This window comes from Carnobacterium sp. 1290_CSPC (genome assembly GCF_001053265.1).
Taxonomy (GTDB): domain Bacteria; phylum Bacillota; class Bacilli; order Lactobacillales; family Aerococcaceae; genus Aerococcus; species Aerococcus urinaeequi.
Genome location: NZ_JVVG01000054.1, coordinates 1 through 54035 on the forward strand (window position 1 = coordinate 1; position 54035 = coordinate 54035).

Below are 54035 nucleotides of genomic sequence, written 5' to 3' on the forward strand. Positions count from 1 at the left end.
TATTTACACTGTAGCGCGTGCCTTAGGTATTTCATTAGCGGAAGCCCGTGCCTTAAACGGTGGTTCTGACTTAATTCACCCAGGTAAAGTATTTACAGCTGGTGGATCTAGCCAAGCTTCATCTAGTCAAGCGTCTTCAAGTGCGTCAACAAGTTCATCTACATCAACTGCATCTTCTTCGGCTTCTTCAAGCGCGAAGACACATACAGTTAAATCTGGTGAAACTTTATACCGTATCGCTAAAAACAACGGTCTAAGCTTAGATGAGTTAATGACATTGAACGGCTTATCAAACTACAACTTGTACATTGGCCAAGTCTTAAAACTAAACTAATTTGATCAAATTATGACACCTCAGCTTGTTTAGCTCCCCCTTTACAAGCTGGGGTGTTTTTTTGATAAAATTAGAATCGAATTAGAATTTTATTGACAAGATTAAAAAAAATTGCTAAAGTTGCATTATCAGATAGCGAGAGGAGGACTACAGCCATGAAATCATTACTAAGTACAACATTCTATAACTTTTTCAACTTTTACTTTTACTTTTACGGTTTTGGTAAAGGTGATTTTGTTGTACTTAAAAAAGGATATGGCTTTAGTTCTTAAACAACTAGCATAGGCGCTAGTTACACAAGAAAGTCCTTTACAACAAAAATCACTCAAGGGTGGTTTTGTTGTAAAGGGCTTTTTTCTTGCTTAAATACCAACCTTGGAAAATGACTATTGATACTGCGTTTTAAAAAAGGAGAAAATAAAATGAATACACAAGTAATGACTGCAGAAACCGAAGAAACGATTTTAGCCAATATTAAAGAGCCATACAAACGAGCGAGCTTATCATACAAGTCGACGCCGTCTGTTGTACAGGTAGGCAATATCCAAATTGGTGATGGTCATTTTGCCATGATCGGTGGCCCATGTTCAATCGAGGGCTTGGATAAATTAGACGAAGTGGCTGCAGCGGTGAAAGATTCAGGTGCCAATATGTTACGCGGTGGGGCGTTCAAACCACGTACATCTCCATACGCATTCCAAGGTTTAGGGCAAGAAGGTTTAGACATGTTAGAGGCTGTTGGTAAGAAATACGACTTACCAGTGGTGACAGAGGTGATGGCTGTTGAACAAGTGCATTTATTCGATGGGATCGATATGTACCAAGTGGGTGCACGAAACATGCAGAACTTCGACTTATTAAAAGCAATTGGTCAAACGACAAAACCAGTCTTGTTAAAACGCGGTATGGCTGCTTCAATCGAAGACTTATTAATGGCGGCTGAATACATATTAGCCCAAGGTAATCCGAATGTGATCTTATGTGAACGTGGTATTCGTACTTACGAAACAAGTACGCGAAACACTTTAGATTTATCAGCAATTCCTGTTTTACGTTCAAAAACGCACTTACCAATTGTGGTTGACCCGAGTCATGCTGTAGGGAAACGTGAGTGGGTTGAATCAATGGCTATGGCTGCGGTGGCTGCTGGCGCTGACGGCTTGATCATTGAAATTCATCAAAATCCAGATGAGGCTTGGTCAGACGGCCGACAATCGTTATACTTAGATGAGTACAAGGCGTTAACTGAGAAAGTGCAAGCATTACACACATTCTTAGCGGATTTAAATTAATCTACAAACACCGGTTAAACAACTTATCGACAAACGTATTTTAAAGAATTGAGGAATGAAATTGGAAAATGTAAATGTAGCAGTTGCCAATCCCTATGATGTGATCATTGACAACGATTTGATTAAAAATGCCGGACACCATCTGGAAGATTTAGTTCAGCAACGTAAGGTGATGATCGTGACTGACGAGAACGTCGCTTCATATGGCTACCTAGGGACCTTACAAGAGGCGATTAGCCCAATTACGACTGATGTCAACACCATTACCCTACCGGCCGGAGAAGCCCAGAAATCATCTGCAAACTACATCCGCCTGCAAGAAGAGTTGGCAACTTTGAATTATTCACGTTCAGACGTCCTGATTGCCTTGGGAGGTGGGGTAATTGGTGATCTAGTTGGATTTACAGCAGCGACTTACTTGCGTGGCATTCCTTACATTCAAATTCCGACGACCTTACTTTCAGCTATTGATTCTTCAGTAGGCGGCAAAACGGCCATCGACTTACCCCAGGGAAAAAACCTAGTTGGCGCCTTTTATCAGCCAGCACGCGTCCTTTGTGACTTAACTACCTTCCATACTTTATCGCAAAGTATTTTCGAAGATGGGTGTGCCGAATTAATTAAATACGGCATGATTTTAGACAGTGATTTACTGAACAACTTAATGACCCGCGACCAACCTTTAAATGCCTTGAGCGAAGACTTGGCAGCTGTTGTTAAACGTTGTGTTGAGATTAAACGAAGCGTTGTGCTAGAAGACGAACTAGATTTAGGCTTGCGTCAATTATTGAACTTTGGTCATACTATTGGACACGCGATTGAACAAGTATCACATTACAAAGTTTCCCACGGTCGAGGCGTTGCAACGGGTATGATTTTGACCCAATTAATGGCTGAAAAAGAAGGGCTGACAGCCTTAAGTTTGGCTGACCGTTTTAACAATTTACTCAACCAGTACCATCTATTAGACCAAGTGCATGTGGCAAAAGAGTATACCTTTGAGGATATTCTTGCTGCCATGACCAACGACAAGAAGCGTCGGGGTGGGGAAATTACAGAAATCTTCCCTGAATCATTCGGTAAATGTGAACTTAAAACCATTACTTTTGACCAATATGCCGGCTGGTTAGAGACCATTTTCACTGATCTAAAAACCGATAAATTACCTATCACAATCGTAGAAGCGGAGGCTTAAAGCGTGGACTCAATTACAGATATTAACGGGACAACGAAGTTTGCAGCAGTGATTGGCCAACCTTTGAGCCACTCGCTTTCACCCATCATTTACAATACATCTTTTAAAGCTCAAGACCTGAATATGGTCTACATCGCTTTTGAAACGAGCGAAGATGACACAATTGAACGGATTGAGCATTTGAAAGCCCTAGACGTTCAAGGGATTAACATTACCATGCCAGGGAAATTCAATGCCATGCAGACGGTTGACCGCTTAGATGCTGCTAGTCAATATGTCAACGCTATTAACATGATTACCCGAGACGACAATGGGCAATGGGTAGGCTACAATACTGATGGTGCCGGCTTATGGCTTGCCGTGAAAAATAGGGGCGTGGACCTTGTCGGCAAGCGGTTAGTCGTTTACGGATCTGGCGCAACGACTAGGATCATTATTGTCCAGGCCATCATTGAGGGCATGACAGATATTTCTGTGGTGGCACGAAATATCCAAGAAAAAGACCTATTGATTAAGTTGTGCGATGCTTTAAGAGCGGATTACCCACAAATCAATTTAAAACTGATTGACCTTTCAGACCAAGATCATGTAGGTCAAGCAGTCAAGAATGCTGAAATCGTGATTCAATCAACGAGCCTAGGGATGGGATCAAGCCAGGGCCAATCCATTTTGGCGGACGAAAACTGGTTACAAGAGGGGACAGTGGTCATGGACGTGATTTACGAACCTATGGAAACCCGGTTTATGCAACAAGCAAAAGCAAGAAATTGTGTGGTCATTGGTGGTTTAGATATGTTAGTTTACCAAGCTAAATTAAACTACCAATTATTTGCCCATAAAGAAATGCCAGTGCAAGTAGTCTTTGATAACATTAAGGGTCAGTTAGTCGCTAGAAAAGCCAAATAAGCCCGGAAAATCTGGATTGAGTGGGTTTGCTTTTACTGGGTGAAAGTGCTAGAATAAAGGCAATATTTGAACTTTTTCAGAGGTAGTAACAAGGTGTGTTCAATAAAGCGAGTATACGGTTGGTGTGAGTATATTTGAACCCCGTGTGAATTAGGCTGGATTATAAGTTGGTGACGACAGTAAGATCCGTTACCACGTCACGCCAACGTTATCGGTATGAAGAGTACAAATCATAGGTGGTACCACGAAATTATTTCGTCCTATATACGTTTTTTTGACGTGTATAGGGCTTTTTTTATTTTCACAATTAAAGGAGAGACAGAAAATAATGGCTTTTAATCATAAAGTAATTGAGAAGAAATGGCAGAAATATTGGGACGAGAATAAAGAGTTTAAAACTTTAGAGGATTATTCAAAACCTAAATATTACGCACTAGACATGTTCCCTTACCCATCAGGGGCTGGACTACACGTAGGACATCCAGAAGGGTATACAGCAACAGATATCATGTCTCGTTATAAACGTGCACAAGGCTATAACGTATTGCACCCAATGGGCTGGGATGCGTTTGGATTACCAGCTGAACAATATGCATTAGACACAGGGAATGACCCAGTTGATTTCACTGCGAAAAATATCGCCACATTTAAACGTCAAATCAAATCACTAGGTTTTTCTTATGATTGGGACCGTGAAATCAATACAACTGATCCAAAATTCTACAAATGGACACAATGGATTTTTACTAAATTATTTGAAAAAGGTTTAGCCTACGAAGACGAAATCTTGGTTAACTGGTGTGAAGCCCTAGGAACAGTACTAGCCAATGAAGAAGTCATCGACGGTAAGTCAGAACGTGGTGGCCACCCTGTCGTTCGTAAACCAATGAAACAATGGGTATTACGGATTACTGCTTACGCTGACCGTTTATTAGATGGATTGGAAAATGTTGACTGGCCAAATTCAGTTGTTGAAATGCAACGTCACTGGATTGGTAAATCAGAAGGTGCGCAATTAACTTTCGATATTAAAGATCACGACTTAACTTTTGATGCCTTTACGACGCGTCCAGACACTATTTACGGCTTAACTTTCGCTGTTTTAGCACCTGAACATGACTTGGTGCGTCAAATCGTGACTGAAGAGCAACGTGAAGAAGTGGAAGCTTATTTACTTGCAGCTTCAATGAAATCTGACTTAGACCGGACAGATTTAGCCAAAGAAAAAACTGGGGTATTCACCGGTGCTTACGGTATCCACCCATTAACTGGTGAACCATTTGAAATCTGGGTTGCAGACTATGTTTTAGCTTCATACGGTACTGGTGCTGTTATGGCGGTTCCTGCCCATGATAGTCGTGACTACGAATTCGCTAAACAATTCAACCTACCAATTCAACCGGTAATTGAAGGTGGCGATGTTGCTGTTGAAGCATACACCGGAGACGGTCCTCACATTAATTCAGGTGAATTAAACGGTTTAGAAACTGCAGAAGCAACTGAAAAAGCGATTGAAATGTTAACAGCTTCAGGTCGCGGTGAACGTCAAACAACATACCGTTTACGTGACTGGGTCTTCTCTCGTCAACGTTACTGGGGTGAACCAATTCCAATTATCCATTGGGAAGATGGCACAACAACTGCAGTTCCAGAAGATGAGCTACCAGTTCGTTTACCAAAAACTGACAACATTAAACCATCTGGTACAGGTGAATCTCCATTAGCCAATATTGAAGAGTGGTTATATGTCACTGATCCTGAAACAGGCATGAAAGGCCGCCGTGAAACAAACACAATGCCACAATGGGCAGGTTCATCATGGTACTTCCTACGTTATATCGACCCTAAAAATTCAAATGAATTTGCTTCTCAAGAAGCTTTAGACTACTGGTACAATGTGGACTTGTATATAGGTGGGGCAGAGCATGCGGTATTGCATTTACTATATGCACGTTTCTGGAATATGTTCTTATATGATTTAGGCGTTGTACCAAATGAAGAACCATTCCAAAAACTATATAACCAAGGGATGATTCTTGGTGAAGGTAATGAGAAAATGTCTAAATCTAAAGGGAACGTTGTAAACCCTGATGATGTAGTCAACCAATACGGGGCAGATACCTTGCGTCTATATGAAATGTTCATGGGCCCTCTAGATGCGTCAATCGCTTGGTCTGAGAATGGCCTTGAAGGTTCTCGTCGTTTCCTAGAACGTGTATGGCGTTTACTAGTTGATGAAAATGGCAAAATGCGTGACCGTATTACGACAATGAACACAGGTGAATTAGACAAAGTTTACCACCAAACAGTTCAAAAAGTAACGGAAGACTTTGACAACCTACACTTTAATACAGCCATTTCTCAAATGATGGTATTTGTAAATGAAGCTAATAAAGCTGAAAGCCTATACTATGAATACGTGAAAGGCTTTATTCAATTGATTGCCCCAATCGCTCCGCATTTAGCAGAAGAAATGTGGGTAATTGTTGGAAACGAACCTGGTATTTCATACGTAGACTGGCCAACATATGATCCAGCGATGATCGTTGACGATGAAATCGAAATCGTTGTTCAAGTGAATGGTAAAATCAAAGCGAAATTACAAGTGCCTAATGATAGTGCCAAAGAAGCATTGTTAGAAATTGCCCATGCAAACGAGAAAGTGCAAGAAGCAATTGCTGGTAAAACAATTCGCAAAGAAATCGTTGTACCAAACAAACTAGTCAATATTGTGGCAAATTAGTAGACAACATATCTGTCTTGTGTATAATATGGTTAGTTTTAATTAAGGGGAGATGAATTTTACATGAAAAATATTTTAATTATTCACGATGCTTCTAGCTTCGGTAAATGTTCTACAACAGTGGCATTACCAATTCTATCAAGTATGCACCTACAAGGAACTATTTTACCAACAGCCTTGTTATCAACACATACAGGGCCTGGATTTGAAGGATTCACATTTCTAGATTTAACTGATGAAATGGAAAAAATCGTGGATCATTGGCACTCATTTGGCTTAAAATTTGATGCAGCATATGTAGGTTACTTAGGTAGCGTTCGACAAATCAAGTTTTTAGAGAAAGAATTGCCAAAATTATTAAAAGATGATGCAAAATTCTATCTTGATCCTGTTATGGCTGACAATGGTAGTTTCTACTACGGTTTTGACGAAGAATATGCTAAAGAAATGTTGAATTTATGCGCGATGGCAGATGTGATTATGCCTAACCAAACAGAAGCGAGCTTCTTGTATGGTGTGGAGTATACTGAAGGTATCTGGCCACAAGAAAAAATCGACGAATTCTTAACATTAGTTCGTAAACAAACCAATGCTTCAGTTGTGTTAACTGGTGCAGGCTATGACGGCGAAAGTCAAACTGGTGCTTACTACTTGGACGTAGAGACTGGTGAAAAAGGTTTAGCGACTGGACCATTTATCGGTGGTAAATTCCACGGTACTGGTGATATCTTCGGTTCAATCTTTGTTGGTGCATTAGCAAATGGTGCATCTGTTAAAGTGGCTAGCCAATTAGCGGTGGACTACATTCCAAAAATTATCGAAAAATCATTAGATGATCCAGATGTTATGATGAATGGTTTACAATTTGAACTATTCTTAGGGGACTTATCTAACTTCGTATCAAAACTAAAAGCGAACCAACAATAACACTCAGACAAATCATAAACTGACAGTTATGTAGACTACATAACTGTCAGTTTTTATTTGAGAAGTTTAATTTGTTGCGACTAAAGCTTTACTTATCATTGCCTTGGAAATTGAAGGTAGTCGAAGCTGTTAGTCATATCGCATGCCACTATTGTTGACGAGTTGGTGAATTCAACTTCAGATTTTCTGATATAATATGCTTGTTATATACCTGCCTAAAGGCCAAATTTTTACAGTCTTTCCTTTAAAACTTAAGGTCTTTTTAATCTGATGATGATTGAAATGACGGGGCGTATTATATAAAATGAAAGCTAAGTGTTTTTCAAAGATAAATAAATATGAAATATTGAAATAAATCAAAATTATTGTATAAGGAGCTAAATAAATATGGGTATAGACGATCCGAATTTAAATCGGACTGATGAAGTGGAGGAAGTGATTCAACCTGAAGAAGTGGATCCACTAGATCTTCCACCTAGAAAACCAAGTGCCAGCGCACAAGAAAAAATGAATGCTGGGGCGTCTTGGATGACCATTGCCTCAATGGTGTCACGGATCTTAGGGGTCCTTTACATCATGCCTTGGTACAATTGGATGGGCGAACCGCACATCGCCAATGAAGCCAATTCCTTGTTCAATATTGGGTATAGTTACTACGCGATTTTCTTGTCCATTACAATCGCTGGGGTACCAGATTCAATCGCCAAGCAAATGGCTTATTATAACGCACGCGGCTACTATAAAACGGCCAAACGCTTGTTCAAGGCAGGGCTAGCCTTAATGACCATCACCGGTCTAGTTGGGGGTGTGCTACTTTGGACATTCGCACCTATTTTGGCCCAATCAACGCCAGCTCGCGATTTCGATTCAGTAGTCTTGGTTATCCGGTCTCTGGTGCCAGCTTTAGTTGTTCTACCAACAATTTCAGTTATCCGTGGTTACTTCCAAGGTCACCAAGATATGAAACCATCTGCGATTTCACAAATTACTGAACAAATTTTACGTGTCTTATACATGTTAGGTGCAGTTTATATCATCCGTGTGATCAATAACGGCGACATGGTTAAAGCTGTAACCCACTCAACATTTGCGGCCTTCCTTGGGGCACTAGCAGCCTTAGCCACGTTAGTATTCTTCTTTATGCGCTACCGTAAAGGTTATAATAAGGAAGAAGAATTGTACGCAGTCAAGGAAGAAACCTACGTCTCTTCTAAAAATCTACTACTCGAAATCGTGATGATTGCAATTCCATTCATCGTTTCCGGTTCAGCAATCGAATTATCTCGTTTAGTCGATACGAACACCTACATGCCGATAATGACGCACGTTTCTCATCTTTCACATGATCAATTAATCAATGAATACGCCATTTTCGGTGCCAATGCCAATAAACTCGTGACCATTATCGTTTCCCTAGCTGTTGCCATCGGTTCGACCTCCATCGCTGTTATTTCAGCTACCCATTCAGAGGAGAAAAGGGATATCGAGGCCAAGCTGGCAAATAAAGCACAGCCAAAATGTATTGACCGACATGCCAAGCATGATTTCCCAGAAACAAAAGGGTTAATCGGCCACAACTTGAAATTATTCTCGCTAGTCATGTTCCCCTCTGCAATCGGGATGGCGGTATTAGCTGAGCCCTTGTACGCGATCATCTTTACCCACGATCCACTAGGTACCTCACTATTACAATTAGCAGCGGCAGTAGCTGTGACCATGGGGCTGTTTTCAGTTCTTGTTGCTATGCTACAAGCCATGTCCTTCTTTAAAGACGCCATTATGGGGATGGTCATTGGGATTACCCTTAAATTGGTTCTACAAGTACCTTTTCTAGCGATTTTTAGCACATCAGGTGCCTTATTAGCTACTGGAACAGCTTTTATCGGAATTGCCATATTCTATTTGTGGCGCTTAAGAGTCCGTATCAACTTATCGGTAGTAGAAGTCCTAAACCAAATCAAGGGCATTACTTTGTTATCTGGTGCTATGGGTATTGCCACTTGGTTAGTCAACCATTTCTTACGACGCACTATCTTATCACCTGAAATCTCAATTGTGCACCAAGTGGCCCAAATCGTGATTGTAGCTGGTGTTGGGGTAGCAGTTTATGTCATTGGTGGCTTACGCTTCAAACTATTAGATACGCTACTTGGCGACAAGGCCAAAATGCTTCGTGCGAAATTAGGAATGGGCCGCTATGACAAATAAAAAAACAGCGAAAAACACCCAACGTTTAGATAAATTTGTCTCTAGCATGACCCCTTATAGCCGAAGTGACGTGAAGACTTTAATCAAAAAATCCGCTATTTATGTCAATGGTTCTGTAGCCAAGAAGCCCAATCAACCAGTCAATGTAACAGAGGACAAGGTGGAAGTGGATGATCAAGAACTCGTCTATGAACCTTATGTTTATATCATGATGCACAAGCCAGACGGCGTTATATCTGCAACCGAAGACAACCGTTGGGACACCGTGATTGACCTGTTACCAGAAGACCTGGTCTTAACCTACGAACCATTTCCAGTTGGACGCCTAGATAAAGACACAACAGGTCTGCTGCTGATCACCAACGATGGCCAATTCAACCATGCCATAATGGCCCCTAAGAAACACGTGGAAAAGGAATACGCTGTTCTTGTTGATGGGTTATTATCAGACAAGCATATTGACCAATTTGAAAAAGGCTTGGACATTGGCCAAGGTGAAAAAACAAAGCCAGCACAACTCTTCATCGACCAAATAGACGAAGAAACTGGCCAATCCTTAGCCCGCGTGGTCATAGCAGAAGGTAAGTACCACCAAGTTAAGCGCATGTTCCATGCTGTTGATTGTGAAGTCGTGCAGCTACATAGACAACGTATTGGTCAATTGACACTGCCGGATGCCTTAGCAGAAGGAGAATTCGTCCAAGTAGACTATCAAGACCTATACGACGCCATCTTTGACGGCAAAGCATTAGACATCACAGAATAGCCACTTACGAAGCTAGGTCACGCACCTAGCTTTTTTGATGGAGAAAAGTTGTCGATTGCAGTTGCCTGACTTCAAAAGTGCCTAGACTTAACTATCGAAACTTGCCGAATTATTTTTTAGCAGAAGGCTAACTACAAGCAGTCTATAAACTCAATACCTTTTTAACTTTGTACTATCGTCGGGTTCACTAGCTCAGCTCAAGTCCACTTCAAAATAGTTTGCATCACACTTTGTGTGATACGACACTATTCTTCCAGTGTTGTTGAGCTGAGCGATCTAGCTCGCACCCTTACAATTTGTTAGTCCTATTGTGTGAGTTATCGTCAAATCTGTGCTAAAATATAAACAAGAATAAATTTCTAGGAGGATTCTAAATGACAATTAATTGGCAAGAAGAAATCAACAATCGTAAAGATGACTTAATCAATGACTTATTTACATTATTAAGCGTAAACAGTGTGCGTGACGACAGTAAAGCAAGTGCAGATGCACCTGTTGGACCTGGCCCTAAAGAGGCATTAGAAACTTTCTTGAAGATTGCTGAACGCGATGGCTTCACAACTAAAAACGTTGATAACCTTGCAGGTCATGCTGAATTCGGTACAGGCGATGAAACGCTTGGCGTTTTAGCCCACGTAGACGTTGTTCCAGTAGACGATAAATGGGATACTGATCCATTCAAACCTGAAATTATCAACGACCGCATCTACGCCCGTGGTGCTTCAGACGATAAAGGTCCTTTAATGGCTGCCTACTACGGCTTGAAAGTCATCAAAGAATTAGGCCTACCAGTTGAGAAACGTGTTCGTTTTATCGTTGGTACTGACGAAGAAAGTGAATGGCAAGGTGTAACACGTTACTTCGAAGTAGAAGAAGAACCAGATTTTGGTTTCTCTCCAGACGCGGACTTCCCAATTATTAATGGGGAAAAAGGGATGTACTCAGCTAAGCTAATATTCGACCGTCGTTCTGAAAAATTACTTTCATTTGAAAGTGGTCTTCGTGAAAACATGGTACCGGGTGAAGCACATGCAGTTGTGACTGGATTGACCTCTGATGTCAACCAAATCGTTGCCGATTTCCAAGCAGCTAATCCAGAAATCACAATCATTGTAAGTCCAGACGCTGATGCAACGGCAATTACTGTTGAAGGTAAAGGCGTTCACGCAATGAATCCAAGTGTTGGATATAATGCTGCAACATATTTATCTAAATTATTATTACAATTAGACGATGATTTAGCCCAAGATGACCTATTGAAATTCTTAGGTGACCTATTACATTTAGACTTTAATGGTGAAAAATTAGGTATTGCCCATGAAGATGAAATTATGGGTAAAGTAACTGTAAACCCAGGTTTGGTTGGCGAAGAAGACGGTAAATTATACACAGTCTTAAATATTCGTGTACCACGGGGTAAAGAATACAGTGAAATTGATGCAACATTTGCGGCGCACGGAGAAACTTACCACTACAACTTTGTAGATGGTACGAAAACTAATAAAGTACCGCATTACGTACCAGCAGATGATCCTTTGGTGCAAACTTTACTAGCTGTTTATGAAAATCAAACAGGCGAAAAAGGGCAAGAACGTTCAATCGGTGGGGGAACCTACGGCCGTTTACTAAAACGCGGTGTAGCCTTTGGTGCATTATTCCCAGATTCAGTAGACACTATGCACCAAGCCAATGAATTCTTTGCGGTTCGTGACTTAATGAAATCAGCAGCTATTTACGCTGAAGCCATTTACGAATTGATTAAGCCAGAAAACGCATAAGCCTATGGTAGAACGCTTAATTTCATCTGTTCAAAATCAACAGATTAAAGAATTAAAGAAACTTTTTACCCGTAAAGGCCGCAAAAAAGCAGGCCAGTATTTGCTGGAAGGGCCACACCTTGTAGAGATGGCCGTCAAGGCGGATGCAGAGATTCAAATGATTTACTATGTGCCTGAAAGTAGCCATCAAAATGTGATGCAAGTTCAAGCTTTAAAAGCTGATTTGCCGCTGACACAGGTAACGCCTGAGGTGGCGAAGGCACTAAGCCAAACAGATCACCACCAAGATATCTTCGCAGTAGCCAACATACCGCAAGCTAAGTCATTGGACATTGACCACTTGTCAAAAGGATTACTGATTTTAGATCAAGTGCAAGATCCGGGGAACTTAGGTACTTTAATCCGGACTGCGGACGCTTTCGGTTACCAAGATGTCTTATTAGGATTAGGTACGGTTGACTTATATAATGATAAGGTTCTTAGATCTATGCAAGGTAGTCATTTTGCAGTGAATACTTATGAGGTTGACTTGGTAGAAATCATTCCACAATTACAAGAGGCTGGCTATTTTATTACAACAACAGAACTAAACAACCAAGCAAAAGCAAGTAATGCCTTTGATTTAAAATCGAAAGGTAAATGGGCCTTGGTTATGGGAAATGAAGGTAACGGTGTAAGTCAAAAAACTAGTCAATTAGCAGATGCGGCTTTATATATCCCCATGTCTGGATCTGCAGAATCTTTGAATGTTGCAGTTGCTGGGGCGATAGTCATGTATCAATTTCCCATCCAAGACTAGATTATTTTCTTCTAAAAATAGGTTGTGATGAAACTGTTACGAGATTTGAAAAGGGGTACGTGAGCATAGCAAAATCAGTTGATGTTGGGAATCGTTGGAAAAAAGGGTGATTATCGTGACGGAACAAGAACATTATTTTTGGGAAGACGATTCAGAGTATATGCAAATCATTGCGGATATTAAAAACCATCCCTTTGTAACAGACTTAGCCTATTTCAAGCAACATGTCCATGGCAATCGCTTAACCCACTCCTATCTAGTTTCTTATATGTCATATAAAGTAGCTAGGTCATTAGGATGGGACTTCAAGGCTTGCGCACGTGCCGGTTTACTACATGATTTATTTTATTATGTGCCAGGTGAGGTTACTTTTTCTAAAGGATCTCACTTAAGGAACCATCCTAAAATTGCTTTGATTAACGCGCGTGTGGTGGCGGATTTATCACAAGTTGAGGAAGATATTATTCTAAAACACATGTGGCTTGCCACCCCGAATTTTCCGCGCTATAAAGAATCTTATGTCGTGACATTTGTGGATAAATATATTGCAACCGAAGACTTTGTTAAGCCAAGCTTAGCTAATTTATCCCAAAAGAAAATGATGAAATCATTTAGATATTTCGTTGGTAAATTAGTTATTCCAGCGCTTGCTAGAATTAGCAATCAAGAAGTTTCATTAGAAGAAAAAGAAGAATTAGTAGAAATACAAGAGGAGATTGATCAAGATGGAAATTACCATTAAACAACCAGACTTACCGGTAATGTGCAGCAAGATGGAACATGCTTGCAAAGTGATTGGTAAAAAGTGGAATAGCTTAATTATTGAAGTATTGTTAGCAACGCCATTACGATTTGGTCAATTACGCGACTCAATTAACGGTATTTCCGACCGTGTATTAATTGAAAGATTGCGGGAATTAACTGAAGAAGGTATTGTGCAGAAAGAAGAGTCAGAAACGAATGGTCATATCATCACGGTTTATACATTGACAGAAAAAGGCCAAGACTTACAAAAAATCTTCAACAATTTACATCGTTGGGCAGATGAATGGGTTGAGCCAGCCGAATAAGGTTGACAAAACGGCCGAAAACGCTAAAATATAAAGAGAAATTACATTAACAGAAGACAATTTTTAACAGACATGTAGTCTAGAGAGTAAGTGATGCTGGGAATCTTACCTACATAGTTAAATATTTTCACTTCTTGAGTAGGCTTGCGGGAGAATAGAATGCTATTTGAAAGTAGGTCCGGTCGACCCGTTAAAACGATCAATGAGTGCTGGTGTAGGAATACTATATCGGAATCAGGGTGGTACCACGGTCTTTCGTCCCTTTTATAGGGGGTGAAGGACCTTTTTTTGTTGGTCTAGTTACTCATTTTTAGGAACACTCATGTAAGGATAAAAGTCAGGAGATGGAAAAATGCAAATTATTGATGATTTAAAAGCCATTGAAAACCAAATCATGGATGAAATTGATGCAGCACAATCACTAGCTGATATTAAAGCTGTTCGTGTGAAATATTTAGGGAAAAAGGGTCCAATTACGGAAGCTTTACGTGGTATGCGTGATTTATCGGCTGAAGAGCGGCCACAAGTTGGTGCTTATGCCAATGAATTGAAGGCAAAAGCTGACGGCAAGTTAAGTGAAAAAGAAACATTACTTTCTGCAGCAGCGCTTGAAGCACAATTACAAGCAGAAGCCATTGATGTGACGCTACCTGGTGAAAAACCAGTAACAGGAACAAAACATGTTTTAACACAAGTAATGGAAGAAATTGAAGATTTATTTGTATCTATGGGTTACGAAGTCGTTGAAGGGCCAGAAATTGAGTCTGACTTCTACAACTTCGAACGCATGAACTTACCGAAAGACCACCCAGCGCGTGACATGCAAGATACTTTCTACATCAACGACGAGGTCTTATTACGTACCCATACGTCACCTGTACAAGCGCGTGCAATGGACGCCCACGACTTCGAAGCGGGCCCATTAAAAATGATCTCACCGGGTAAAGTTTACCGCCGTGATGATGATGACGCGACGCATTCACACCAATTCCATCAAATTGAAGGTTTGGTTGTTGACCGTAATGTGTCACTTGCTGACTTAAAAGGTACCTTAGAATTATTTGCCCGTCATATGTTTGGGGAAGAAACTGAAGTACGTTTACGTCCGTCTTATTTCCCATTCACTGAGCCATCTGTTGAAATTGATGTTACTTGTTTCAAATGTGGTGGCGCTGGCTGTAACATCTGTAAACAATCTGGTTGGATTGAAATCCTAGGTGGTGGTATGGTGCATCCTTCAGTACTTGAGATGGCTGGGATTAGTTCTACCGAATATACAGGTTTTGCCTTTGGTTTAGGACCAGACCGTGTAGCCATGTTGAAATATGGTATTGATGATATTCGTCATTTCTACCAAAATGATTTACGATTCTTAAAACAATTTACGGAAGAGGGGTAGCAATTAATGAAAGTATCATATAATTGGTTAAATGAATTTATCGATCTTGCTGACTTGAATCCGCAAGATATTGGGGAACGTATGTCACGTACTGGTATTGAGGTTGATGGCGTGAATGCCCTAGGTACTGGCTTGAAGAAAATCGTTGTGGGTCACGTATTAACTTGCGAACCACATCCAGATTCTGACCACCTGTCAATTACGACTGTCGAAGTCGGCGAAGATGAGCCTTTCCAGATTGTCTGTGGAGCGCCAAATGTGGCTGCAGGTCAAAAGGTGATCGTTGCCTTACCAAATTCTCGTATTGCTGGTAATGTGAAAATTAAAAAAGGTAAAATGCGTGGTGTTGTTTCTCAAGGGATGATTTGTTCACTTGAAGAAATTGGTTTCTCAAACAGTGTCGTTCCTAAAGAATACGCTGACGGCATTATGGTCTTACCTGAAGAAGCACCAGCTGGTATGGATATTGTAGAATACCTAAAATTAGATGACCCAATCATTGAATTAGATATTACACCAAACCGTGCAGATGCCTTCTCTATGCGTGGTGTAGCTTGGGAATTAGCGGCTGTATACAACCGTCAACCAAACTTTGACTACACAGATATCACCAAATATGACGGTAAAGATTTAGCAGGTGCGATTGACTTGAAAGTTGTAGACACTGAATTAGTGCCTGAGTACAATGCTTTCTTGGTGAAAAATGTCACTGTTGAGCCTTCACCATTATGGCTACAATTACGATTAATGGCTGCTGGCATCCGTCCAATTAATAACGTAGTGGACATTACGAACTACGTTTTACTAGCAAATGGCCAACCATTACATGCCTTTGACTATGATAAATTAGACCATAAGGTAATCGAGACGCGTCTAGCTAAAGAGGGCGAACGAATCGTCACGCTTGATGAAGTGGACCGTCCCTTACTAGATTCAGATATCGTCATTACTGACGGTGAAAAACCAATTGCACTAGCTGGTGTTATAGGTGGCTTAGATACTGAAATTGATGAAAATACAGCAAATGTATTGATTGAAGCAGCCAACTTTGAACCGATCCACATTCGTAAAACTGCTCGTCGCAACGGCTTGCATTCTGAATCATCTATGCGTAACGAACGTGGTATTAACAAGGCGACAGTTGCTGAATCAGGTGCATTTGCAGCTGAAATGATTGCTGATTTAGCCAAGGGTGAAGTGGTAGAAGGCTCTGAACGTGTATCTGCAATTGATTTAACACCAATTCTAGTAACATCAAGTCTAGCTTATGTTAATAAACGTATAGGTATGGACCTAACTTTCGCGGAAGTTCAACAAATCTTTGATCAGCTACAGTTTGAAGTATCTGGTGATGCCAATGAGTTCACGGTTTCCGTACCTGCGCGTCGTTGGGATATACTTATTCAAGCGGACTTAGTTGAAGAAATTGCACGAATTTATGGTTATGATAAAATTCCTTCTCGCTTGCCTTCAGTAAATGCACAAAATATGGGTTTAACAGACTGGCAAGCTTTCAAACGTCGTACCAATAACCAAATGTTGGCAGAAGGATTTAACCAAGTGATTGCTTACTCATTAATTGGGGACAATCAAACGGTATTGGAAATGGCGAACGCGAAACCAGTTGCTCTTGACTTCCCAATGTCAGATGACCGTCGTTTCATGCGGACAAATCTTTTAAGTGCCTTACTTGAAATTGTTCAATACAATGTAGCCCGTAAAACTTCTAATGTAGCCATCTTTGAATCAGGCCGTGTCTTCAAATGGGCCGATGCTGACCTACCAGTGGATGAAACACATTTAGCGGCTGTTTGGACAGGTAACGCGCAAGCGAAAACGTGGAGCCACCAAGCGAAAGCTGTTGATTTCTACGACATGAAGGGTGTTGTCGAAAGCATCTTAGTTTCATTCAACCTTGACGTGGCCGTAACATTTGAAGCAACGTCTGAATTAGCAGATATGCATCCAGGTCGTACCGCCAAAATTTATGCAGTGGGTCAATCTGACGAACGTGTTGAATTAGGTTACATCGGGCAATTACACCCAAGTGTTGCTGACAAACATGACTTGAAAGATACCTTGGTATTTGAAATTTCATTAGACGAAATTTATGCTTTACCAAAAGTTGATGTGAAACAATCAGCCATTCCTAAATTCCCAGGTTCTGACCGTGATATCGCTATCCTTGTGTCAGACCAAGTATCGAATGCGGATGTAGTGAAAACTATTCAAAAAGCTTCTAAAGGTGGCATCTTAGTCGATATCGAAATCTTCGATGTTTACCAAGGTGAAAATATTGAAGACGGTAAGAAATCACTTGCTTACAGTTTGAAATACTTGAACCCCCAAGCTACTTTAACAGATGAAGAAGTGACCAAAGATGTTGCTCGTATCACTGAAGCACTAACAAATGAATTAGCAGCTGAAATCCGTTAATATTTGGCTGAGGACACTTTAATAAACTAGCACAAGCGCAATGGCGTCCGGTAATCATTTATCGTGGCTTCATTGCGTTTTTTTGTGGTTAAATAGAGGTAACGTACTCCTTTTGAAAAATGGCTTTCGATAATCAAGCTGTTTTTCCCAGGAGAAAATAAATGCATTCAGAAAGCAGGAATCATCATGCAACACTTTCAATATTTCGTCGCCGACCTTGGCACAACCAACTTAAAATTTGCCTTGATGGAAACTCCATACCGGGTATTGGATACAATAGAAGCGCGCAATCACATTCAACAAGATAGCGAGGGTAAGCATGAAAGTGATCCGCTAGTCGTTTTCCAACAATTCGTGGACTTACTCTGTGCAATGCAAGCCAAGTATCCTGAGGTCAACATCTTGATATTTTCAAGCCAGATGCATGCCTTGCTTGCAATGAACGAAGAGGGAGATATTGTGCAAAATACCATGACTTGGGCAGATTTGCGGACTAAGCATGTGGCGCAGGAAATGCAGGCATCAGGTCTAGCGGCCGCCTTTTTCGCCCAATCAGGGACGCCAATCCATGCCATGAACCCCTTTGTGAAATTGGCTTATCTAAACCAGGCCCGTCCGGAATTATTTACAGATGAAACCGTGGTATTTATGGACATCAAAGCCTATATTATCCGCCAGTTAACGGGAGACTTTGTGATTGACCGGGCGACGGCATCTTCTATGGGACTGTTGGATATATTCCAAAATACTTGGTCAAAAGACTTACTAAAGGTGGTCGGCCTGACTGAAAACCAATTGCCAGCATTAGTCGATTCAACCAAAGCATTGCCTGTAAAATCTGACTTTATCCAGTCCTTAGGATTAGCTGACAACTTCCACATACTGGCAGGATCAACTGACGGTGCCTTGGCCAACCTATCTAATTTAGCCTGCGCTAACCAGGGAATGCAGGGACTCAGTCCATTCGTACTATCTTTTGGGACCTCAGCAGCTGTCCGGACCTTAACTGACCAATTGTCCTTGCATGAAAGTGGCCGGATTTTCACCTATATCGCGGACGACCAACCCCATTATATCGTCGGTGGGCCAGTTAATAACGCCGGCAACGCATTAGACTGGTGTCATCAACAATTTGGCTTTATGGCAAAAGGGCAAACTTTTTCAGATATGTTAGCCATACTTTTAGCGCATGATTTTTCAGCTAGTGGCCCTTATTTCTTGCCATTCTTAAACGGAGAAAGAGCCCCGTATTGGAATGCCTACTTACAAGCTGAATTTAAAGGGATTCAAGGGCACACGAGCCAGTTGGATATGGCTAAAGCTGTCTTTGAAGGGGTCTTTTTTGAAATTCGCCAAGTGGTAGATATGGTCTTTGAGACCGTTGATTTAGAACAAAAAATGATTCAGGCAAACGGAAAAATATTCACGGACCCAAAAATTGGCCAATGGATTGCAAATATTATGGGTATAACCTTGCAATATGTGTCAGGTGACGACGCGAGCCTGGTTGGGGCCGGTGTCCTTGTGGAAGGGCCTAGCTTAAGGCAAGACTTGTCATTTTCCACTATAGCGCCAGAGGGAAAAATGGCTGACAAATACAAAGAAAAATTTTTGATGTATCAAAAATACGCAGATTCTGCTGACCAAGAATCGAAAGCAATTTTGTATTAAAATCGACAGATTTGCGCTCAAAATTGGGCGAATAATTGATTGAGCGTCTGCAATTTAATGTCAGCACATCTTTGCAGTAATTGTTATGACAAATGTTTTGAAATCGTGTAAAATAAGGATAGTAAGCGTTTTAAATTTCTGAGGAGGAATGTTAAAAATGGATATGTTTGATAGCTTAAAGGCCAAGATCCAAGATAAAAATGTGCGTGTCGTTTTCCCAGAAGGGTACGATGAGCGTATTCTAGGTGCTGTTGTGCGTTTGAAAGCTGAAGGGATTCTTGAACCGGTTTTATTAGGTAACCCAGAAGAATTAAAATCAATCGCACATGATCGTGGCTTTGATATCAATAAAATTGATGTTATTGATCCAAACAACTACGAAGCATTCGACGAAATGGTTGAAGCTTTTGTTGAACGCCGTAAAGGTAAGGCTACTGAAGAACAAGCACGTAAAATTTTACGCGATGAAAACTACTTTGGTACGATGTTGGTATACCAAGGTCTATGTGATGCCTTAGTATCAGGTGCCCGTCATTCAACTGGTGACACAGTTCGTCCAGCCTTACAAATTATTAAAACAAAACCAGGCGTGAAGTCAACATCAGGTGCTTTCATCATGTTGCGTGGCCGTGACCAAGAAAAATACTTATTCTCTGACTGTGCAATCAACATCAACCCAGATGCAGAAGGCTTAGCTGAAATTGCAGTTGAATCCGCTAAAACAGCAGCGATGTTTGACATTGATCCAAAAGTTGCTTTATTAAGCTTCTCAACTAAAGGGTCAGCAAAATCTCCAGAGCAAGAAAAAGTTGCTGAAGCAACACGTCTTGCGAAAGAAAAAGCACCACAATTTGAAATTGACGGTGAATTACAATTTGATGCGGCTTTTGTAGAAGCAGTAGCAAAACAAAAAGCACCAGATTCAAACGTCGCTGGTCAAGCAACAGTATTCGTATTCCCAGAAATCCAATCAGGTAACATTGGCTACAAGATTGCACAACGTTTCGGTAACTTTGAAGCAATTGGTCCAATCTTACAAGGTATGGCGAAACCTATTTCAGACCTTTCACGTGGTTGTGTAGAAGAAGATGTTTATAAGTTAGCTATCATCACAGCTAACCAAGCCATCTTAGAAGACTAAAGCAAATAAATAAATGATTATTGAAAGGGGAATGGCAATTTTGCTGTTTCTCTTTTTATATGAGAAGATGAAAATGTTTTTTACCTAATAGGTTAAAATATTTCGATTTTCTAGGGCAACCTCCGTGCATGGTGATGGGTGATGAGATGGCTAGCTAAATTGGATAGCCATCTAGATACTTTAAGAGCATTCACTTTAGGTGAATACGAATCCTTTTTAAAAGTATAGAACTTTTCTGAAGGAGCGATTATACGTTTTTCAAATCGGATTAAAGTGTCTAGTAATATCGTCGTGGGCAGGTTACAAAATGAAGAATACATTGATTACACAGAGTTAAATCATTCGAAAAGAAAATTTAAACTGGCAGTGCGTTTATTATTATTCGCTTCATACTAATGAAGAAAGAATGCTTGAATCTTGTAGTCTTTTCGATTTTTTAGTAAAGTAAATAGAGATATTATAAGGGAGAGAAGGTGTCATATGACTTATAGAATTGAATGGGCGAGTGAGGCTGATACAGATGCTTTTGCCCAAAAATTAGCGACCCAAGTGCAAGCAGGGGACATTATTTGCTTGGAAGGAAATTTAGGTGCGGGGAAAACAACTTTCACCAAGTATTTTGCCAAGGCTTTAGGTATTGATCAAGCCATTAAAAGCCCAACTTACACGATTATTCGCGAATATGAAGACAACGACATCCCTTTATACCACATGGATGCGTATCGATTAGAAGAAACAGGCTCAGACAGTGTCGGTTTAGAAGACTATCTTAACGGCGATGGGGTAACCATTATCGAATGGCCTCAATTTGTTGTTCAGGATTTACCTAAAGATTATCTTTGGCTAAGCTTAACTGCATCTTCTGAAACCAGTCGTGAAGTAACCTTAACCTATGAAGGCCCGCGCGGACAAGCTTTGTATGATGGGGTAGTGGCTGACCTCACTTAAGCTAACAGCCAATTTTACGAATAGTCACATAGAAGGATTGAGACAATATGAAAAAAGAACAATTAGAAATTACCCTAGCGGACGCTATGCCTAAAGATGCGAAAGCCTTATTAGACTTCTACAAAGAAGTGGGTAGCGAAACAGACTTCCTTTCATTTGGTGAAGAAGGTTTAGGGATTAACCAAGAACAAGAAACCCGTTATTTGAAATCTTTACAAGAAGCGTTGAATAATCGTGTATTAATTGCACGATTAGGGGATGATATTATTGGAGTTGCAAGCATTGGGGCAGAACAACATGCTAAAGTGGCGCATATGGGTGAACTAGGCATTTCCATTCTACGTCGATTCTGGGGACTGGGTTTATCCCGTGTCATGATGGAAGATATGATTGACTGGGCAACAGAAAATGATATCTTACGTTATTTACGTTTAGAAGTATCTAAAGATAATATGCGGGCCATTAGCTTATATGAAAAATTTGGTTTTGAAGAAATTGGTGTAACCCCTAAAGGGATGTATCATGACGACGCCTTCCATGATTTAGTCATGATGGGCTTAGCAGTCGAAAACCAAGACCAAGCATAAGAATATTGCAAATACAAAAAGGTCGAGACCATTTCAGTCTCGACCTTTTTAAAATCCGTATACTACTTTAGAATGGCCATAGCGATCATTACAATTAATAGAATGACTTCAATTGTTACAAGGGACCAACGCCATTTATTGTCTTTCTCATTAAAGGCGAAAATCATGGCAATAATTGGAATAATGATTGATAGTGAGATGTTTGTCCAAGCTAGATCCGCTGCAGGCCGGGCAACTTGCAAACCTGTGTAGATAAAGGTTAAAGCGAGCATCATTAAGGCATTTTGTCTGATTTTATTCATGGAGAAGTCCTTTCGTATCACAAGTTGTGACAATTTGTCACTAATTAGAATAATACTATAACATGTTTTTAAGAAAATGTTAACGAATCTGCCACACAAACCCTTTAACACAATGTAAAAATGCGTTAAAATGTGTTATTATGAATTAGATACAACTAGCATTTTATCAGCAATTTTTGCTGTTTTTTTATTATTGCTAAATATATTACCAGGAAGGGTAATTTACTATGTTTTTAAATGATCTGCGTAAAGCATTTCCCCAATCAACGATTAAATTCCACGAACCATTAAATAACTATACTTATACAAAAACGGGTGGACCAGCGGATGTTTTAATTTTCCCAGAGACACCAGAAGAAATCCAAGCACTTGTTCGTTTTGCCAATAAAGCCCACGAACCAATTTTAGTTCTTGGTAATTCTTCAAACGTAATCATTTCAGATGAAGGTGTGTCAGGCGTTGTCTTGATGCTGACTGAAATGGATTATATCCAAATTGACGGTACACACATTAAAGCTGGCGCTGGCTCTAAAATCATCGATGTGAGTCGTTCGGCAGGAGCTGAAGGCTTGACTGGTTTTGAATTCGCTTGTGGTATCCCAGGATCCACTGGGGGCGCGGTTTACATGAACGCAGGTGCATATGGCGGCGAAATTTCTGAAGTCCTTGTTGAAGTGGACGTGGTCACAAAAGCTGGCCGTATGTATACTTTGAACAACGAAGACCTAAATCTCTCTTACCGCCATTCTGACCTACAAGAAACTGGCGACATTGTGGTTGAAGCCCGTTTTAAATTGAAAAAGGGCGACCTACAGTCAATCTTAGCTAAAATGGATGAGTTAACTTACCTTCGTGAATCGAAGCAACCGTTAGAGTATCCATCATGCGGATCTGTTTTTAAACGACCAGAAGGCCATTTTACAGGGAAATTGATCCAGGAAGCTGAATTACAAGGCTACACTATTGGTGGTGCACAAATTTCGAAAAAACATGCTGGTTTCATTATCAACGTGGGTGGTGCTACGGCAACTGACTATATTAACATGATCCACCATATTCAAGAAGTGATTTGGGACCTGAATAAGGTAGCCCTTGAACCAGAAGTGCGTATTTTAGGTAAACGGTCTAAATACGATACAGTAGATGCTGCTTTCGGCAATTAGGAATTCACCAGCTATTAGATAGGATTCATATAACCATTCGCACGTAAATATTATTGAAAGGGGCATGGATTTATGTCCAATCCTTGGATACAATTTAAAAATATGTCGTTTACCTATGAGGGTGCAGGTAGACGGGCATTGAAAAATATCAATCTAACATTCTATCGCGGTGAAAAAGTGTTGATCATCGGGGCTAATGCCTCAGGTAAATCCACCCTAGTACGCGCCCTACGCGGAAAATTAGCGACCGACGAATTTCAAGGGACTATTGAAGGAGAGATTATCAATTACGACCTAGAAATGGAAACTATGGACGCAACAGCTATGGCTGACGCGGTGGACCATCACTTGGAGGAAACCCTAGAAGAAAACGGCAAGCGCAAGCGGTCAAGTGATTATATCCCTAATTTTTCGGAAGAATTAAAGCACCGTATTCTTGAACACCCAATCGAAGCGAATACTAGTTTAGAGCGCCTTTCAGAAGGGCAAAGAGACATTCAAAATTTTGTCAATAACGTCAACTATGAGCAATCCGTCTTTATTTTTGATGAGCCTTTAGCCAATTTAGCACCCCGCGCTGGGCAAATTTTCATCGATTTAGTAGATGACATTCACCATAATACTGACGCTACGATTGTCATGGTTGATTACCGGATTGAAGAAGTCTTATACCGTCCAGTTGACCGCGTCATCGTCCTTTCCGAAGGCCGGATTATTTTTGACGGGGATTCAGAGAAATTATTAAAACGGAACATTCTGAACAGTTTAGGTGTTGGCGAGCCAGCCTATGTATCCGCTATTCGTTATACCGGCTATCCTTTAGACAAGGTCCGCAACATATCAAACGTCAATTATTTACATGGTCCTGACCTAAAACGAACCATTGAATCTTGGTTGATGACCGTACCAAATTTCGTTCAAAAACGTAGTGACCAACCCATTTTGACCCTTGATAATGTATCCTACACTTATCCATGGCGGGACCAGCCCACTTTGCGCAATATTTCCACCCAAGTTTTCAAAGGTGACATGATTGCCATTGTCGGGAAAAATGGGTCGGGCAAGTCCACGCTGGGTCAGATGATGGACGGAAACATCCATCCAGATTCAGGGACCATAACTTGGTTAGGTAAAGAAGTCACTGCGGATAACCTATGTCAAATGAAGCAGGAAACAGTCTATATCCAACAAAATATCGACCAATCCATCTTGCATTTCACTGTGAAAGACTATTTGAATGGGATTGCCGCTAATTGTAATTACTCCGCGGAAGAAGCAGAAGAAGTCATCCGTGATTCCTTAAAACGAACGGGTCTGATTTATGCTGCTGAACTACAAATTGGCCAATTATCATTTGGCCAACAAAAACGAATTATGTTGTCGTCTGCCTTAATCAACCAGCCGTCACTATTAATTATTGACGAGCCCTCTGAAGGCCAAGACTACCATCATTACAATGAATTCATGCAGTACCTATATCAAATCAACCAGGAACAAGAAATTGCGATTATCATCAATACCCATAACACGGACCTAGTATTAGAATTTACTCGTCATGCTTGGGTATTATCTGAGGGCGAATTAATCGCGGATACCCAACCTATTAGAATCGCCACGGATTATCGTTTAATCCAAAGAGCTTTCTTAAGAGAATCGAATTTATATATCTTTGCCCGTCAAATCGGCTTAATTGATCCTTACAATTTCATCAAGAAATTCATGGATTACCACAGAGAAGTGAATCGGTAGTTAGCTAAATCGCTAGTCAGGTGCTAGCGGATGACGAAATAAAATTAATAAACATAAGGGAGGGTGTTTAATGGCAGAAATTGTGGACGCCAAGTCCGAACGTTTCAAGTTATCAATCCCCGTTATTGTAGGCTATTTACCAGTTGGTTTAGCTTGTGGGTTACTACTCGCCGATGCCGGCTTAACCTGGTGGCAGGTTGTGTTGATGTCCAGTCTAGTATTTGGGGGCTCCGCGCAATTTGTGGCAGCAGCCCTGATTGCACAAAACGCTGGTGTAATGGAAGTATTTATCTCAGTACTATTATTAAGTTCCCGCCAAGCCTTGTATAGTGTGTCTTTTGGCCCATACTTAAACCAAGCGCCTAATTTTAAGGTCGCTTGGTTAGGCTACATGACAGCAGACGAATCTTACGCCATCAATGTCTTAAAACTGCAAGATAATAGTCCACAGAAACCATGGGCCATTAACGACGCCTTATTCGTCGCTACTGCAACATGGATTTCCTGGATCCTATTTACTGCATCGGGTGCCTTGTTTGGTACCTTCATTCAAATTCCTGATGTCATTTCAAACTTTGTCATGGTCGCTATGTTTATCGGCATTCTTGTCCCGAACCTAAACAACCGCATGATGCTCAACACCATGCTATTCACCGGTGTGATTGCCGTCATCTTGATGACTATTTTCCAATCATCCTACGTGATTATTATGGCCACAGCCATCGCCTTATCGGTCGTATTCTATTTCTTAAAACGTCAAGAAAATAACCGTGTAACATAGGAGGGGTATCATGACATTATTCGTAGTAACACTCGGCTTACTGTGCACCGCCATGCGCGTCGTACCTGCACTCGTTATGCGTAACAGCAAAATTTCTCCAATGGTATACAAAACAATGGCTTACCTACCCGTTATCATTTTTACTGCAATGATTTTTACCGATATATTTTTCTGGGAAAGCCACTTCAACCTCAACCTACTGGAGAACATCAAACTGATACCAGCACTCGTGTCCTTGTTCGTCGCCTACCGGTTTAAAGACATCATCAAAACCATCATCTCTGGCGTCGGCACCATCGCCATTTTATACATTATCTTATAAATTTTTGAAAAAGGGCATAGCTATTCCAAGCAAGCTCCCAGACCGTGACTCGAGGGCCATGGTCTTTTTTACTGTCGTCATTTGGTTAAAACCAACAATCCTTTGTCTAAAATTGTAGGGTTTGAAAGTAGCTCTTTAGTTTTAAAGCGGTTACACTATAAGTAATCAATCACACATGAAATAATTGGAGGCGGATAACAATGGGCTATAAAAACAACAATACAGGTTACCGGGATGGACTGCTTGAAACGCGGGCAATGATTAAGAAAAATAATTACGCCATCTTGACCCATGATGGTTTAGTCAATAACCTGATACCAGGCTTTGAAAATACGCGCATCTCAATCCTAGGGTCACCGCGAATGGGAGCAAGTTTTTCAGACTTTATCGCAGAATTTGAAGAAGGTGGTAAAAATATCCTTGGTTTTGGTGGTCCAGGCATTGAAACCTTCGTCTATGTCATCAAAGGGGCTTTAATTGTCAGCGACGACAATGGTAAATCAGACCAGCTAGCAAGTGGGGGTTACGCCTTTTTCCCAGTAAATGAAAAGATGTACTTTGAAAACGGGCAAAAGGAAACAACAGAGGCCTTCTTGTACCAGCGCGCATACGAGCCAATAGAGGGCCACCAAGCTCATAAAGTGATTGGCAACAAAGATGCGGTCACACCGATTGCCTATGAAGGAATGGAAGATGTCCTATTATGGAATTTACTTCCGACTGATGACTTAGGATTTGACATGAATTTCCATATTTTATCGTTTCAACCAGGTGCTAGCCATGGCTATATCGAAACCCATTATCAAGAGCACGGGGCCTATTTACTATCTGGGAAAGGTATGTATAATTTAGATAACAATTGGTATCCAGTGGAAAAAGGGGATTACATTTTTATGGCTGCCTACACGCCGCAAGCCGCTTACGCGACTGACCGGACGGAACCACTTGCCTATGTTTATTCCAAAGATGCCAACCGCAACCCCGGTGTTTAAGGGGGATTGGAGCGAAAATCATGTCAGCACATCATGAAGAAAAAATCATCAAGGTCAGTCCAGAACGTTTATACAACTTAATGAATCAAAAACTATAAGCTGCGGGACTAGACCAAGACCAAGCTGAAGAAACAGCCAAACATTTAACTTTCGCTGATATGTCAGGTATTCATTCACACGGTGCAGTCCGAGTTGAATATTACGCTGAACGGATCAATAAGGGTGGCATTACCAACCAACCCAATATATCCTTTGAACAAACAGGCCCGTCAACAGGGATTTTCCATGGAGACAATGCGCAAGGTCATTTTGTCGCCAATAAAGCTTTAGTACCAGCGATTGGTATGGCCAAAGAAAGTGGGGTAGCTGTCGTTGGGATTTCTAAGATGGGGCATTCAGGGACTTTATCATATTACATGCGTAAAATTGCGGATGCTAATTTAGTGGGTATTGCAATGTGTCAGTCAGACCCAATGGTCGTACCTTTTGGTGGGGCTGAAAATTATTTTGGGACGAATCCTATTGCCTTTTGTGCGCCGAATAATGGTGACGAACCATTGATTTTTGATATGGCGACTACAGTTCAAGCGTGGGGGAAAATCCTAGATGCTAGATCTAAAGGAATTGAAATTCCAAATAATTGGGCCGTGGATCAGAAGGGGCACCCAACGACTGATCCAAATCAAGTAAATGGTTTGTTGCCTATTTCTGGACCGAAAGGGTATGGTTTAATGATGATGGTAGACATTTTGGCAGGTGTATTATTAGGCCTACCATCAGGGAATGAAGTGAGTTCGATGTATCATAATTTGCATGAGGGGCGTAACCTTGGGCAAATGTTTATCTTGATTGACCCTGAAAAATTTGTGGGTATTGAACCTTTTAAAGCACAGATTACGAACATGATGAGGAACTTAACACAGATTATACCAGCACCGGGATTTGACCGTGTTCAATATCCAGGACAACCAGGTAATGAAGCATATAATCGTGCTAAAGTAGAGGGTGTCTTGATTCCAGAATCCATCATTAACTACCTAGAATCAGATGAAATCCATTTTGACAATTATGAAGGTATGGGCGCATTTGCAAATTAGGATTAGAACGAAATCGCTTAGCTCAACAACATCCAACGGTTTCTCTCTTGGCGTCGGTTCTCGCACCCTAACAGTCTGTTGGTTTGTCTGTCTGTACATTCTGTAAGACGTACACGCCTAACAGTCTGTCATGCGCCGGGCCATCATCCTTATTTCACCGCGAAGGCATGCTACGAGGCTCCAGCCTTTGGCTTAATAGTAAGTTTTTCTTGCAAACGGCAAGCCACTTCATTAATTTGCATTCTTTCTGTTGACTATTAAGGAATAATACATTCTTCAAGTGTGTGATATTCTCTACAAGGCTTAATACTAGAATTTGTAATTGGATAAACATTATAGGTATTACTTTGTGATAACTAAGCATTATGCAAGCTTACAAAATTGGTAATCACGTTTTCTATGTTCTCGAGAAACTAATCGTAGATTACAAACAAATCTTCGGGTGGGCGCAACTTGCCACAAATATTAGTCTAATGCTGTACTTATGTATGAAACTACCAATGACAATATTTTTATAGGGGATGGACTATTAATGACTTCAATGTACGCATAAAAGACATTTCTATATACAAAGAAAAGCAAGCTACGTTAATTTTTATTTTGGTAGCTTGCTTTTGCTTTCATATTTTATTTTATTTAATTTCGTCGATGAGGTTTAGGGCTAGTCTTAGATTAAGTGAGTTTTCTGGTGAGGATACGTCATGGCCTAAGATTTCTTCGCATCGTTGGATCCGGTATTTTACGGTATTTCGGTGAACGAAGAGTTTGCTTGCGGTGCTGGCGATTTCACATTGAGAATCCAGATATACAGTGAGTGTTTTCCGCAGGTCAATTAAGGTTGGATCTTCTGGGAAGGCGAATGCTTTCAAGATATTTTGACAGAAGAAGGTGACGTCATTTTTATCCAAGTTATTGAATAGTTGTAGCATACCTTTGTCTTCGTAATGCATGATCAATTCGCCATGTTCACTTTGACGACGTTCATCAAAGACTAGCTTGGCTTCTGTATAAGACTGGCTGATTTGTTCCCAATTGTAGTAGGGATTACCCAAGCTGAATATTAAATGTAAGGGTAATTTGTCTTGGATATCAGCAGCCATTTTGCCTAATTTAGCGGATAAATGAGGATCTTGTTGTTGGAACAGAACGACGATTTCCTTGGTGTTTTGGAATTGAATGACAAGGGCATTGGCAAAGTAATGGCTGATCCTCTTTTTGATCCATTTGAAGGTCAGCTGTAAGAGTTCTTCTTGTAAATGGGTCAATTTACTTTGGTTGATGGCTGTTTTTTCAAAGACGTGGGCTACCTGATAAAAGTTGGATAGGATATAGCCATGCTTCATATTAGGTTCTTGTGGTGCTAGGGATGAATCAACCTTGTAATTGTTGTCGACCATTTCCTTAAAATAATCTGTTTCGATCGTAAAACGGGATTCAGCCACTTTCTCATTCTTGAATAAGATAAAAGATAAGACGGTGGCGGCTTGGTCAATGGCGAAGGACGAAATCGGGTAGGGAATTTGTTCGGGCTTTAAAATAACCAAATAGTGGGGGAAATAATTGTAGACCTTGATTGGGGTAACAGAAACTTGGAATTGCTGTCCCTTGGCGTTTTCTACAATAAATGACCCTTTGTTCTTAGTCTCGTTATCCATTAATTGAATGATTTGGTCGACATATAATTGGGCTGAGTTGGACGAATTGTTAAAGTGTCTTGAGTGAGAAATAATTTCTCGGTAGGGACTGAGTAAGATTGTCGGTGTTTTGATGGTTTTGGCCAATTCATTGATAATCACTTCGTTAGAAGCGTTTTGAATTAATAGGTTTGAAAACTGACTTTGAATATCCAAGGCAAAAGACACTTCTTCGTACTTGGTGCCCCAAATATTAGACATCAACTGGTGAAGTAATTCACCAAGAGAATAATCATCAGGAATAGCAAAAATTGGAAAGTTGACTTTGTTGGCGTATTGAATGATTTTGGGATCTAAATGTCCATTTAAAAAGCGGCCCAGTTTAATTCCTAAGCCGACAGCGCTAGCCCGTATCAGGGAATCAATTAGGGGGATTAAACCCGATTGGTCCTCCTTATAAATCATGGCTGTAGTTAATAAAAAAACACCTTCAGGAATATAATGTTCAATATCTGGTGTATCTGAAATATCGACGCTTTTGATTTCCTGGTCTAAGGGCGTTTGATTGCGGTCAGTCAGTAATTTAATATCTGAAAAACGGGGTGAATCTAGTAAGTTGGCTAGTGAAATCATGATGTATTCCTCATTCCGTTCCATTTATCGATTGTTGTTTTAGTAATCTTGCTAGCTGTTTGGCAAAATCACCAATGACTTGTTGTTATTGCACATAGATAAATATACTAGAAGTGGACCAATTGTTCAAACTAGACTGAAAGAAAATTTGATTTAGTCATTATTGACGAAAAGCATGGATACCATTCCGCTTTTTTGATGAAAGGTTTATAATAAAATAAAGTGATAAGAACAGACAATTTTAATGAAACGGGAGGAATACACATGTATAAAGAAATCGACGTACCACAAAGAACGATTATGACCCCAGGACCGGTGGAGTCACACCCGAAAGTTTTACGCGCAATGTCAAACACCATCTTAGGTCAATTTGACCCTGCCTTTCTACATATCATGAATGAAGTGAAAGAAATGATTAAGGTGCCTTTTGGTACGGAAAATGAGCAAGCATTTGCGGTTGATGGAACTTCTCGTTCAGGTATTGAAGCGTCAATGATTGCCTTAGTGCAACCAGGTGACAAAGTCTTAATCCCAGCTTACGGTCGTTTCGCATACTTATTAGCGGAAATCGCAGAACGTGCTAAAGCTGAAGTGATCTTATATGAAAAAGATTGGGATAGTCCATTCGATCAAGATGACGTCATTGAAAAAATTAAAGAAGTAAATCCTAAAGTAGTGGCTATGATTCACGGTGAAACTGCCAACGGTCAAATTCAAGCCATTGATAAAATTGGGGCTTATTGCCAGGCAAACGACCATTTATTCTTAGTAGATATGGTTGCGACTTATGGTGGTGTGCCAATTAAAGTGGACGAATGGGGCGTGGATATTGCTATTGCTGGTTCACAAAAATGTGTGAGTGTGCCATCTGGTATGTCATTAGTGACATTTAACGAACGTACACATAAAGTGATTGAAGCTCGTTACCAAAAAGAGTTAGGTTTAAGTACGGAAGACCGTAACCCTGACCATATTCAATCAAATTATTTGGACTTAAGCCAGTTAATCAACTACTGGAATGACAGCCGTATCAACCACCATACTGAAGCAACGACTTTAATTTATGGTATGCATACAGGTTTACGATTAATCCTTGAAGAGGGGGTTGAAAATGTGTATGCCCGTCATGAATTAAATAACCAGGCTATTATTGCAGGGATTAAAGCTATGGGACTTGAAATTTACGGGGATGAGTCAACTAAAATGGCCACAGTTACCCCAATCCTTGTTCCAGAGGGTGTTGACCCAGATGCAGTTAAAAACTTCCTATTAGACCAATTTGGCGTGGAAATTGCGGGATCATTCGGCCGTTTAATCGGTAAAATCTGGCGTTTTGGTAACATGGGTTATTCAAGCCGTCGTGAGAATGTCTTACATGCACTAGGTGCTTTTGAAGCGGCCTTGTTATACCATGGCGCTAAAATTGAACCAGGTAGAGGGGTTCAAGCAGCCTTAGAAGTGTACGCCGAGGCAGATAAATAATTCGGATTTTGGCAGCTTGGTGTAGATATTGGCGCGTCTGCATCAAGCTATTTTTAGATTTTTGCCTACTTTGGCTAAAAAATGAGAAGAATCCTGTCACATCACACAATGCCTATGAAACAGTTTTTAGGTATGTTAATTAAAAGAAGTGAATTTTAGGAGGGAATTGCGTGATTAAGATAGCACCAGAAACAATAGATGAATTAATGGACTGGATTTCAAGCATTTCAGATGCAGAAGGTCCAGGGACAACTCGATTACTCTATTCAGAATCGTGGATTGAAGCGCAAAATGCTTTAAAAGCTAAATTTGAAGAATTGGGTATGGTAACCGAATTTGATCCAGTAGGTAACCTATACGCGACGATCGAAGGAACCGAATTCCCAGATGAAATCATCGCCACAGGTTCTCACGTGGATACGGTAGTTAAAGGTGGCCGTTTAGACGGGCAATTAGGGATTATGTCTTCTTACATGGCCATTAAGGCTTTACTTGAAACAGAAGGTAAACCTAAGAAGTCATTACAAATTATCTCAATGGCTGAAGAAGAAGGCTCTCGTTTCCCATATGCTTTTTGGGGTTCGAAAAATATCTTCGGTTTGGCTAAGCGCTCAGACGTTGAAGAGATTGCGGATGCTGACGGCATTAAATTTGTAGATGCCATGCGTGAAACCGGTTTTGATTTCCAAGATGTACCAAGTCATCACAATTTGGCAGCCTTTATAGAATTACATATTGAACAAGGGAACTTCCTTGAGCAAACAAAAAAACAAGTAGGGATAGTTAACGCCATTGTTGGGCAAAAACGCTACAATATTACACTTAAAGGGGAGTCTAATCATGCGGGAACAACCCTGATGGAATACCGAAAGGATACAGTCGAGGCAGCTTCAAGAATAATTGTGCAATCCATTGATAAGGCAAAAGCTGAAGGGAATCCGTTAGTCTTAACTTTTGGGCGCGTTGAACCTAAACCAAATATAGTCAACGTTGTACCAGGTGAAACCTTAATTTCTATGGATTGTCGGCATACAGATGCAGGCATTTTAGACCGTTTTACCAAAGAGATTGAAGCGGATATGCAAAAAATTGCGGATGATATGGGGATTGAAATCACCATTGATAAATGGATGGATGAAAAACCAGTGCCAATGGACGCCCATATTATTGAAACGATTGAGTCTGTATGTAAAGATAACGACTTGAATTATCAAGTCATGCATTCAGGTGCCGGCCATGATTCACAAATTTTTGCTGCCCACGTACCAACAGGGATGATCTTTGTGCCATCGATAAAAGGGATTTCGCATAACCCGGCGGAGCATACTGAGGCAGTTGATATTGTCCAAGGGGTAGAAGCTCTAGGTGAAACCTTACGTCGCTTAGCTTACTAGTATAGAATAGGGGAAGTTTACGATTCTCTATTAGATTTGAAAAAGTTCTTTGAAATGGTGGAAAAGGGCGTGTGACATAAATATCACACGCCCTTTTACTAGCTATAATTGGTCGTAATTTGGGCTTCAAAAGTCAGAATTATCCAACACTTCCCAAACTATGCCAATTACTCAAGGTAATTGTTCGGCTTTTCGTCCATTGTGTCAATTCTAAGTGACTTTTGTTAGCCCTTCTTTTCGCCTATATTGCTTTTTGAATTCGAATTAGTGGTTTTTGACAAGAGTGAAAAAGGTCTTTGGTCACAGTAAACAAAGGCAAGGATGTAGAAAACGGTTACAATTCATATAAATCATAAAAATCATAAAAATCATAAAAATCTTTTTAGATTATAATTTTATTGGTAGAATAAATACATAATTTAAGTAGATTTTAATCAAAATGAGGAGGGTCTTATTTGGAAGAGAACATTTACCATATCAGTGAAGACCAGTTACAACGTTACCGACAGCGGGGCTACAAGAATGAGGATATCTTGCCTAAACCAGCTGAAGACCGTCACATGACCGCCATGAATTACTTCACTTTATGGATGGGGTCAGTCCATAACATCCCTAATTATGCAGCTGTAGTAGGATTTTTGATGCTAGGTTTATCGCCAATCAATGTCATGGTTGCCATCACCTTAGCGGGACTTGCTGTTGCAGTCTTTATGATTTTTAACGGCCAAGCGGGGGCCAAGTTTGGGATTCCGTTTGCTATGCACCTGCGTTCTACCTACGGATCTAAAGGGGCCAAACTACCTGGATTCCTTCGTGGCGTGGTCGCGGCTATTGCCTGGTTTGGGGTCCAAACCTATACAGGTGCCGCAGCTTTAACGATCTTGATTTCTAAATTGTGGCCAGCTTATCTAGAAATCGGTGGCGGTGGTGAAGTCTTAGGCATCACGATTCCAGAACTGATTTCCTTTGTTATTTTCTGGATTGCCAACATGGCCATTGGTTTTGGTGGTGGCGGTATTTTAAATAAATTTACCGCGGTTTTATCACCAATTATTTACCTAGTATTCGGTGGGATGACCATTTGGGCCATTAATGTAGGTGGAGGAATTGGTAACATTCTGCAATATAATATGGCAGGAGATGTGTCTATTAATCCTATTCTTGCTTACTTGATGATTATTGCTTCAGTCCTGTCAGTGTGGGCAGCACCAGGAGTTTCAGTAAGTGACTTTACCCAAAATGCCCGGTCTCAAAAAGACCAAGCGCTGGGTCAAGTGGCTTCATTACTTGTGGGTTACCTAATTTTCGCCTTTATGGCAGTAGTGATTATCATTGGCGGTACCATTCATTTTGGCGCACCAACGTCAGGCAATGGGGTCTTGGATTTTATTAACCAATGGGATTCGCTTCCAGCTATCATTGTTGCGACATTAGTCTTTTTAATGACAACAATTTCGACAAATGCGACTGGGAATATTATTCCGGCAGCGTATCAATTGGCTGCACTTTTTCCAAAGCAAATCGATTACCGTAAGGGTGTTTTGATTGCGGGGATTATTTCCTTCCTGATTATGCCATGGAATTTCATGTCTGATGGTGGGGGAATTCTGGTATTCCTAAATGCTATTGGTTCACTATTAGGACCGGTAGCCGGTGTAATGATTGCCCATTATTACTTCGTGAACAAACAAGAAATTGACCTTGATCAGTTATACTTTGATACAAGTGGTAAGGAATCTAGACAGAACATCTATACGGGCGTGAATAAACAAGCCTATGTAGCAACCGTTATCGGTCTGGTCTTATCTATGGTCGGTCAATTTATCCCAGCGCTATCAGTATTATCGGATATGGCTTGGATTACTGGATTTATTTCGGCTTTTGTCATTTATTACTTGTTGATCCGCTTCTCTTCAAAAGCGTCAACAATTGGTATTGAAAACGAATAATTAAGGAGGAAGTTTCATGCAATTTGATTTAGTCATTAAAAATGGTTTAGTCATCCTAGATGGGGGCGAAACGAAAACAGATATTGCTGTTCAAGATGGTGTCATTGCAGGTATTGGTACAGGTTTTGAAGGGAAGCAAGAAATCGACGCTGAAGGTTTAATTGTCAGCCCAGGTATGATTGATGCCCACGTTCATATCACTGAACCAGGCGGGGGTTACCGCGATTCATGGGAAGGTTATGTGACAGGAACTTCAGCTGCAGCTAAAGGTGGGGTTACTTCATTCTTAGAGATGCCTTTAAACCAAGTGCCAGCAACAACTTCTGGTGAAACATTAAACATCAAATATGAAGCAGGTGAGGGGGAATTGAAAGCTGACGTCTTCTCATACGGTGGTTTAGTGCCTTACAACTTGGAAAATGGTGAGATTCAAGAACAAGCTGACGGCGGAGTTATTGCATACAAGGCCTTCATGTCAACATGTGGTGACCGTTCAATCGATGGCGACTTCATGAACGTAGATGACTACTCATTATACGAAGGGATGAAACAAGTTGCTAAAACAGGTAAAATCTTATCTATCCATGCGGAAAATGCAGCCGTAACTGATCGTTTAGGCGAAATTGCTTACAAGAACGGGGAAACTACGCTTAAAGCTTACGTTGAAACACGACCAGTCTTTACGGAAGTGGAACCAATCAAAAAAGCTATTTTATTTGCTAAAGAAACAGGTTGTCGTATCCATATTGTGCACGTTGCTTGTGTTGAGGGGGTTGAAGCCATTACTGAAGCCCGCGAAGCTGGTGTTGACGTGACTTGCGAAACATGTACCCACTACCTATACTTTGAAACAGATGAATTAGATGCGATTGGACCAGTGGTTAAATGTTCACCACCAATCCGTGATAAAGCGCAACAAGATGCCCTATGGGAGAAAGTCTTTGACGGCGAAATCAAATTCGTAACGTCAGACCACTCACCATGTACGCCAGATTTGAAAGATACGGACAATGCGTTTGACGCTTGGGGTGGTATCTCGGGTGTGCAAAATAACGTGGATGTTTTATTCGATGAAGCTGTGCAAAAACGTGGCATGTCATTAACACAATTTGCGGGCATTATTGCTGGAAACGTTGCAGACTTATTCGATATTCAAAACAAGGGTCGTATCCAAGTTGGTAAGCACGCAGATATCGTCTTGATAAACCCGGATGCAGCTTATACTTTACAAGCGGAAGATTTAGAGTATCGAAACAAAATCAGTCCTTATATTGGACGTGAAATTGGGGCGAAAGTTGAAACAACCATCTTACGAGGTCAAGTGACTTACGCTGAAGATGCTGGTGTGGCTGCTGACTTTATTGGTGAATTCGTTAAAATGTAAAAAATTAGAAAGCCGCGGCCACTTTAACTCGTGGTCGCGGCTTTCTTGCACCAAGGGCTGAATATTTGAACATATTAAAAGGGCTAGCAAACGCGGTGAAGCGTAAGCTAGCCCTTATTTGTTGTATGAATGTTACTCGGCTTCAGCTGAGACTGTCTTTTTGCCATTATAAACGTCGTGGTCTAAGGCATCAACTGAATTGGCAACTAACATGGATACGATGACGTCATTGTTCACGTTTAAGAAGGTACGGAACATGCCGGCGAACCAGTCTACCCCAATGATTAAGGCGATGGATTCAACGGGTAAACCAAGAGAGGTAGCGAGGAAGGTTGCGACAACTGCAGACCCACCAGGTACGGTGATTGTACCAAGGGTTAACATGACAGCTAGGAAGATCCCAACGATTAGTTCAATTGCTGATAATTCAACGCCAGATGCTTGTTGCATGAAAAGGATCATGACGACGTAAGACATGGCTGCACCGGCAGAACCCATTGTCATCCCCACACTCATAGTGAAGTTGGCGATATCACGACGGACACCAAATTTTTCAATGGTATCTTTCAAGGCAGTTGGGAAGGTGATCGCTGAACTAGTTGTGGTTAAGGCAATGATGGACATATCTAAGAATTTCTTAGGCATTTTAGCCGGGTTGACCTTACAAATCGCTGCTGTAAGTAGGACCATGAAGATCATGACAATGGTAACGCCGATTAGGAGAATACCTAGGTATTTAACCATGGGGCCAATTACTGCTAAACCGATTGTACCGGCAACATTGGCTAATAGGGCGAAAATACCGATTGGGGCGATTTTCATGATTGTTTGGATCACGTTCAAGGTGATGTTGTTGGTGTGTTTGATGATTTCAAGGACGGTAGTATCACCAGATTTTTTGATCCATTGGTTTAGACCGATACCAAATAGGACAGAGAAGACGATAATAGGAATCATTTCACCAGCAGCCATGGAACTGAAGATGTTGGTTGAAACGAAATTGGTAATGGTTTCTTGAAAGCCTAGGGAAGTTGTTTCTTCAACGACAAAGGCCTCAGTAATCTGCATGCCTTCGCCTGGGCGTACGATGGTTGCTAGTAAGAAACCGAGCCCTGAAGAGATTAGGGTGGCGAAGATGATCCAAAAGAAGGTCATGGCGCCGACTTTAAGGCCCAATTGATTTTCCTCATTGTTACGGGCCATTTCACCGATTGCTGAAATAACTGAGGTCATCACTAGTAGGACAACAGACATTTGAATTAAGCGGATGAAAATATCCCCGATAAATTTCAGGTTGCCCGCCCATTCTCCGACAATGGTACCAAAGGCGATACCCGCGACGACAGCGATAATAATCTGCACTGTTAAAGATAATTTAAACTTGTTCATAAGAATTACTCCAATCTAAAATTGCTTACTATATAAAAATTAACTGGTTCATAAATGGTACCAAATAAATGTCTTATTGCTAAATGTGCGTACTATTCAATTTTTCACGATCAATGGCATCCACACTTTTGGCTACGATCAGTCCAGAAAAGACATCGGAATTGACATTTAAAATAGTGCGGATCATACCAGTGAACCATTCGACAGCAGCGAATATGGCGATACTTTCAATTGGCAGGCCCATTTGCGGAATCACAATGGAAAGTGAAACCAAACCACCGCCAGGGACAACGGCATTTGCAAGTGAAGCCAGCGTGGCTAGGAAAATAATGAAAACGTAATTGCTCAATCCGTACTGAACGCCATAAATTTGGGCGACGGTAATGATGGTAATGGACATGAACATAGCAGATCCATTACTGTTTAAGGACATACCGAGTGGTAAAACTAAACGTGATACTTCACGTTTGATCCCTAATCTTTCTTCAGAATCTTCAATGGCTGTTGGCAAGGTGATGGCTGACGATGTAGTCGCGAGTGCTATAATGGACATCCGAGACATCTTTTTCACAAGGGCAATTATTGAGACGCGTAAGTAAAGGCTAACGATGAGTAACCAGGCAAGTAGGAATAAGAGTGTGGCGCCTGAGTATACGAGTAGATAGGAAACTAGGGGTAAAATAAGGGCAATCCCGTATTCAGCAATGGCTGAGGCGATAAGGGCAAAGATCCCAATGGGTGCAAAACCCATGACTAAGCGGATCATCTGCAAGATGATGGTGTTAAAGTCAACTAAGACGGGTAGGAATTTTGGTTCGCTGACTGAAGCGCGAATGCTTAAGGCGATACCAAAGAAGATGGCAAATGAAATGATTTGGACGATAGCCCCGTTGGCCATGGCGTCTACAATATTTTGCGGGAAGAAGTTGATAATGACTTCTGAAAACGGGGTTTGCGTGGCTTCGATGTCGACACTAGTTGAGACAGTATCGCTAATACCACTACCTGGTTTAAATATCAGACCGAATAGAACACCCCAAGCTGATGCTAATAGGGAAGAAACCATAAAAATGATGATGGTACGTAGACCAATCGTCCCTAATTGCTTAATTTCTAGGCTCCCAATTGCTTCAACAATTTGCCCTAAAATAAGGAAGACGATACCCATTTGAATTAACCGTAGGAAAATTTGTCCAAGAAAATCAATGTAACCTACATAATCCTTGAAAAAGTACCCAAAAGCGATACCCAATACGAGGGCGATGACAATTTGTGTCGTCATACTTAGACCCTTTTTCTCTTTCTCCATATAATCACTTCCTTTTCAAAATTTCATCTAATATTAATATATTTACCAAAAAATTACAATCAATATCATGGTTGTTTAATATCTTAAAAATACAATATGAGCTTGCATATAGGGACAAATTACCGTTAAAAAAGGTGTTTGGAGGTCAGCTAGGAGTCTTTTTCAACCTATAAAAAACATCTTAACCATTATTGATTAAGATGCTGATATTGTGTGATTTAAAATAATAGGGTTACTAATGGAATAGTGATCATGGATAGTAAGGACGACAAGAAGACGATTTGGCTGGCAAATTTGCCGTCGTTGCCGTAATTAGATGAGAACATGGCAACGTATGAAGCTGTTGGCATGGAAATCATCATGACTGGGATGACTAATTGGGGGCCGGATACACCGAATGCCTTTAAAATCACGGTAATGATGATAGGGACCACTAATAATTTTACCCCAGCGGCTAGATATAAAATCGGGTTTTGGAAGGCTTCTTTGATGTTTGAACGAGATAGCATTAACCCAATTACAATCATGGCTAAAGGCGAGGTGGCTGGTGCCATGGTATTAATCACTGAATTAACAGGTTCTGGCACTGACCATTGGCCAATGAAAAAGATCAACCCAACAATAATGGACAAGATTCCTGGTGAAAGGATGATTTTTCGGATATTAATGGTAGCAGTTGTTGGTGAATTGCGGGAAATTAAATAGACACCTAATGACCAAGACACCACTTCAAAAATAAAACCAGCCCCAACCGCGGCATAGAATAAGGCTTCTTCACCGAGTAGGCTTTGGATAATAGGATAGCCCATAAATGAAGTATTAGATAGTAATAAAGCTGTTTGGAAAATGTCCTTTCGACCGTCCGATAGTGGTAATTTTCTTGAAACTAAGAGACCAACTGTAAACATGACGGTATAACAGAAGACCATAATGGCTAAAATGGCTAGCGCCGTGTTTAACCGTTCTTGGTTCATTTCAAGTTGCATGGCCGTAAAGATAGTAGCTGGCATCGTAATATATAAAACTAATTGGGTGATATCTTTTTGACCCGATTCAGAAATCAGTTTGGTTTTTCCAGCGACAAAACCAATGACAATTAACAAAAATAAAACCGCAACTTTTTGTAAAGTTAAGAAAAAGTCAATCTGCATGTTGTTTCCTCCCGATTCATTTTGCAAGCAAGCGCTCATAATAACCATCTTATGAGAACTACTTTAGATTTTCAATAGCGAAAGCTACTAGACTGTGGGCTTTGAATTGGCCAGATTAGCCAAAAAGCGTATTTAACCAGGTTAATAATTCCTGGTAGGTTGCCATCCCGATGCCATCGATTTCGGTCCGGTCAAAGTCATGCAGGTCGCTGTCGACAATATGTAAGTGACTATTTGGGGCGGCTTTGTGCAAGAGTTTGGATTGGCGGACCGGGACATCTGGATCACCTGAGGCAGCGGTGATAAATGTGGCCGGCAAATTTTTCAAATCATTTTTTTCAATAGAATACCCTTTGGCATCGCCTTTGCCGGCTAGGAATAAGTCTTGCCATGTGCCCGATTGCCGGGCACCGATATAGATTGGATATCGGTCATTCATTGAACCCTCAACTATCGGTTGTTCTGAAGTTAAACGGATCATTTGATTGGCTGTTACCTTGGGATAGGTCAGGAAATGTCTGCTTGGGACACTAAAGGCTGCTTCGTTGAGGTTGAAATAACCATAGAAAGCGATGGCCCCCTTGGCTGGCACTTGGTGGTGCACCGCTTGATACAGGGCTAAGTAGGCACCCGCTGACCGGCCCATTAGTATGTAGTGGTCATTTTTCAAATCGAGGGTATCGACAGCGTGGTCAAGAAACCAATCGATTGAAACTGCGATGGACGCCAAAATTTCCGGCAATTTACTTTCGGGGGCTAGGGGGTAGTCGACAGAAAAGAGGTTGTAGCCAGCCACCGTCAACTGGTCGATATATTGGTGTGGTAAATCTTTGCGGTCACCAAAAATCAAACCACCACCATGCAAGTAAAAAATCGTCGGCGCTTGAGATTTCTGGCTGGTATAAGTTTGGTATAATGTTCCATAGATAGGTAAATTAGGGTCATCTTGAATCAAAACATCCAAGCTTTGGTAGGTGGACATGTCATCATTCCTTCATTGAATTAAATTCTCTTGCCTTAATTATAAAGTAAGATGTGGAAAATTTGGCAGATTCGTGACGATTTTATCTAAAATAGACAAATGTTTGAACCGTTTTATGAAGTTTGGGCATATTTCACGGACCTGAAAGCGGTTATAATCAATACAAAGGGAGGCTTCATTATGTTACATACAGTCATTCAAAAAAATAATTATCAAGACTCAATTAACTTGATGTTACTAACGAATTCAGTTAATGACATTGAAGGTGTTTCGCAAGGACAAATTATGATGGCATCAGACGCCAATAAGGATATCCTAAAATCTGCCGGTCTTTACACAGACGAGGTGGAAGCTGCAGGTGCCAACGATATGGCCATTGTGGTGGAAGCAGATGATGAAAGCGTCATGGAGAAAGTTATCGCTGAAATCGACCGTTTCCTTAGTGATTTATCCGGGAAGAAGGACGAATCTGGCCTTTCTAGCGTGAATAACTGGAAAGACGCCCTAGACACTATGCCGGATGCCAACTTGGCCTTGGTATCCATCCCTGGTACATATGCAGCCGACGAAATCGAAAAAGCCTTAGATTCAGGACTACATGTCTTCTCATTTTCAGACAATGTATCCCTAGAAGACGAAGTACGGTTGAAAAATAAAGCCCATGAAAATGGCTTACTATTAATGGGACCAGACTGTGGTACAGGGGTTATTTCTAGCGTACCGTTAGCCTTTACTAATGTGACCAATCCTGGCAACATCGGGATTGTAGCCGCTTCTGGGACAGGTATTCAAGAAGCAACAACTATTATCGACCGGTTAGGTGGCGGGGTTGTCCACGCTATCGGAACAGGTGGCCGTGACTTAAATGAAAAAGTTCAAGCGACAACCATGTTAGATGCGATTGCAGCCTTAGAAATCCACGATCCGACAGATGTGATTCTGGTGATTTCTAAGCCACCTGCAAAAGAAGTTCGTGACCAAGTCATGCAAGTCTTGCAGTCGCTATCTAAGCCAGTGGTAGCTATTTTCCTAGGTGAAAAACCGACTGAACACGTGGGCAATGTAGCCTTAGCTTACACTTTAGAAGAAGCAGCGAAAATGTCAGTTGATTTAGCCAACGGCGACGAGATCAAGGCTAATTATAATGACCCAATTGAATTTGAAGTGAGTCAACCATTAGCAGAAGGCAAAACGGTTAAAGGCTTGTACTCTGGTGGGACATTAGCCAGTGAAGCAGCGACGTTAATTTCTGACGCTTTAGGCTTAGACAATGTCAAAGGTCAAGAAGGGTATATTTTGAATACGCAAGGTTTCCAAGTAATGGACCTTGGTGACGATGTGTACACTCAAGGAAAACCGCATCCGATGATTGATCCAGAAGTTCGGGTGAAAAAACTCCAAGAAGTTTTACAAGACGAAACAACAGGAATCATCTTACTTGATGTAGTGCTTGGTTACGGGTCCCACGCTGATATGGCCGGTGTTTTAGCCCCGTCTATCAAGGAAGCTTTGAGGGATGCCAAAGCTAATGGCCGTGATTTATATGTGATCGGGTCTGTAGTTGGTACTGAGCATGACCCACAAAACTATGCGGATGCAGTATCGAAGTTAGAAGATGCTGGGGTCATTGTCGAATCTTCAAACGCCCGTGCCATTCGTTTAGCTTTAAAATTAATGGGCCATGAATTAAACATCGCAGACAAGAAATTTGTAGATTATGCGGGTAAAAAAGTTGCGGTCCCTGATGCTAGCGAAAAAGTGGTTGAATTATTCAACAATCCACCTCGTGTCATTAACATTGGGATCGAAAGCTTTACGGAACCAGTAATTGCCTTCGGCGGAGAAGCCTTACAATTTGCTTGGCGCCCGCTGGCCGGCGGTAACAAGCAATTAATCCGGATTTTAAACGAATTAGAAAAACGCGAAGATGAAATCAACGCTTCAAATGATAAGGTCATCGAACGTTTACAAAATTCACAACCATTCTTAGTGGATGCTAAATTGGCTAAAGAAGTGATTCCAGAATTGAATACTGATGAAAAAATCATTCTGCATGCTGGACCACCAATCAAATTTGAAAACATGACGGGTCCGATGAAGGGATCAGTAATTGGTGCCATGTTATTTGAAGAATGGGCGAGTGACGAAGACGATGCAATGCGTCAACTTGAAGATGGTGAAGTAACCTTTATTCCTTGTCACCATGTAGGTGCAGTTGGGCCAATGGGTGGGATTACTTCAGCTAATTTCCCAGTTTTCATTGTTGAAAACAAGGCAGACGGGACAACTGGTTACTGCATAATGAATGAAGGAATTGGTGAGGTATTACGTTTTGGTGCTAATTCACCAACGGTTATCGACCGTTTGCGTTGGATGCGTGACGTTTTAGGGCCAATTTTAGGCCAAGCCTTACGTACCCATGAAGAAGGTTTGAACTTGAATGTAATGATTGCTCGCGCAATTGGTATGGGAGATGAATTCCATCAACGTAATATCGCGGCTTCATTGGTATTCTTGAAAGAAATCACACCTTCCATTATTACCCTTGATGCACCGGAAAAAGAAAAGGCCGATGTGATCCAATTCTTAGCGGATACAGACCAATTCTTCCTAAACATCATGATGGCGACAGGAAAAGCCATGGTTGACTATGCCCGTAAAATCCAAGAGGGGACAGTTGTTACGACAATGGCCCGTAACGGTGAAAACTTCGGTATCCGGATTGCAGCTCTTGGTGACGAATGGTTCAATGGACCAGTCAATACACCAAACGGTTTGTATTTCACAGGGTATTCAGCTGAACAAGCCAACCCAGATATTGGAGACTCTGCCATCACTGAAACAGTGGGTGTTGGTGGTATGGCGATGATTGCAGCACCTGGTGTAACCCGCTTTGTTGGGTTAAACGGTCTAGATGATGCCCAAAGCATTTCTGAAGAAATGCAACAGATTTCTATTACTAATAATCCAAACTGGGCCATTCCAAACTGGGACTTCAAGGGAGCAACCCTTGGTATCGATATCCGAAAAGTTGTTGAAACAGGGATTACTCCAATCATCAACACAGGTATCGCCCATAAAGAAGCTGGTGTTGGCCAAATTGGTGCTGGTACCGTGCGCGCACCATTAGCCGCTTTTGAGAAAGCTTTAGTCGCATATGCCGCATCAATGGGCATACATGTAGACGAAAATTAAGTAATGCACATGAATTTAAATAAGCAAAAGGATAATCGCTCATCAAATTACTTGGTGAGCGATTATCTCACTAAGCTGTTGTTCAGTAAAGAGCGTTTAAACGGTAAAGTAGACAGTATTTTTGAACATGGGTTTAACTTGATTATCCAAGGCCAATTATTGTATGTCGGGACGGGTGCGGATAATTTATCGGCCTTTGGTGTGGTAGTTCCTAATCATTTGCTTCAGGACATGAAAAATACTATTGAAATTGGCCAACAAGTGAAAATTCAAGCGGCTAGCATAGGCGATGATCAATTGACCATGACTTGGACCTTGTATAGTCGACCAAATCCTGTGCAAATTTGCATGGAACGAGTCGCCATTGTAGGGACCAAACTGCCAAAACTTTCAGTGGCTGATTTTATTGAGGCTGATATTTTCACTGCATTGGCACAAGCGGATATTTGGCAAGAGTCTGGTTTCTCGTCAAACAATGATTTGGCGGGGCGTTACAGGGATTTGTTAGAAGAATGGGACAATAAAGTGGCTCAGTCTTTAATTGGTGCCGGTATTGGTTTAACCCCAAGTGGTGATGACTTTTTGCAAGGTTATATAATGATGACTTTGATCACTGGGCGAGATGATTACCTAGTTATGCCAGCTATTCAGCTGGGCCTTGAACAACGGTCGACGACTTTGGTTTCTGAAACATATTACAAGGTTTTATTTGCAGGACATCTTAATTACTCATGGTCCCATTTTTTTGATGCAGTTTTGGCAAATGATATAAACCTTGTACATGGTGTCATTATGCAGATTCAACAATATGGTGCTACGTCAGGCAATGATATTTTGCTTGGTGTCCAAGTCTTTTTAGAAGAATATTTAAAAGCAAATTAATGGAGGAAATTATGGGTAAAAAAATTGTCGTCGCTTTAGGCGGAAATGCGATATTATCAGATGATCCTACTGCAGAAGGGCAGATTGCAGCACTTCGCCATACTAGTGACCGATTAATTGAATTGGTGAAACAAGGTCACCAAGTGATTATTAGTCACGGAAATGGCCCGCAGGTAGGGAATTTAATGTTACAACAAGAAGCTGCTGAGTCGGCTGAAAATCCGATTTTACCATTGGATGCCTTGGTAGGGATGACGCAAGGTAGCATTGGTTACTGGCTACAAAATATGTTGAATGAGGCTTTAGCTAAGGAAGGATTGGATAAAAAGGTAGCGACCCTAATCACGCAAGTGGTGGTAGATCCGGCTGATCCGGCATTTGAAGAGCCAACAAAACCAGTTGGCCCCTTTTTGGCAAAAGCGGAAGCTGAACGATTATCTGAAAAAAATGGAGATGTATACGTGGAAGATGCGGGTCGAGGCTACCGAAAAGTGGTCCCATCGCCGAAACCACAAACAATCGTTGAATACCCAATTATCAAGACCTTAATCGACCAAGATTTCATCACCATCTCAGCTGGTGGGGGCGGCATTCCAGTCGAGGCGGTAGAATTTGGTTACAAGGGTGTTGAAGCGGTCATCGATAAGGACTTCGCCTCTGCCAAATTGGCGGAATTAGTGGAAGCAGATTACTTGATCATGTTGACTGGCGTGGACAATGTATTCGTCAACTATAACAAGCCAAACCAAGAGAAATTAGAAGAGGTGACTGTCGAACAATTGAAGGGGTGGATAGCGGAAGAACAATTCGCACCTGGGTCAATGTTGCCGAAAGTCGAAGCAGCGATCTCACTGGTTGAGAACAGACCAGAAAGTAAGGTCGTGATTACCTCATTAGAGAATATTGAAGCAATTTTTGGTGGCGGATCACCAACAGTTGTATCAGCTCAAGCATATTAAAAAAATAGCGGGACATTTGTCAAAAAGATGAATGTCTCGCTGTTTTTGGATTACATGATATAAAAATATGGTTGTCCTAATAAAAATATACATGCAAAAAAGTGCCTTATTCATGTTGAGTGGGCACTTTTTGGTAAATATTTAAGTTAAGATGATATTTGTTTCGCACCTTGATAAACGGTTTGTGTCGTATCTCATAGTCGAGTTCAAAATGTCAGACTAAAGAATTTTGGTCTCACATCCTGATAATCGGGTTCCACAAACCAGAAATGACTGCTCTAATCTTTCAACGTTCATTTCTGAACGGTTTGTGTCGCACCTTGTAGTCGAGCTCAAAATGTCAGACTCGTGCCACTTCAGAAATAAGTTGCGTGATGTACCATCACTACATTTATTTCTTCCACTGTTACGAGTCTAAACGACATTTTTTACATCCTGATAATCGGGCTCCACAAACCAGAAATGACTGCGTTTCAGATTAGATTATAGCTGACTGCATCATCTACTGCGCTAATCTTCCAACGTTCATTTCTGAACGGTTTGTGTCGCACCTTGTAGTCGAGTTCAAAATGTCAGACTCGTGCCACTTCAGAAATAAGTTGCTTGATGTACCATCACTACATTTATTTCTTCCACTGTTACGAGTCTAAACGACATTTTTCACATCCTTACAATCGGGCTCCACAAACCAGAAATGACTGCGTTTCAGATTAGCTTATAGCTGATTGCATCATCTACTGCGCTAATCTTTCAACGTTCATTTCTGAACGGTTTGTGTCGCACCTTCCTCTTAATTCTGGCTTCTTGATGCGAAATACTCGATATTGATTCGGCGGAGTCTTGACCATTCGGCTGGTTTGCCGGTGATCATCAAGTCTGTGTTACGTAGTTCGTTCAGGTCTTGGCAGTCTAATACCATCATCAACAAGCGTAATTGTTCGTCGTAAGACTTGACCATTTCAATCGTAGCGTCTACGCCTTCACCAAGGACCGAATGTAGGAATTGACCTGACATGCCAACGGCAGATGCGCCTAAGGCAAGGGCCTTCATCATTTGCATTGGGTCTTTAATCCCACCAGAAGCAATGATGGTGGTCTGGCTCATCAAAGGTTGTGCTTCTAATAATGAAATAACGGTTGATTGACCCCAGTCAGCCATGTATGAGAACTCTTGAAGTTCACGGCGAGCGTTTTCGATTTTGGCGAAATTCGTTCCACCTGTACCTGAGACATCGATGGTATTAACGCCTAAACTTTGTAGATGGTGCATGGTTTGGTAAGACATACCAAAGCCAACTTCCTTAACCATTACTGGCCGATCTACGTTTTCAACGATAGCCACAATATTATCTTCTAGTTTTCTGAAATCACGGTCGCCTTCAGGCATGACAATTTCTTGAGCCGTATTCAAGTGAATTTGTAGGGCATCAGCGTCTAATAAATCGACTGCTCTTTTGGCATCCTCTAAGGTCTTATCAGCGCCGACATTGGCCATCAAGAAACCATTGGGATTCAGGTCACGAATAATGGTAAAAGAATCCGCTACAGAAGGGTCTTTTAATGCTGCAGAAACGGATCCTGAAGCCATTGGTAAATGACATTCACGAGCAACTTCAGCGAACATACCATTAATTTTCTTGGTCCATTCAGACCCACCAGTCATGGCATTAATATAGAAAGGGCGGTCAAACTGTTGTTTAAACAAAGTGGTCGACAAGTCGATATTATTGAATTCTTGGTGGGATAGGGATGGGTGGACAAAGCGAACAGATTCAAAATCAGTTGGCGCTGTTTGGTATTGCATTTCAGCATTGTGCACGTGGGCATCTTTACGGTTCATACTATCTCTCCTGTTCATTTCTTTGCCAGAAAGCGAAGGGGAGCACGACTAGGTCATTTTCTCGCCATAAGCCTTGGATGGCTTTGGCCTCATCAGCGTGACTAGAAATCGCGTAGGCACAGTCTCCAGCCCCCGCACCAGAAATTTTGGCGACGGTTTTTTCTGATGTGACTAACTTCAATGCTTTCTTAAAGGACTTGGTCAAATAAGGCTTATTCAATGTTTGGGTATAGGTTAAAATATTGTCGAAATTATCTTTAATCGCTGATTTGAATAAAGACCATTCATTCATTTGGATGGCTGCCTTAGCCATTAAAACTTGGCGTTTGGCCAATTGTTTAAAACTGGCCATGACTTCTTCTAGTTCTCGTTCAGAAATATGGTGGGCCATCATTTTTAATAAGTCTTCAGTCGATGCTTTTTCTTTAGACCAAACTAACGATAAGGTCCAGTCTGGATCAATCGGTAATTGTTCAATCATCAATTCCGGCCAAAATTCTTCGGTTAAGGCATGAATTTCTTGCCCGGTCGATTTGGCTTGTTGGTCAAACCAGGAACGGTCGAAGTTTTGGTAGTAGATGACACCAGTTTGGGTGCTGGCTGCAACATCTCCAAGTGACCCTACCATGCCCAATTGTGCTTGCGCGATGGCAACTAATTTAAAGACCCGGTAGACCCACTGCGATTCCGTAATATCTTGGTCTAATTTGTAGAATTTCAATAAGGCTGAAACGACAGCTACTGAGATGGCACCAGATGATCCTAAACCATATTTAGTCCCGTCAGCCGCGTCCAAGTCAGACTGAATTTTCAAATCAAAGTAATCTGGTGTCGCTGCCGATTTCATGCCGACTGCTTCAGCATATGCTATTACAGTTTGCATAGCTTGCCAAATTAATGGGAATTCGCCAGCTTCTGGGTCGTTAGAAACAACTTGGCCATTGACGTCGTAGGTCCAAGCAATTGGATGATCAGCCTGGTTGGTGATTAAGTAGCCATTCTGCCCAGAATTTACCTCTAAAGTGAGGTGCAAGAAGGCGTCAACTGTGGTTAATAAGGCAGCTTGACCAGAACTCACCACTGCATATTCGCCCGCAAGGAATAATTTCCCCGGCACGGCCACCTTGATGGCATCTGTATCGTTATTCGTATGGATTATCGTGCTATCATTATAAGATTGCGCCATCGTCATACTCCCATCTATCTAAGGGTTTAATCCCCGGTCCAGCAGTCGTTTGGATAAAGTTCATACCTTTAAATCGTTCTGCAAAAAAGGCTTCCACCTCGTCCATCTGGCTCGCTTTACATAAAACTTTCACGTTTGGCCCAGCGTCAATTGTATAGTAAGCCAAAACGCCAGTCGCGCGTATATCTTGGACTGCTTGAATGGCTTTAATGGTATCAGGTTCAAAATAGGTGAAAGAAGGATCAGAAGCCATAGTTGTTGCATGCATCCGCATGGCATTGGCTTCAGCGATTTCACCCATCAATTGGAAATCGTGCTTGGTAATGGCCGCTTTAATTCGCTCTAAATCAATCATATTTTGCCGGACCCATTCAGGGTAGAAAGGCGACGTCCGCAAGGTGTGGGCCATCCCTTCACGAGAAGACACCCGTTTCTCAGCGGTATTAATGGCCATAATGACCATGCCCACATCCCAAGTGGCGTCGTCAATTTTAACTGCCATAGAGTTTTCATTGGTGGTCCCTTTTTGCCATTCAACAAAGCCACCGAAAATGGACCGTGTTGCTGATCCAGATCCCCGTCGCGCAAATGTCGATAGTGCCTGGTCAGAAATTTGATCTTCTAACTTTAAAGCCTGTCTAGTAGCCGCCGCTAGGGCCGAAAATGCCGACGAAGAAGAAGCCAAGCCTGCCGCAGTGGGCACATGATTGACGCTTTCTACTTTAGCCCGCAAGTCCACGCCAGCTTCTGCTCTAAACATATCTAAAAACTTGCTAATTTTCGTCGTATCCGCTTCATTACCTAATTGATTGTTTAAATAAAAAACATCCACGTCAAAGTCGCTCGAAAAAGTCACGCGCGTGTCTGTATACAAGGCGTCTAAAGTGAGCGACAAACTAGATGTAGTGGGGATAAATAGGTCCTTATTCGCCTTACCCCAATATTTAATTAATGCAATATTGGTGTGCGCCCGGTAAGCGCCTTGAAAAACTGACATCTCGATTCTCCCTCAAAAAATTTTCTTTCCCTTATTATAACTGATTTCTGCAGATTACGCCCACTATTCGCCGGCATTATCATCTATAGGTGATGATTTAAAAGGCACCACCCAGCTCGCCACCGCCATATTTTCTGTTTTTAAAGCTTTAGCCAAAAGGGTAGCCTTGTCCTTACTGTCGCACAAGGCGAAATAGCAACCACCACGTCCACCACCAGTTAGCTTGGCTGCGCCGGCCCCATTCGCTTCCGCAAAAGAAACGCCCGCCTCAAGTTCAGGGCTGGATACCTGTAAAGCCCGCAAGTGCTGGTGGGCATCCTTAAATGTGCGACAAATAGCAGTAAACCACTGGTCATTGGCCATTTTATCAGAATTTAATTCAACTAAATCAATAAATTGATTCGCCGCCTCACCAAGCTGACGTAAATTACTTTCAACTGCTTGACGACGGGTAATAAAAGCTGAATTTAAACCAGCATCCACATCAGCTACCGCATTTTTGGTATTGCCGTGAATGCCAGTATCCGCAACCACCAACCAATAAGGGGTGTCGAAATGTACGATAGTCATTGGTTGATTTTTTTGATAAATCAAAGGAACGCCAAGGCCAGCCACACGTGCATCCAAACCAGACGGATTGCCATGACTAATTTTTTCGGATAAGTCTACGTATTTTAATAGTTGGTCTTCTGTAAGGGGAAGGTCATAGTAATTGTAGAAAGCGCGGACCAAAGCTGTTGCCATAGCTGCTGAAGAACCCATACCACGCTCAGCGGGTATAGATGAGTGGATATTAATCAGCCAGTGACTCTGGGTCTGGGCCATTAAATCGGCCCGCAATTGGTCATAAACAGCTAGCAAGTTCTGTAAATCAGATGGTGCTTGGTGGAGTGGTCCTTCATATAAGTCACTCACCAAATAAGCATTGGTTTGAATCTGTTCGATGGTGACTGTCATTTCTACCGCATGAAAGGGTAGGGCTACAGATGGATACCCATGAACCACGGCATGTTCACCAATAATAATGATTTTCCCGTTGGCTTTACCAGTCGCTTTTTTCATACTTTCACTCCTATTCTGTTCTATTATATACAATATTTACAGGTGCCAACAACTTTGAAAACGAATTAAATGTAAATTTAGCAAATTATTAAAGGTTGTACGAGTAGATTCCGAACAATATTTTATTAACCTTGATAAATCCCTAGTAATCACAAATATTAAATGCTAGAATAAAGATGAAATTCGAAAAAGGAAGTGAAAACATGAGTGTCCAACAATCAATGCAAGATATTGAAAAAATCATTGTACTTGATTACGGTAGTCAATATAACCAATTGATTACCCGTCGTATTCGTGAGCTAGGCGTTTATTCAGAACTACTATCACATAAACTAACTGCTGACGAAATCATGGCGAAAGGTAATGTTAAAGGAATCATCTTATCTGGTGGTCCAATGTCAGTGTATGCAGACGGTGCTTTTTCAATCGATGAAGCCGTATTTGATTTAGGTATCCCAGTTTTAGGGATTTGCTATGGTATGCAATTAATGACATTCAAAAATGGTGGGGTAGTTGCCCGCTCTGACAAACGTGAATACGGTCAACAACCATTATTCATCGACAAGGCAGATTCAGCCATTTTTAAAGGGTTAGAAGCAGAAGAATTAGTGTTAATGAGCCATTCTGACCGTATTGAAGAAATTCCCGAAGGCTTTGAAGTCACTGCACGCGGTGAACATAGTCCAGTAGCAGCCTTTGAAAACACAGAAAAACAATTCTACGGTTTCCAATTCCACCCAGAAGTACGGGCATCAGTTCACGGTAACGACATGTTACGTAACTTCGTCTTCGACATTTGTGGTGCGCAAGGATCATGGACGATGGAAAAATTCATCGATATTAAAATCCAAGAAATTCGTGAATTAGTGGGCGATGGTAAAGTATTGCTTGGCCTTTCTGGTGGGGTAGACTCATCTGTTGTTGGTGTATTATTACAAAAAGCCATTGGTGACCAATTAACTTGTATCTTCGTAGACCACGGTTTATTACGTAAAAACGAAGCAGAAGAAGTGATGGAAACACTAGGTGGTAAATTTGGTTTAAACATCATCAAAGTAGATGCTGAAGACCGCTTCCTAAGCAAATTAGCAGGCGTATCTGACCCAGAAAGTAAACGTAAAATTATCGGTAACGAATTTGTTTATGTATTCGATGACGAAGCACAAAAAATTAAAGACGTTGATTACTTAGCGCAAGGTACTTTATATACTGACGTTATTGAGTCAGGTACAGATACAGCGCAAACCATTAAGTCTCACCATAACGTTGGGGGCTTACCAGAAGATATGACCTTCTCATTGATCGAACCTTTAAATACCTTATTTAAAGATGAAGTCCGTGCAGTAGGAACAGAACTTGGTATGCCAGATAAGATCGTTTGGCGCCAACCATTCCCAGGACCAGGTTTAGCTATCCGTATTATCGGTGAAGTAACCCCTGAAAAACTAGAAGTCGTTCGTGAATCTGACTTTATCTTACGTGATGAAATTAGAAAACATGGTCTAGAAGGCGACATCTGGCAATACTTTACAGTCCTACCTGGTTTCAAATCAGTAGGGGTAATGGGTGACGAGCGTACTTACGAATACACAATCGGTATCCGTGCCGTAACCTCAATCGACGGTATGACATCTGAATGGGCACGCATCCCTTACGACGTATTAGACACTATTTCTAAACGTATCGTAAACGAATGTGCACACATCAACCGCGTAGTCTTAGACATTACGAGCAAGCCACCTGCAACAATAGAGTGGGAATAAAAACAAAAGACCTTACAAGCATTGATTTAACAGTGTTTATAGGGTCTTATTTTTGTTATTGGGCTTATTTTGGACTTAAATTATTGGTTCTATAATAAATAGTGTTGGTGAGAATTCATATTGAATCTTATTGACACTATTTTTGTGTACGCAAAAAGGACATGATATCCTTAATGCATGTAAACCACTACGAATACAGAAAGAAGGAAAAATCATGTCCCATACATCTATTATAAAA

General features: G+C 41.2%; 41 protein-coding genes and 1 pseudogene. 32 read left to right on the top strand and 10 right to left on the bottom strand.

Annotation, left to right across the window (positions count from 1 at the left end; translation table 11 throughout):
- From AC973_RS04590 to AC973_RS04675, 18 genes are all read left to right on the top strand, one after another.
- Positions 1-334, top strand: a 334-nt coding sequence (locus AC973_RS04590; protein ID WP_048727875.1) for a LysM peptidoglycan-binding domain-containing protein, incomplete at its 5' end; no start/stop codon positions are given.
- Positions 335-723: 389 nt separating this feature from the next.
- On the top strand, positions 724-1626 hold the full coding sequence (gene aroF / locus AC973_RS04595) for a 3-deoxy-7-phosphoheptulonate synthase (protein WP_100208256.1): 903 nt from the start codon (positions 724-726) through the stop codon (positions 1624-1626).
- A 55-nt stretch (positions 1627-1681) separates the two neighbouring features.
- Positions 1682-2821, top strand: a complete 1140-nt coding sequence (gene aroB, locus AC973_RS04600) for a 3-dehydroquinate synthase (protein WP_048727878.1) — start codon at positions 1682-1684, stop codon at positions 2819-2821.
- Positions 2822-2824: 3 nt separating this feature from the next.
- Positions 2825-3727, top strand: coding sequence for a shikimate dehydrogenase family protein (locus tag AC973_RS04605; RefSeq protein WP_048727881.1), 903 nt, complete (start codon positions 2825-2827; stop codon positions 3725-3727).
- Positions 3728-4055: 328 nt separating this feature from the next.
- Positions 4056-6470 carry a leucine--tRNA ligase gene (leuS, locus tag AC973_RS04610; protein ID WP_048727884.1) on the top strand — a complete coding sequence of 805 codons (2415 nt, stop codon included), beginning with the start codon at positions 4056-4058 and terminating at the stop codon, positions 6468-6470.
- Positions 6471-6533: 63 nt separating this feature from the next.
- Positions 6534-7397 (top strand): pyridoxamine kinase, encoded by an 864-nt coding sequence (locus tag AC973_RS04615; protein WP_048727887.1) that lies wholly within the window; start codon positions 6534-6536, stop codon positions 7395-7397.
- Between the two features lie 387 nt (positions 7398-7784).
- A complete protein-coding gene (locus AC973_RS04620) occupies positions 7785-9605 on the top strand; it encodes a putative polysaccharide biosynthesis protein (RefSeq protein WP_048727889.1) in 1821 nt (606 codons plus the stop codon).
- Complete coding sequence (locus AC973_RS04625; RefSeq protein WP_048727892.1) at positions 9595-10371, top strand: pseudouridine synthase; 777 nt, start codon at positions 9595-9597, stop codon at positions 10369-10371. The genes AC973_RS04620 and AC973_RS04625 overlap by 11 nt, the downstream gene beginning before the upstream one ends.
- Before the next feature lie 374 nt (positions 10372-10745).
- The gene (pepV, locus tag AC973_RS04630) at positions 10746-12149 is read left to right on the top strand and encodes a dipeptidase PepV (RefSeq protein WP_048727895.1); all 1404 of its coding nucleotides are present in this window, start codon (positions 10746-10748) and stop codon (positions 12147-12149) included.
- 4 nt (positions 12150-12153) lie between these two features.
- A complete protein-coding gene (locus tag AC973_RS04635; protein ID WP_048727898.1) occupies positions 12154-12948 on the top strand; it encodes a TrmH family RNA methyltransferase in 795 nt (264 codons plus the stop codon).
- Positions 12949-13063: 115 nt separating this feature from the next.
- Complete coding sequence (locus AC973_RS04640) at positions 13064-13690, top strand: HD domain-containing protein (RefSeq protein WP_048727901.1); 627 nt, start codon at positions 13064-13066, stop codon at positions 13688-13690.
- The gene (locus AC973_RS04645; protein ID WP_016896912.1) at positions 13674-14018 is read left to right on the top strand and encodes a winged helix-turn-helix transcriptional regulator; all 345 of its coding nucleotides are present in this window, start codon (positions 13674-13676) and stop codon (positions 14016-14018) included. The genes AC973_RS04640 and AC973_RS04645 overlap by 17 nt, the downstream gene beginning before the upstream one ends.
- Before the next feature lie 352 nt (positions 14019-14370).
- Entirely contained in the window at positions 14371-15417 is a 1047-nt protein-coding gene (pheS, locus tag AC973_RS04650) for a phenylalanine--tRNA ligase subunit alpha (RefSeq protein WP_016896913.1), read from the top strand.
- Positions 15418-15423: 6 nt separating this feature from the next.
- Positions 15424-17853: a phenylalanine--tRNA ligase subunit beta gene (gene pheT / locus AC973_RS04655; protein WP_048727904.1), complete on the top strand. Its 2430-nt coding sequence runs from the start codon at positions 15424-15426 to the stop codon at positions 17851-17853.
- A 186-nt stretch (positions 17854-18039) separates the two neighbouring features.
- Complete coding sequence (locus AC973_RS04660) at positions 18040-19524, top strand: gluconokinase (RefSeq protein WP_048727906.1); 1485 nt, start codon at positions 18040-18042, stop codon at positions 19522-19524.
- A 157-nt stretch (positions 19525-19681) separates the two neighbouring features.
- The gene (pta, locus tag AC973_RS04665) at positions 19682-20665 is read left to right on the top strand and encodes a phosphate acetyltransferase (RefSeq protein ID WP_048727911.1); all 984 of its coding nucleotides are present in this window, start codon (positions 19682-19684) and stop codon (positions 20663-20665) included.
- Between the two features lie 480 nt (positions 20666-21145).
- Entirely contained in the window at positions 21146-21613 is a 468-nt protein-coding gene (gene tsaE / locus AC973_RS04670) for a tRNA (adenosine(37)-N6)-threonylcarbamoyltransferase complex ATPase subunit type 1 TsaE (protein WP_016896918.1), read from the top strand.
- Between the two features lie 47 nt (positions 21614-21660).
- Positions 21661-22200 (top strand): GNAT family N-acetyltransferase, encoded by a 540-nt coding sequence (locus tag AC973_RS04675; protein ID WP_048727914.1) that lies wholly within the window; start codon positions 21661-21663, stop codon positions 22198-22200.
- A gap of 62 nt (positions 22201-22262) precedes the next feature.
- Here the strand turns inward: AC973_RS04675 and AC973_RS04680 are convergent, their stop codons facing one another.
- Entirely contained in the window at positions 22263-22502 is a 240-nt protein-coding gene (locus tag AC973_RS04680) for a hypothetical protein (protein ID WP_048727918.1), read from the bottom strand.
- Between the two features lie 227 nt (positions 22503-22729).
- On the opposite strand from AC973_RS04680, the gene murB reads away from it, so the two are divergent.
- From murB to allD, 6 genes and pseudogenes are all read left to right on the top strand, one after another.
- On the top strand, positions 22730-23665 hold the full coding sequence (murB, locus tag AC973_RS04685) for a UDP-N-acetylmuramate dehydrogenase (RefSeq protein ID WP_016896921.1): 936 nt from the start codon (positions 22730-22732) through the stop codon (positions 23663-23665).
- Between the two features lie 102 nt (positions 23666-23767).
- Positions 23768-25414 carry a DUF3744 domain-containing protein gene (locus AC973_RS04690; RefSeq protein WP_225968934.1) on the top strand — a complete coding sequence of 549 codons (1647 nt, stop codon included), beginning with the start codon at positions 23768-23770 and terminating at the stop codon, positions 25412-25414.
- A 70-nt stretch (positions 25415-25484) separates the two neighbouring features.
- Positions 25485-26195 carry an AzlC family ABC transporter permease gene (locus AC973_RS04695; protein WP_048727924.1) on the top strand — a complete coding sequence of 237 codons (711 nt, stop codon included), beginning with the start codon at positions 25485-25487 and terminating at the stop codon, positions 26193-26195.
- A gap of 10 nt (positions 26196-26205) precedes the next feature.
- Positions 26206-26517, top strand: a complete 312-nt coding sequence (locus tag AC973_RS04700) for an AzlD domain-containing protein (RefSeq protein WP_048727928.1) — start codon at positions 26206-26208, stop codon at positions 26515-26517.
- Positions 26518-26717: 200 nt separating this feature from the next.
- The gene (gene allE / locus AC973_RS04705) at positions 26718-27509 is read left to right on the top strand and encodes a (S)-ureidoglycine aminohydrolase (protein ID WP_048727930.1); all 792 of its coding nucleotides are present in this window, start codon (positions 26718-26720) and stop codon (positions 27507-27509) included.
- 20 nt (positions 27510-27529) lie between these two features.
- A pseudogene (gene allD, locus AC973_RS04710) lies at positions 27530-28606 on the top strand (ureidoglycolate dehydrogenase).
- Between the two features lie 632 nt (positions 28607-29238).
- Here allD and AC973_RS04715 read toward each other — a convergent pair.
- Positions 29239-30897, bottom strand: coding sequence for a PucR family transcriptional regulator (locus tag AC973_RS04715; RefSeq protein WP_082148232.1), 1659 nt, complete (start codon positions 30895-30897; stop codon positions 29239-29241).
- A gap of 240 nt (positions 30898-31137) precedes the next feature.
- Here AC973_RS04715 and AC973_RS04720 point away from each other — a divergent pair, with 240 nt between their 5' ends.
- From AC973_RS04720 to allB, 4 genes are all read left to right on the top strand, one after another.
- Positions 31138-32355, top strand: coding sequence for a pyridoxal-phosphate-dependent aminotransferase family protein (locus AC973_RS04720; protein WP_048727937.1), 1218 nt, complete (start codon positions 31138-31140; stop codon positions 32353-32355).
- A 170-nt stretch (positions 32356-32525) separates the two neighbouring features.
- Positions 32526-33749 carry an allantoate deiminase gene (gene allC, locus AC973_RS04725; protein WP_082148233.1) on the top strand — a complete coding sequence of 408 codons (1224 nt, stop codon included), beginning with the start codon at positions 32526-32528 and terminating at the stop codon, positions 33747-33749.
- Between the two features lie 455 nt (positions 33750-34204).
- Positions 34205-35698 (top strand): allantoin permease, encoded by a 1494-nt coding sequence (gene allW, locus AC973_RS04730; protein WP_048727939.1) that lies wholly within the window; start codon positions 34205-34207, stop codon positions 35696-35698.
- A gap of 16 nt (positions 35699-35714) precedes the next feature.
- The gene (gene allB, locus AC973_RS04735; protein ID WP_048727942.1) at positions 35715-37082 is read left to right on the top strand and encodes an allantoinase AllB; all 1368 of its coding nucleotides are present in this window, start codon (positions 35715-35717) and stop codon (positions 37080-37082) included.
- A 132-nt stretch (positions 37083-37214) separates the two neighbouring features.
- Here the strand turns inward: allB and AC973_RS04740 are convergent, their stop codons facing one another.
- The 4 genes from AC973_RS04740 to AC973_RS04755 form a co-directional block, all read right to left on the bottom strand.
- Positions 37215-38471 (bottom strand): dicarboxylate/amino acid:cation symporter, encoded by a 1257-nt coding sequence (locus tag AC973_RS04740; RefSeq protein WP_048727945.1) that lies wholly within the window; start codon positions 38469-38471, stop codon positions 37215-37217.
- A gap of 79 nt (positions 38472-38550) precedes the next feature.
- Complete coding sequence (locus AC973_RS04745; protein WP_048727948.1) at positions 38551-39780, bottom strand: dicarboxylate/amino acid:cation symporter; 1230 nt, start codon at positions 39778-39780, stop codon at positions 38551-38553.
- A 218-nt stretch (positions 39781-39998) separates the two neighbouring features.
- Positions 39999-40931, bottom strand: coding sequence for an AEC family transporter (locus AC973_RS04750; protein WP_048727952.1), 933 nt, complete (start codon positions 40929-40931; stop codon positions 39999-40001).
- A 115-nt stretch (positions 40932-41046) separates the two neighbouring features.
- Positions 41047-41913 carry an alpha/beta hydrolase gene (locus AC973_RS04755; protein ID WP_048727955.1) on the bottom strand — a complete coding sequence of 289 codons (867 nt, stop codon included), beginning with the start codon at positions 41911-41913 and terminating at the stop codon, positions 41047-41049.
- Positions 41914-42093: 180 nt separating this feature from the next.
- Between AC973_RS04755 and fdrA the strand changes: the two genes are divergently transcribed.
- Genes fdrA through arcC form a run of 3 tightly spaced genes read left to right on the top strand, consistent with a single transcriptional unit; the run spans position 42094 to position 46949 of the window.
- The gene (gene fdrA / locus AC973_RS09640) at positions 42094-45108 is read left to right on the top strand and encodes a DUF1116 domain-containing protein (RefSeq protein ID WP_082148234.1); all 3015 of its coding nucleotides are present in this window, start codon (positions 42094-42096) and stop codon (positions 45106-45108) included.
- A 9-nt stretch (positions 45109-45117) separates the two neighbouring features.
- Positions 45118-45990: a DUF2877 domain-containing protein gene (locus AC973_RS04770; RefSeq protein WP_157850741.1), complete on the top strand. Its 873-nt coding sequence runs from the start codon at positions 45118-45120 to the stop codon at positions 45988-45990.
- A gap of 11 nt (positions 45991-46001) precedes the next feature.
- Positions 46002-46949 carry a carbamate kinase gene (arcC, locus tag AC973_RS04775; RefSeq protein WP_048727961.1) on the top strand — a complete coding sequence of 316 codons (948 nt, stop codon included), beginning with the start codon at positions 46002-46004 and terminating at the stop codon, positions 46947-46949.
- A gap of 790 nt (positions 46950-47739) precedes the next feature.
- Here the strand turns inward: arcC and fni are convergent.
- From fni to mvk, 4 genes are all read right to left on the bottom strand, one after another.
- Positions 47740-48789, bottom strand: coding sequence for a type 2 isopentenyl-diphosphate Delta-isomerase (fni, locus tag AC973_RS04780; RefSeq protein WP_048727964.1), 1050 nt, complete (start codon positions 48787-48789; stop codon positions 47740-47742).
- A gap of 1 nt (position 48790) precedes the next feature.
- On the bottom strand, positions 48791-49975 hold the full coding sequence (locus AC973_RS04785) for a phosphomevalonate kinase (protein WP_048727967.1): 1185 nt from the start codon (positions 49973-49975) through the stop codon (positions 48791-48793).
- Entirely contained in the window at positions 49959-50972 is a 1014-nt protein-coding gene (gene mvaD / locus AC973_RS04790; RefSeq protein WP_048727970.1) for a diphosphomevalonate decarboxylase, read from the bottom strand. Before mvaD ends, AC973_RS04785 begins: the two co-directional genes overlap by 17 nt.
- 63 nt (positions 50973-51035) lie before the next feature.
- The gene (gene mvk, locus AC973_RS04795; protein ID WP_048727972.1) at positions 51036-52034 is read right to left on the bottom strand and encodes a mevalonate kinase; all 999 of its coding nucleotides are present in this window, start codon (positions 52032-52034) and stop codon (positions 51036-51038) included.
- A gap of 203 nt (positions 52035-52237) precedes the next feature.
- On the opposite strand from mvk, the gene guaA reads away from it, so the two are divergent.
- Complete coding sequence (guaA, locus tag AC973_RS04800; RefSeq protein ID WP_048727974.1) at positions 52238-53797, top strand: glutamine-hydrolyzing GMP synthase; 1560 nt, start codon at positions 52238-52240, stop codon at positions 53795-53797.
- Positions 53798-54035: the final 238 nt, after the last annotated feature.

Coding starts and splice junctions, on each gene's coding strand:
- aroB (WP_048727878.1), top strand. CDS start 1,682: ATGAAATTGGAAAATGTAAATGTAGCAGTTGCCAATCCCTATGATGTG.
- leuS (WP_048727884.1), top strand. CDS start 4,056: ATGGCTTTTAATCATAAAGTAATTGAGAAGAAATGGCAGAAATATTGG.
- AC973_RS04615 (WP_048727887.1), top strand. CDS start 6,534: ATGAAAAATATTTTAATTATTCACGATGCTTCTAGCTTCGGTAAATGT.
- AC973_RS04620 (WP_048727889.1), top strand. CDS start 7,785: ATGGGTATAGACGATCCGAATTTAAATCGGACTGATGAAGTGGAGGAA.
- AC973_RS04625 (WP_048727892.1), top strand. CDS start 9,595: ATGACAAATAAAAAAACAGCGAAAAACACCCAACGTTTAGATAAATTT.
- pepV (WP_048727895.1), top strand. CDS start 10,746: ATGACAATTAATTGGCAAGAAGAAATCAACAATCGTAAAGATGACTTA.
- AC973_RS04635 (WP_048727898.1), top strand. CDS start 12,154: ATGGTAGAACGCTTAATTTCATCTGTTCAAAATCAACAGATTAAAGAA.
- AC973_RS04645 (WP_016896912.1), top strand. CDS start 13,674: ATGGAAATTACCATTAAACAACCAGACTTACCGGTAATGTGCAGCAAG.
- pheS (WP_016896913.1), top strand. CDS start 14,371: ATGCAAATTATTGATGATTTAAAAGCCATTGAAAACCAAATCATGGAT.
- pheT (WP_048727904.1), top strand. CDS start 15,424: ATGAAAGTATCATATAATTGGTTAAATGAATTTATCGATCTTGCTGAC.
- AC973_RS04660 (WP_048727906.1), top strand. CDS start 18,040: ATGCAACACTTTCAATATTTCGTCGCCGACCTTGGCACAACCAACTTA.
- pta (WP_048727911.1), top strand. CDS start 19,682: ATGGATATGTTTGATAGCTTAAAGGCCAAGATCCAAGATAAAAATGTG.
- tsaE (WP_016896918.1), top strand. CDS start 21,146: ATGACTTATAGAATTGAATGGGCGAGTGAGGCTGATACAGATGCTTTT.
- AC973_RS04675 (WP_048727914.1), top strand. CDS start 21,661: ATGAAAAAAGAACAATTAGAAATTACCCTAGCGGACGCTATGCCTAAA.
- AC973_RS04680 (WP_048727918.1), bottom strand. CDS start 22,502: ATGAATAAAATCAGACAAAATGCCTTAATGATGCTCGCTTTAACCTTT.
- murB (WP_016896921.1), top strand. CDS start 22,730: ATGTTTTTAAATGATCTGCGTAAAGCATTTCCCCAATCAACGATTAAA.
- AC973_RS04690 (WP_225968934.1), top strand. CDS start 23,768: ATGTCGTTTACCTATGAGGGTGCAGGTAGACGGGCATTGAAAAATATC.
- AC973_RS04695 (WP_048727924.1), top strand. CDS start 25,485: ATGGCAGAAATTGTGGACGCCAAGTCCGAACGTTTCAAGTTATCAATC.
- AC973_RS04700 (WP_048727928.1), top strand. CDS start 26,206: ATGACATTATTCGTAGTAACACTCGGCTTACTGTGCACCGCCATGCGC.
- allE (WP_048727930.1), top strand. CDS start 26,718: ATGGGCTATAAAAACAACAATACAGGTTACCGGGATGGACTGCTTGAA.
- AC973_RS04715 (WP_082148232.1), bottom strand. CDS start 30,897: ATGGAACGGAATGAGGAATACATCATGATTTCACTAGCCAACTTACTA.
- AC973_RS04720 (WP_048727937.1), top strand. CDS start 31,138: ATGTATAAAGAAATCGACGTACCACAAAGAACGATTATGACCCCAGGA.
- allB (WP_048727942.1), top strand. CDS start 35,715: ATGCAATTTGATTTAGTCATTAAAAATGGTTTAGTCATCCTAGATGGG.
- AC973_RS04740 (WP_048727945.1), bottom strand. CDS start 38,471: ATGAACAAGTTTAAATTATCTTTAACAGTGCAGATTATTATCGCTGTC.
- AC973_RS04745 (WP_048727948.1), bottom strand. CDS start 39,780: ATGGAGAAAGAGAAAAAGGGTCTAAGTATGACGACACAAATTGTCATC.
- AC973_RS04750 (WP_048727952.1), bottom strand. CDS start 40,931: ATGCAGATTGACTTTTTCTTAACTTTACAAAAAGTTGCGGTTTTATTT.
- AC973_RS04755 (WP_048727955.1), bottom strand. CDS start 41,913: ATGTCCACCTACCAAAGCTTGGATGTTTTGATTCAAGATGACCCTAAT.
- fdrA (WP_082148234.1), top strand. CDS start 42,094: ATGTTACATACAGTCATTCAAAAAAATAATTATCAAGACTCAATTAAC.
- AC973_RS04770 (WP_157850741.1), top strand. CDS start 45,118: ATGAATTTAAATAAGCAAAAGGATAATCGCTCATCAAATTACTTGGTG.
- arcC (WP_048727961.1), top strand. CDS start 46,002: ATGGGTAAAAAAATTGTCGTCGCTTTAGGCGGAAATGCGATATTATCA.
- fni (WP_048727964.1), bottom strand. CDS start 48,789: ATGAACCGTAAAGATGCCCACGTGCACAATGCTGAAATGCAATACCAA.
- AC973_RS04785 (WP_048727967.1), bottom strand. CDS start 49,975: ATGGCGCAATCTTATAATGATAGCACGATAATCCATACGAATAACGAT.
- mvaD (WP_048727970.1), bottom strand. CDS start 50,972: ATGTCAGTTTTTCAAGGCGCTTACCGGGCGCACACCAATATTGCATTA.
- mvk (WP_048727972.1), bottom strand. CDS start 52,034: ATGAAAAAAGCGACTGGTAAAGCCAACGGGAAAATCATTATTATTGGT.
- guaA (WP_048727974.1), top strand. CDS start 52,238: ATGAGTGTCCAACAATCAATGCAAGATATTGAAAAAATCATTGTACTT.